At 71.5% G+C, this 55,888-nt stretch carries 56 protein-coding genes and 1 pseudogene (2 of these 57 only partly in view); 37 read left to right on the forward strand and 20 right to left on the reverse strand.

Translation table 11 applies throughout. The annotated features are described in order from the left end of the window. A protein-coding gene (locus tag SSP24_RS10680) for a TDT family transporter (protein ID WP_141309448.1) crosses the window boundary here: on the reverse strand, window positions 1-357 show its beginning. 783 nt of this gene lie to the left of the window's left edge; the window shows 357 of its 1,140 coding nt (coding positions 1-357); the start codon lies at window positions 355-357; its stop codon lies beyond the left edge, outside the window. A 70-nt stretch (window positions 358-427) separates the two neighbouring features. Here SSP24_RS10680 and SSP24_RS10685 point away from each other — a divergent pair, with 70 nt between their 5' ends. Beyond that, a complete protein-coding gene (locus SSP24_RS10685) occupies window positions 428-1,381 on the forward strand; it encodes a LysR family transcriptional regulator (protein WP_141309268.1) in 954 nt (317 codons plus the stop codon). A 94-nt stretch (window positions 1,382-1,475) separates the two neighbouring features. On the opposite strand, the gene SSP24_RS10690 is transcribed toward SSP24_RS10685, so the two are convergent. Then, window positions 1,476-2,159, reverse strand: a complete 684-nt coding sequence (locus tag SSP24_RS10690; RefSeq protein WP_141309269.1) for a gamma-glutamyl-gamma-aminobutyrate hydrolase family protein — start codon at window positions 2,157-2,159, stop codon at window positions 1,476-1,478. Between the two features lie 49 nt (window positions 2,160-2,208). Continuing rightward, the gene (locus SSP24_RS10695) at window positions 2,209-2,943 is read right to left on the reverse strand and encodes a FadR/GntR family transcriptional regulator (RefSeq protein WP_141309270.1); all 735 of its coding nucleotides are present in this window, start codon (window positions 2,941-2,943) and stop codon (window positions 2,209-2,211) included. A gap of 99 nt (window positions 2,944-3,042) precedes the next feature. On the opposite strand from SSP24_RS10695, the gene SSP24_RS10700 reads away from it, so the two are divergent. The 4 genes from SSP24_RS10700 to SSP24_RS10715 are packed head-to-tail and all read left to right on the forward strand — an operon-like array spanning window position 3,043 to window position 7,536. Continuing rightward, a complete protein-coding gene (locus tag SSP24_RS10700) occupies window positions 3,043-4,401 on the forward strand; it encodes a glutamine synthetase family protein (protein ID WP_141309271.1) in 1,359 nt (452 codons plus the stop codon). 8 nt (window positions 4,402-4,409) lie between these two features. Continuing rightward, window positions 4,410-5,783, forward strand: coding sequence for an aldehyde dehydrogenase family protein (locus SSP24_RS10705; RefSeq protein WP_174864636.1), 1,374 nt, complete (start codon window positions 4,410-4,412; stop codon window positions 5,781-5,783). Further along, window positions 5,780-6,595, forward strand: coding sequence for a 3-oxoacyl-ACP reductase (locus SSP24_RS10710; RefSeq protein WP_229864944.1), 816 nt, complete (start codon window positions 5,780-5,782; stop codon window positions 6,593-6,595). Before SSP24_RS10705 ends, SSP24_RS10710 begins: the two co-directional genes overlap by 4 nt. A 41-nt stretch (window positions 6,596-6,636) precedes the next feature. Further along, window positions 6,637-7,536: a DUF2510 domain-containing protein gene (locus tag SSP24_RS10715; RefSeq protein ID WP_141309273.1), complete on the forward strand. Its 900-nt coding sequence runs from the start codon at window positions 6,637-6,639 to the stop codon at window positions 7,534-7,536. A 4-nt stretch (window positions 7,537-7,540) separates the two neighbouring features. Here SSP24_RS10715 and SSP24_RS10720 read toward each other — a convergent pair whose 3' ends face one another. After that, the gene (locus tag SSP24_RS10720; RefSeq protein WP_141309274.1) at window positions 7,541-8,743 is read right to left on the reverse strand and encodes an amino acid deaminase/aldolase; all 1,203 of its coding nucleotides are present in this window, start codon (window positions 8,741-8,743) and stop codon (window positions 7,541-7,543) included. A 181-nt stretch (window positions 8,744-8,924) separates the two neighbouring features. On the opposite strand from SSP24_RS10720, the gene SSP24_RS10725 reads away from it, so the two are divergent. Beyond that, entirely contained in the window at window positions 8,925-10,169 is a 1,245-nt protein-coding gene (locus SSP24_RS10725; RefSeq protein ID WP_229864945.1) for a hypothetical protein, read from the forward strand. Further along, entirely contained in the window at window positions 10,166-11,338 is a 1,173-nt protein-coding gene (gene mycP / locus SSP24_RS10730) for a type VII secretion-associated serine protease mycosin (RefSeq protein ID WP_141309275.1), read from the forward strand. The genes SSP24_RS10725 and mycP overlap by 4 nt, the downstream gene beginning before the upstream one ends. Here mycP and SSP24_RS10735 read toward each other — a convergent pair. Together SSP24_RS10735 and SSP24_RS10740 are read right to left on the reverse strand one after the other, a co-directional pair. Further along, on the reverse strand, window positions 11,335-12,870 hold the full coding sequence (locus SSP24_RS10735; protein WP_174864641.1) for an MFS transporter: 1,536 nt from the start codon (window positions 12,868-12,870) through the stop codon (window positions 11,335-11,337). The two genes, mycP and SSP24_RS10735, sit on opposite strands and share 4 nt — an antisense overlap. Before the next feature lie 156 nt (window positions 12,871-13,026). Continuing rightward, window positions 13,027-13,989: a serine hydrolase gene (locus tag SSP24_RS10740; RefSeq protein WP_141309276.1), complete on the reverse strand. Its 963-nt coding sequence runs from the start codon at window positions 13,987-13,989 to the stop codon at window positions 13,027-13,029. 149 nt (window positions 13,990-14,138) lie between these two features. On the opposite strand from SSP24_RS10740, the gene SSP24_RS10745 reads away from it, so the two are divergent. Further along, a complete protein-coding gene (locus SSP24_RS10745; RefSeq protein WP_141309277.1) occupies window positions 14,139-14,873 on the forward strand; it encodes an SseB family protein in 735 nt (244 codons plus the stop codon). A 13-nt stretch (window positions 14,874-14,886) separates the two neighbouring features. Here SSP24_RS10745 and SSP24_RS10750 read toward each other — a convergent pair whose 3' ends face one another. Continuing rightward, window positions 14,887-15,246 (reverse strand): DUF1844 domain-containing protein, encoded by a 360-nt coding sequence (locus SSP24_RS10750; RefSeq protein WP_141309278.1) that lies wholly within the window; start codon window positions 15,244-15,246, stop codon window positions 14,887-14,889. A 374-nt stretch (window positions 15,247-15,620) separates the two neighbouring features. On the opposite strand from SSP24_RS10750, the gene infC reads away from it, so the two are divergent. From infC to SSP24_RS10800, 10 genes are all read left to right on the forward strand, one after another. Beyond that, a complete protein-coding gene (gene infC, locus SSP24_RS10755) occupies window positions 15,621-16,259 on the forward strand; it encodes a translation initiation factor IF-3 (protein WP_141309452.1) in 639 nt (212 codons plus the stop codon). Between the two features lie 109 nt (window positions 16,260-16,368). Then, complete coding sequence (gene rpmI / locus SSP24_RS10760; RefSeq protein ID WP_003977225.1) at window positions 16,369-16,563, forward strand: 50S ribosomal protein L35; 195 nt, start codon at window positions 16,369-16,371, stop codon at window positions 16,561-16,563. Window positions 16,564-16,658: 95 nt separating this feature from the next. Then, window positions 16,659-17,042, forward strand: a complete 384-nt coding sequence (gene rplT / locus SSP24_RS10765) for a 50S ribosomal protein L20 (protein ID WP_141309279.1) — start codon at window positions 16,659-16,661, stop codon at window positions 17,040-17,042. Between the two features lie 162 nt (window positions 17,043-17,204). Then, window positions 17,205-18,053, forward strand: a complete 849-nt coding sequence (locus SSP24_RS10770) for a TrmH family RNA methyltransferase (RefSeq protein ID WP_141309280.1) — start codon at window positions 17,205-17,207, stop codon at window positions 18,051-18,053. A gap of 53 nt (window positions 18,054-18,106) precedes the next feature. Further along, window positions 18,107-19,243 (forward strand): sensor histidine kinase, encoded by a 1,137-nt coding sequence (locus tag SSP24_RS10775; RefSeq protein ID WP_141309281.1) that lies wholly within the window; start codon window positions 18,107-18,109, stop codon window positions 19,241-19,243. Window positions 19,244-19,372: 129 nt separating this feature from the next. Beyond that, on the forward strand, window positions 19,373-20,494 hold the full coding sequence (gene pheS / locus SSP24_RS10780) for a phenylalanine--tRNA ligase subunit alpha (protein WP_141309282.1): 1,122 nt from the start codon (window positions 19,373-19,375) through the stop codon (window positions 20,492-20,494). Further along, window positions 20,494-23,007, forward strand: coding sequence for a phenylalanine--tRNA ligase subunit beta (gene pheT / locus SSP24_RS10785; protein ID WP_141309283.1), 2,514 nt, complete (start codon window positions 20,494-20,496; stop codon window positions 23,005-23,007). The genes pheS and pheT overlap by 1 nt, the downstream gene beginning before the upstream one ends. Before the next feature lie 211 nt (window positions 23,008-23,218). After that, window positions 23,219-24,142: a PP2C family protein-serine/threonine phosphatase gene (locus SSP24_RS10790; RefSeq protein ID WP_141309284.1), complete on the forward strand. Its 924-nt coding sequence runs from the start codon at window positions 23,219-23,221 to the stop codon at window positions 24,140-24,142. Window positions 24,143-24,355: 213 nt separating this feature from the next. Next, window positions 24,356-25,696 (forward strand): NsdA family TPR-like regulatory protein, encoded by a 1,341-nt coding sequence (locus SSP24_RS10795; RefSeq protein WP_141309285.1) that lies wholly within the window; start codon window positions 24,356-24,358, stop codon window positions 25,694-25,696. Between the two features lie 75 nt (window positions 25,697-25,771). Then, window positions 25,772-26,317 carry an NUDIX hydrolase gene (locus SSP24_RS10800; RefSeq protein WP_141309286.1) on the forward strand — a complete coding sequence of 182 codons (546 nt, stop codon included), beginning with the start codon at window positions 25,772-25,774 and terminating at the stop codon, window positions 26,315-26,317. 1 nt (window position 26,318) lies between these two features. Here the strand turns inward: SSP24_RS10800 and SSP24_RS10805 are convergent, their stop codons facing one another. Together SSP24_RS10805 and SSP24_RS10810 are read right to left on the reverse strand one after the other, a co-directional pair. Next, window positions 26,319-26,576, reverse strand: a complete 258-nt coding sequence (locus tag SSP24_RS10805; RefSeq protein ID WP_141309287.1) for a hypothetical protein — start codon at window positions 26,574-26,576, stop codon at window positions 26,319-26,321. Between the two features lie 193 nt (window positions 26,577-26,769). Then, entirely contained in the window at window positions 26,770-27,645 is an 876-nt protein-coding gene (locus SSP24_RS10810) for a 3-hydroxybutyryl-CoA dehydrogenase (RefSeq protein WP_141309288.1), read from the reverse strand. A gap of 170 nt (window positions 27,646-27,815) precedes the next feature. Between SSP24_RS10810 and SSP24_RS10815 the strand changes: the two genes are divergently transcribed. Beyond that, window positions 27,816-29,039 carry a glycoside hydrolase family 10-like protein gene (locus tag SSP24_RS10815; RefSeq protein ID WP_174864637.1) on the forward strand — a complete coding sequence of 408 codons (1,224 nt, stop codon included), beginning with the start codon at window positions 27,816-27,818 and terminating at the stop codon, window positions 29,037-29,039. Window position 29,040: 1 nt separating this feature from the next. Here the strand turns inward: SSP24_RS10815 and SSP24_RS10820 are convergent, their stop codons facing one another. Together SSP24_RS10820 and SSP24_RS10825 are read right to left on the reverse strand one after the other, a co-directional pair. Next, window positions 29,041-29,241, reverse strand: a complete 201-nt coding sequence (locus tag SSP24_RS10820) for a DUF1918 domain-containing protein (protein ID WP_141309290.1) — start codon at window positions 29,239-29,241, stop codon at window positions 29,041-29,043. A gap of 90 nt (window positions 29,242-29,331) precedes the next feature. Then, a complete protein-coding gene (locus SSP24_RS10825) occupies window positions 29,332-30,246 on the reverse strand; it encodes a DMT family transporter (RefSeq protein WP_141309291.1) in 915 nt (304 codons plus the stop codon). Between SSP24_RS10825 and SSP24_RS10830 the strand changes: the two genes are divergently transcribed. The 3 genes from SSP24_RS10830 (at window position 30,245) to SSP24_RS10840 (ending at window position 32,856) form a co-directional block, all read left to right on the forward strand. Then, window positions 30,245-31,681 (forward strand): aminotransferase-like domain-containing protein, encoded by a 1,437-nt coding sequence (locus SSP24_RS10830; protein ID WP_141309292.1) that lies wholly within the window; start codon window positions 30,245-30,247, stop codon window positions 31,679-31,681. The genes SSP24_RS10825 and SSP24_RS10830 overlap by 2 nt on opposite strands. Window positions 31,682-31,721: 40 nt before the next feature. Beyond that, on the forward strand, window positions 31,722-32,159 hold the full coding sequence (locus SSP24_RS10835; protein WP_141309293.1) for a GNAT family N-acetyltransferase: 438 nt from the start codon (window positions 31,722-31,724) through the stop codon (window positions 32,157-32,159). A 103-nt stretch (window positions 32,160-32,262) separates the two neighbouring features. After that, window positions 32,263-32,856 (forward strand): histidine phosphatase family protein, encoded by a 594-nt coding sequence (locus SSP24_RS10840; protein WP_141309294.1) that lies wholly within the window; start codon window positions 32,263-32,265, stop codon window positions 32,854-32,856. On the opposite strand, the gene SSP24_RS10845 is transcribed toward SSP24_RS10840, so the two are convergent. Beyond that, a complete protein-coding gene (locus tag SSP24_RS10845) occupies window positions 32,838-33,281 on the reverse strand; it encodes a DUF6314 family protein (RefSeq protein ID WP_141309295.1) in 444 nt (147 codons plus the stop codon). The genes SSP24_RS10840 and SSP24_RS10845 overlap by 19 nt on opposite strands. Window positions 33,282-33,428: 147 nt before the next feature. Between SSP24_RS10845 and SSP24_RS10850 the strand changes: the two genes are divergently transcribed. Beyond that, on the forward strand, window positions 33,429-35,903 hold the full coding sequence (locus SSP24_RS10850; RefSeq protein WP_141309296.1) for an alpha-L-arabinofuranosidase family protein: 2,475 nt from the start codon (window positions 33,429-33,431) through the stop codon (window positions 35,901-35,903). A 63-nt stretch (window positions 35,904-35,966) separates the two neighbouring features. Here the strand turns inward: SSP24_RS10850 and SSP24_RS10855 are convergent, their stop codons facing one another. Further along, window positions 35,967-36,518: a hypothetical protein gene (locus SSP24_RS10855; RefSeq protein WP_229864946.1), complete on the reverse strand. Its 552-nt coding sequence runs from the start codon at window positions 36,516-36,518 to the stop codon at window positions 35,967-35,969. Between the two features lie 98 nt (window positions 36,519-36,616). Here SSP24_RS10855 and argC point away from each other — a divergent pair, with 98 nt between their 5' ends. The 5 genes from argC to SSP24_RS10880 are packed head-to-tail and all read left to right on the forward strand — an operon-like array spanning window position 36,617 to window position 41,447. After that, window positions 36,617-37,645 (forward strand): N-acetyl-gamma-glutamyl-phosphate reductase, encoded by a 1,029-nt coding sequence (argC, locus tag SSP24_RS10860; protein ID WP_141309297.1) that lies wholly within the window; start codon window positions 36,617-36,619, stop codon window positions 37,643-37,645. After that, entirely contained in the window at window positions 37,642-38,793 is a 1,152-nt protein-coding gene (argJ, locus tag SSP24_RS10865) for a bifunctional glutamate N-acetyltransferase/amino-acid acetyltransferase ArgJ (protein ID WP_141309298.1), read from the forward strand. The genes argC and argJ overlap by 4 nt, the downstream gene beginning before the upstream one ends. Continuing rightward, window positions 38,790-39,698, forward strand: coding sequence for an acetylglutamate kinase (argB, locus tag SSP24_RS10870; protein WP_141309299.1), 909 nt, complete (start codon window positions 38,790-38,792; stop codon window positions 39,696-39,698). The genes argJ and argB overlap by 4 nt, the downstream gene beginning before the upstream one ends. Continuing rightward, on the forward strand, window positions 39,695-40,894 hold the full coding sequence (locus tag SSP24_RS10875; RefSeq protein ID WP_141309300.1) for an acetylornithine transaminase: 1,200 nt from the start codon (window positions 39,695-39,697) through the stop codon (window positions 40,892-40,894). The genes argB and SSP24_RS10875 overlap by 4 nt, the downstream gene beginning before the upstream one ends. A gap of 7 nt (window positions 40,895-40,901) precedes the next feature. Further along, on the forward strand, window positions 40,902-41,447 hold the full coding sequence (locus SSP24_RS10880) for an arginine repressor (RefSeq protein WP_141309301.1): 546 nt from the start codon (window positions 40,902-40,904) through the stop codon (window positions 41,445-41,447). Here the strand turns inward: SSP24_RS10880 and SSP24_RS10885 are convergent. Further along, entirely contained in the window at window positions 41,377-41,862 is a 486-nt protein-coding gene (locus SSP24_RS10885) for a helix-turn-helix domain-containing protein (protein WP_141309302.1), read from the reverse strand. The genes SSP24_RS10880 and SSP24_RS10885 overlap by 71 nt on opposite strands. A gap of 81 nt (window positions 41,863-41,943) precedes the next feature. Between SSP24_RS10885 and SSP24_RS10890 the strand changes: the two genes are divergently transcribed. After that, window positions 41,944-42,780, forward strand: coding sequence for a class I SAM-dependent methyltransferase (locus SSP24_RS10890; protein WP_141309303.1), 837 nt, complete (start codon window positions 41,944-41,946; stop codon window positions 42,778-42,780). 53 nt (window positions 42,781-42,833) lie between these two features. Here the strand turns inward: SSP24_RS10890 and SSP24_RS10895 are convergent, their stop codons facing one another. The 6 genes and pseudogenes from SSP24_RS10895 to SSP24_RS10920 all read right to left on the reverse strand — a co-directional run. Beyond that, on the reverse strand, window positions 42,834-43,571 hold the full coding sequence (locus SSP24_RS10895) for an FAD:protein FMN transferase (RefSeq protein WP_141309454.1): 738 nt from the start codon (window positions 43,569-43,571) through the stop codon (window positions 42,834-42,836). Between the two features lie 55 nt (window positions 43,572-43,626). Next, complete coding sequence (locus tag SSP24_RS10900) at window positions 43,627-44,394, reverse strand: FMN-binding protein (RefSeq protein ID WP_141309304.1); 768 nt, start codon at window positions 44,392-44,394, stop codon at window positions 43,627-43,629. Between the two features lie 27 nt (window positions 44,395-44,421). Next, window positions 44,422-45,804, reverse strand: coding sequence for a ferredoxin reductase family protein (locus SSP24_RS10905; protein WP_167529559.1), 1,383 nt, complete (start codon window positions 45,802-45,804; stop codon window positions 44,422-44,424). Window positions 45,805-45,883: 79 nt separating this feature from the next. Beyond that, the gene (locus tag SSP24_RS10910; RefSeq protein ID WP_141309305.1) at window positions 45,884-46,585 is read right to left on the reverse strand and encodes a L,D-transpeptidase family protein; all 702 of its coding nucleotides are present in this window, start codon (window positions 46,583-46,585) and stop codon (window positions 45,884-45,886) included. A 67-nt stretch (window positions 46,586-46,652) separates the two neighbouring features. After that, entirely contained in the window at window positions 46,653-47,234 is a 582-nt protein-coding gene (locus tag SSP24_RS10915) for a pyridoxamine 5'-phosphate oxidase family protein (protein ID WP_141309306.1), read from the reverse strand. 122 nt (window positions 47,235-47,356) lie between these two features. Further along, window positions 47,357-47,788, reverse strand: a pseudogene (locus tag SSP24_RS10920) (hypothetical protein); the annotation flags it as partial. A gap of 177 nt (window positions 47,789-47,965) precedes the next feature. Between SSP24_RS10920 and SSP24_RS10925 the strand changes: the two are divergent. The 8 genes from SSP24_RS10925 to SSP24_RS10960 all read left to right on the forward strand — a co-directional run. Further along, window positions 47,966-49,159, forward strand: coding sequence for an argininosuccinate synthase (locus SSP24_RS10925; protein WP_141309308.1), 1,194 nt, complete (start codon window positions 47,966-47,968; stop codon window positions 49,157-49,159). 99 nt (window positions 49,160-49,258) lie between these two features. Beyond that, complete coding sequence (argH, locus tag SSP24_RS10930) at window positions 49,259-50,692, forward strand: argininosuccinate lyase (protein WP_141309309.1); 1,434 nt, start codon at window positions 49,259-49,261, stop codon at window positions 50,690-50,692. A 159-nt stretch (window positions 50,693-50,851) separates the two neighbouring features. Continuing rightward, window positions 50,852-51,823 (forward strand): aldo/keto reductase, encoded by a 972-nt coding sequence (locus SSP24_RS10935; protein ID WP_141309310.1) that lies wholly within the window; start codon window positions 50,852-50,854, stop codon window positions 51,821-51,823. Window positions 51,824-51,906: 83 nt separating this feature from the next. Then, complete coding sequence (locus tag SSP24_RS10940) at window positions 51,907-52,458, forward strand: TetR/AcrR family transcriptional regulator (protein ID WP_221751094.1); 552 nt, start codon at window positions 51,907-51,909, stop codon at window positions 52,456-52,458. After that, a complete protein-coding gene (locus tag SSP24_RS10945) occupies window positions 52,455-53,984 on the forward strand; it encodes an MFS transporter (protein ID WP_141309312.1) in 1,530 nt (509 codons plus the stop codon). The genes SSP24_RS10940 and SSP24_RS10945 overlap by 4 nt, the downstream gene beginning before the upstream one ends. Before the next feature lie 92 nt (window positions 53,985-54,076). Further along, the gene (locus SSP24_RS10950) at window positions 54,077-54,295 is read left to right on the forward strand and encodes a hypothetical protein (protein WP_141309313.1); all 219 of its coding nucleotides are present in this window, start codon (window positions 54,077-54,079) and stop codon (window positions 54,293-54,295) included. Next, window positions 54,292-55,278, forward strand: a complete 987-nt coding sequence (locus tag SSP24_RS10955) for an AAA family ATPase (protein WP_229864948.1) — start codon at window positions 54,292-54,294, stop codon at window positions 55,276-55,278. Before SSP24_RS10950 ends, SSP24_RS10955 begins: the two co-directional genes overlap by 4 nt. Next, window positions 55,275-55,888, forward strand: partial view of a DUF58 domain-containing protein gene (locus SSP24_RS10960; protein WP_141309314.1) — the 5' portion only. It continues 295 nt past the right edge of the window; 614 of the gene's 909 nt are visible here — the first part of the coding sequence; its start codon is at window positions 55,275-55,277; its stop codon lies beyond the right edge, outside the window. Before SSP24_RS10955 ends, SSP24_RS10960 begins: the two co-directional genes overlap by 4 nt.

The raw sequence follows: 55,888 nt of genomic DNA on the forward strand, positions 1-55,888 counted from the left end.
GGTGCCGATCCAGTCCCGCCCGACGGTGATCGTGCCGCCGCCGACGGCCAGCAGGGCCATGGCCAGGCAGCCGTAGAAGGGAGCCGTCGCCGGGTCCAGGAGGTGGGCGCGCGCCTGGTCGCGGTGGTGGATCCAGTGCAGGGCGCGGGCGGCGAGCAGCGCCGCCAGGAGGGCCAGGGAGAGGGCCCAGACGGCCGTGCAGGCGGCGCGCAGTCCCGGGAGGTGCACAGGAAGCGCGGCACCGGCCGAGGCGACGATGGCGGTGCCCATGACGGCGGCGTACCAGTTCGGTCCGAGGTGACGGACGGCGGGGACACGCGGGGTGGGGCGTGACATGGGGTGGGCGGCGGTGACCATGCGCTCACGGTCCCGCCGGTTGGGGGTTGCCACCAGGGACCACGTCTCTATGGGGGCATAAGGTGGAGTTATGAGCAGGTCGGAGGGACAGGAGAACGGGCGGACGTCCCCGGGCGCGGGTTCGCTGGCGCACCGGGTGCCGGATCTCGGGGCGCTGGAGCTGCTGCTGGCGGTGGCGCGGCTGGGCAGCCTCGGCGCGGCGGCCCGGGAGGTCGGCATCACCCAGCCGGCGGCGAGCAGCCGGATCCGTTCCATGGAACGGCAGTTGGGGGTGGCGCTGGTGGACCGCTCGCTGCGCGGCTCCCGGCTCACCGACGCCGGTGTGCTGGTGACGGACTGGGCGCGGCGGGTCGTGGAGGCGGCGGAGGCCTTCGACGCCGGGGCGCAGGCGCTGCGGGACCGGCGGGACTCGCGGCTGCGGGTCGCGGCGAGCATGACCATCGCCGAGTATCTGCTGCCGGGCTGGCTGCTGGCGCTGCGCGCGGGGCGCCCCGACACGGCGGTGTCGCTGCTCGCGGGCAACTCGGCGGCCGTCGCCGAGCGGCTGCTGTCCGACGAGGCCGACCTGGGCTTCGTGGAGGGGCTGACGGTCCCGACGGGACTGGACTCGGTGGTCGTTGCCCACGACCACCTCGTCGTCGTGACGGCACCCGGTCACCCCTGGGCCCGCCGACGCCGCCCGCTGCCGGCGGCCGAACTGGCGGCGACCCCGCTGGTGCTGCGCGAGAAGGGCTCGGGCACCCGCCAGGTCCTGGACGCGGCCCTCGGCGGCCTGGCCCGCCCCCTGATCGAGCTGTCCTCGACAACGGCCGTGAAGGCATCGGCGGTCGGGGGAGCGGGACCGGCGGTACTCAGCGAACTGGCGGTCGGCGAGGAACTGGCCACCCGCCGCCTGGTGAGCGTCCCCGTGGACGGCGTACGCCTACGACGCGACCTACGCGCGGTATGGCGCACGGGCCACCGCCCGGCGGGCCCGGCACGGGAGTTGCTAGGGCTGACCCGCAAATCACCCAAGGGAAGATGAACGCCCTTAAGGGGCGCGGGGAACTGCGCGACCAGCCACATAAAAGCCGCACCCGCCGTCCGGCACAAGCGATCGAGCTATGAGGCGCACCCAACTACCCGGCCGCCTCCACCAACGCCCGCATCACCCGCACATCCTCCCCCATCTCCGGATGCCACTGCACCCCCAACACCCAATGCTCCCCGGGCAGTTCAACAGCCTCCACGGTCCCATCCACCGCATACGCCGAAGCCACCAGCCCCGCACCGAGGCGATCCACGGACTGATGGTGATACGTCGGAACAGAGGTCTCCTCCGGCACAACACCGGCGTACAACGTCCCCGGCACCGGCTTGACGGCATGACGCCCGAAGACCCCGACCACCTCCGCATGCCCGTCGAGATGCTGTACGAGCGTCCCGCCCAGGGCGACGTTCAGCAACTGCATCCCCCGGCAGATACCCAGCAACGGCACCCCCGCCCCCAACGCGGCCTCGATCAGCGCAAGCTCCCAGGCGTCCCGCTCCCGCGCCGCCGGCCCCGTACGGGCGTCGCGCGCGGCGCCGTAGCGAGCCGGATCGACGTCGGGCCCGCCCGCGATCACCAGCCCGTCCAGCCGGGCCACGGCCGCCGCCGCCCGCTCGGGCGCATCCGGCGGCAGCATGGCCGCCAAGCCGCCGGCCCGCTGCACCAGCCGCGGATACCCGGCCGGCAGCAGAGCCGCGTCCAGCTCCCACACGCCCCAGCGCGCCCCGGCCTCCAGATACGTACTGACGCCGATCAATGGCCTGTCCGTCATGGGCCCTCCCATACCGCCAATGGATCGCAGGCGAACCTTTACCAGGTTCTCACGTCAGGAATCCCCGCAACAACGCCGCCGTCCCCGCGCAGTGCTCCCGCATGATCTCCCGCGCCCCGTCCGCGTCCCCGTCGAGCACCGCCTCCACCAGCGCCGTGTGCTGGCGCTGGGAGTGCTCCAGGTTGCGTACCAGCAGCGGGATGCAGTCCAGCAGGTCGTTCACCGTGGCCCGTACCGCCGCGTACTGCGCGGTCAGCGTCGGCGAGCCGCACAGCTCGGCGAGCGTGAGATGGAGCAGCGTGTCCAGGCGCCGGTAGTCGGCGAGGGGCGCGTCATGGGTGCGGGCCAGCGCGGCGCGCAGCCGCTCCGCCTGCTCGTCGGTGAGCCCGTGCGCCGCGCACAGCCCGGCCGCGCCCACCTCCAGCACCTCACGGAAGCGCAGCACGTCCTCGATGTCGACCCCGGCGACCCGGCGGCGCAGCTCGTCCTGGCCGCCGCCGTCGGTGCGGGGCAGCACGAACGTTCCGCCGTACCGCCCGCGCCGCGCCTGAACCAGCCCCTGGTCCTGGAGCACCTTCAGCACCTCGCGCAGCGTCACCCGGCTGATCCCGAGCCGCTCCGCCAGCTCCCGTTCGGCGGGCAGCCGTTCACCGCCGGGCACCAGGCCGAGCCGCAGCACCTGGAGGATCTGCTCCAGCGCCTCCTCGAAGCCGTTGCCGGCGCGGACCGGCCGCAGTACCGGCGTCAGCGGGTCGCCCGCCTCGCCCACCGGATCCACCGACATATGGCCGTGCCCCCCTTCCCAAGCAATGGTTCTCAGCAATACCTTATGACTCTCGGCCCGGCCGATACAGCGCGCAGAAGCCCGAAGGAGGCCCTTCCCGTGGCAGACCGCACACCCCCGCTCAGCGTCGAGGAGCTGCACGCCCTCGTCGCGGGCGGTGAGATCGACACCGTCGTCCTGGCCTTCCCGGACATGCAGGGGCGGTTGCAGGGCAAGCGGTTCGCCGCGCGCTTCTTCCTCGACGAGGTGCTGGAGCACGGCACGGAGGGCTGCAACTACCTCCTCGCCGTCGACACCGAGATGAACACCGTCGACGGCTACGAGATGTCCTCCTGGGACCGTGGTTACGGCGACTTCGCCATGCACCCCGACCTGAGCACCCTGCGCCGCGTCCCGTGGAACGAGGGCACGGCCATGGTCGTCGCCGACCTCGCCTGGGCCGACGGCTCACCGGTCGTGGCCGCGCCCCGGCAGATCCTGCGCCGCCAGCTTCAGCGCCTCGCCGAGCTCGGCCTCACCGCGCAGGTCGGCACGGAGCTGGAGTTCATCGTCTTCAAGGACACCTACGAGCAGGCCTGGGACGCCGGCTACCGGGGCCTCACCCCGGCCAACCAGTACAACATCGACTACTCGGTCCTCGGCACCGGCCGCATCGAGCCCCTGCTGCGCCGCATCCGCAACGAGATGGCCGGCGCCGGCATGACCGTCGAGTCCGCCAAGGGCGAGTGCAACCCCGGCCAGCACGAGATCGCCTTCCGCTACGCCGAGGCCCTGGTCACCTGCGACCAGCACGCGATCTACAAGACCGGCGCCAAGGAAATCGCCGCCCAGGAGGGCATGTCGGTCACCTTCATGGCCAAGTACAACGAGCGCGAGGGCAACTCCTGCCACATCCATCTGTCGCTGGCCGACGACACGGGGCGCAGCGTGATGCCCGGCGACGACGGCATGTCCGAGGTCATGCGGCACTTCCTCGCCGGGCAGCTCGCGGCACTGCGGGACTTCTCGCTGCTGTACGCGCCGCACATCAACTCGTACAAGCGCTTCCAGCCGGGGTCCTTCGCGCCGACCGCCGTCGCCTGGGGCCACGACAACCGCACCTGCGCGCTGCGGGTCGTCGGCCACGGCCGCTCCCTGCGGTTCGAGAACCGGGTGCCCGGCGGTGACGTCAACCCGCACCTCGCGGTGGCGGGGATGGTGGCGGCGGGCCTGTACGGGATCGAGCAGAAGCTTCAGCTGCCCGAGCCGTGCCCCGGCAACGCCTACACCGCCGACTTCACGCACGTGCCCACCACGCTGCGCGAGGCCGCCGAACTCTGGGAGAACAGCCCGATCGCCGAGGCCGCCTTCGGTGACGAGGTCGTCGCCCACTACCGCAACATGGCGCGCGTCGAGCTGGAGGCCTTCGACGCCGCGGTGACCGACTGGGAGCTGCGCCGCTCCTTCGAACGTATGTGAGGCCCTTCTTGTCGTACGAACTCCAGGTACTGAATCCGGCCACGGAGGAGGTCGTCGCGACCGTCCCCGGTGCGACGGTCGAGGATGTGGACGCGGCGGTCGTACGGGCCACTCGCGCGCAGGCCGGCTGGGCCGCCCTCGCCCCCGCCGACCGCGCCCGGCTGCTGCGCCGCTTCGCGGTCACCGTCGACGAACACCTCGAAGAGCTCGCGCAGTTGGAGGTCCGCGAGGCCGGGCACACGGTCGGCAACGCCCGCTGGGAGGCGGGCAACGTCCGCGACCTGCTCGACTACGCGGCCGGGGGAGTGGAGCGGCTGACCGGCCGCCAGATCCCGGTCCCCGGCGGCCTCGACGTCACGATCCTCGAACCGCTCGGCGTGGTCGGCGTCATCGCGCCCTGGAACTTCCCGATGCCGATCGCGGCGTGGGGCATGGCCCCGGCGCTCGCGGCGGGCAACGCGGTGATCCTCAAGCCCGCCGAGACGACCCCGCTGACGGCACTCCGCCTCGCCGAACTCGCCCTGGAGGCAGGGCTTCCCGAAGGCCTGTTCCAGGTGCTCCCCGGCCACGGTCCCGTCGCGGGCAACGCGCTCGTCGAGCACCCGGGCGTCGCGAAGATCGTCTTCACCGGGTCAACGGCCGTGGGCAAACGGGTGTTGGCGAAAGGCTCGGAGCTCCTCAAGCGCGTCACCCTCGAACTCGGCGGCAAGAGCCCCAACATCGTCTTCGCCGACGCCGACCTCGAAGCCGCCGCGGCCGCCGCACCCATGTCCTTCCTCGACAACTCGGGCCAGGACTGCTGCGCCCGCACCCGCATCCTCGTCCAGCGGACGGCGTACGACCGCTTCCTGGAGCTGCTGAGCCCGGCGATCGAGGCGGTGCGCGTCGGCGACCCGTCGGACGAGACCACCGACATGGGCCCGCTGATCTCCAAGTCCCAGCTGGACAGGGTCCGTTCGTACGTCGACCAGGACGCCCCCGGCATCCGCGGCAAGGCCCCCGAGGGCCCCGGCTTCTGGTTCCCGCCCACCGTCCTCACCGGTGTCAGCCCGGTGGCGCGCGTGGCCGTCGAGGAGGTCTTCGGCCCCGTCGCCGTCGTCCTGCCCTTCGACGACGAGGCCGACGCGATCCGCCTCGCCAACGCCACCGACTACGGCCTCTCCGGCTCCATCTGGACCCGGGACGTCGGCCGCGCGCTGCGCGTCTCGCAGGCCGTCCGGGCGGGCAACCTGTCCGTCAACTCCCACTCCAGCGTGCGCTACTGGACCCCGTTCGGCGGCTTCAAGCAGTCCGGCATCGGCCGTGAGCTGGGCCCGGACGCGCTCGCCGCGTTCACCGAGACCAAGAACGTCTTCATCAGCACGGAAGGCCCCGCACAGTGACCGAAGCAAGCGCCCAGGAATCCGTGGCAGCCGCCCAGGAATCCGTCTGCCGCCGCCTGGTCGGCCGTACCGCCGTCGTCACCGGAGCCGGCAGCGGCATCGGCCTCGCCTCCGCCCGCCGGCTCGCCTCCGAGGGTGCGCACGTCGTCTGCGGTGACGTCGACGAGGCGCGCGGCAAGGCGGCCGCCGAGGAGGTCGGCGGGATCTTCGTGAACGTCGACGTCACCGACCCGGAGCAGGTCGAGGCGCTGTTCCGGACGGCGTACGAGACGTACGGCAGCGTGGACATCGCCTTCAACAACGCCGGGATCTCCCCGCCCGACGACGACTCCATCCTGGAGACCGGCCTGGAGGCCTGGAAGCGCGTCCAGGAGGTCAACCTCACCTCCGTCTACCTGTGCTGCAAGGCCGCGATCCCCTACATGCGCCGCCAGGGCAAGGGCTCGATCATCAACACGGCGTCCTTCGTGGCCCGGATGGGCGCGGCCACCTCACAGATCTCGTACACCGCGTCCAAGGGCGGCGTCCTCGCCATGTCCCGTGAACTCGGCGTGCAGTTCGCCCGCGAGGGCATCCGCGTCAACGCCCTATGCCCCGGCCCGGTCAACACCCCGCTCCTGCAGGAGCTGTTCGCCAAGGACCCCGAGCGCGCCGCACGCCGTCTCGTCCACATCCCGCTCGGCCGGTTCGCCGAGGCGGAGGAGATCGCCGCCGCCGTCGCGTTCCTGGCCAGTGACGACTCCTCCTTCGTCAACGCCACCGACTTCCTGGTGGACGGGGGCATCTCAGGGGCGTACGTCACGCCGCTGTAGAACCCTGTAGGACGCTGGAGAACTCGGCCTACAGTGCGGGGGTGAGTACGACACCCCCGCCCGGCTGGTACCGCGATCCCTCGGCCCCGCACGTCGAGCGCTGGTGGGACGGCACGGCCTGGACCGAGCACCGGCGCCCGCCCGAGCCCCCCGGCCCGCCGCCCCCGCCCGGCGGCGCTGCCGCATCGTCCCCGCGGGCGAGGCTCGTGGCCCTCACCGCCGCCGGGGCGCTCCTGGTGGCCGCGCTCGTCACGGGCGCGGTCGTCCTCACCACCGGCGACGGCAACGGCGGCGGCGCGCAGGCGAACACCGCCTCGCCGAGCCCCACGCCCACAGCGGCGCCCACCACCTCCCCGGAACCCTCGCCCGACGACCCGACCGTCGTCGTCGACGAACTCAACGGCATCACCCTGCCGTTGCTCGACGGCTGGGTCCGGCCGGTGAACGTCATCGTGGACAACGTCATGATGACCACCGACGGGACGTACAACTGCCCGGGGGGCGGAATCTGCCGGCACGGCCTCGTCATCTCCCGCACGGCCGCCGACACCGACGAGACGTCCCCCGAGGCGCTGGCCAAGGCGGACATCGCGGACGCGGCCGACGAGGCCTACGACCGTGACTTCGTCGGCCGGCGCCCCTACGGCGGCATCGAGTCGCACCAGGTCGTCGAGTCCGGGCCGGTCGCGGTGGCGGGCCGCGCCGGGTACTTCGTGCGCTGGCGGGTCAACACCGCCGAGGGGCCCGGCGGTTATGTGCAGTCCCTCGCCTTCCACTCCAGCGTGGGTACGGAGGCACCGGTCATCGTGCGCTATGTGTTCGACGCCGGTCCGGACGGGCCGCCGCTCGCCGACATGGACCGGATCACCGACGGCATCCGGCCGGTCGGCGACGCCGACACCGGCGGCGGGGTGGGCGCCAGTATCGGCCCGACCGGCTGACGCCTCAGAGGAACGTACGGCCCTCGCCGCGATACGTCGGCACGGTCGCCGTCACCCGGTCGCCCTCGACCAGATGCAGCGCGTCGAACCGCTCGCACAGCTCACCCGCCTTGGCGTGCCGGAACCAGACCTTGTCGCCGATCAGCAGGTCGTCGGCCGGCGAGCCCAGCAGCGGCGTCTGCACCTCACCGGCGCCCTCCTGGGGGTCGTACCGCAGCCCTTCCGGCAGATACGGCTCGGGCAGCCGGTCCGTCCCGGCCGCGCCGGACGCCGGATAGCCGCCGCCGAGCACGGTCACCACCCCCACGCCGGGCCTGCGTACCACCGGCAGGGCGAAGAGTGCCGCCGGACGGCCCCTGAACGACGTGTAGTTGTCGAACAGCCGCGGCACATACAGCCCCGACCCGGCGCCGATCTCCGTGACCGCGTCCTCGGCGGCGGTGTGCTGCACACTGCCCGTACCGCCGCCGTTGACGAACCGAAGCCCCGGCGCCACGGCCCGCACCGCACGCACCACGGCCGCGCGCCGCTCCGCCAGCTCCCGCCGGGCGGCCGCCTGCATCAGCCGCACCGCCCGCGAGCGCATCGGACGCCCCGCGATCGCGTCCCCGACACCGGCGATGTGCCCCTCGTACGCCATGATCCCCACGACCTCGAACCCCGGCCGCCGGACCACCGCCCGGGCCATGTCGGCGACGTCGGCGGGGGAGTGCAGCGGCGAACGGCGGGCCCCGACGCGCATCCGCCCGCCGAGCAGCTTCAGGGACGTGTCCAACTCCAGGCAGACCCGTACCACTTCACGGCCGCCGTCCCGCGCCTCGTCGATGAAGACCAGCTGGGCGGGGTCGTCGACCATCACCGTGACGGCGGCGGCGAGCTTGGGATCCGAGGTGAGTTCGGCGAAACCGGCGCGGTCGGCCGACGGATAGGCGAGGAGGACGTCCTCAAAACCGGAGCGGGCCAGCCACAGGGACTCGGCGAGCGTGAACGACATGATCCCCGCGAAGCCGTCCCTGGCCAGGACGCGTTCGAGCAGGGCACGGCAGCGTACGGACTTGCTGGCGACGCGGATCGGCTTCCCGGCCGCGCGGCGGACCATGTCGTCCGCGTTGGCGTCGAAGGCGTCCAGGTCCACAATCGCCAGTGGGGCGTCGAGATGGGCGGTGGCCCGGTCGTAACGGGCCCGGTCGGCGGCGCGCGCAGTCATGAACGAAGCCTGCCAGACAGGATTACCGCAGGGTAGGGGGATGTTCCGGGCAGATGCCCCGGGCTCGTGGGACCGGTTCCCGCATCGGCGGGAGCAACCCGTAGAGTGACGCGCACGCACGGAGGTAACGAGGCGCCCGCGTACGAGGAGACGGGCACGGGCGCGAGGAAACGGGGGGTGCATGAGCACGGAGGCACAGCACACCCCGATCCCACCCCGCCCGGCGCAGCCGCCGAGCGCCGCGACGGAGCACAGCGACAGCGAGGGGCCGTCGCCGGTCACCCCGCCCCCACCTCCGCCCCCCGCCTCGGCCCGCTTCCCGGACGCCCCGCCGTACCCGGCCCGGCGCCCGACGCCGCCCGGACGTCCCGCAACCACCCCGCAGACGCCCGCCCAGAGCGCCGTACACCCGCGTCCGAGTCACCGCCCCGCCGCGTCACCCGCCGAGACCCCGGCGGAGACCACCCGGCGCCTCCGCCCCATCCCGGCGGAGCCCCGGCGTACCCCCGCCACCTCCTCGCTGGAGCCCACCACCCCCGTGACGCCGAACCCCGCCCACTCCTGGACCGCCCCGCACACGTCCGGCGGGACGTTCGGCCCGGCGCGGCCCATGGTCACCTTCGGTGAGCCCGAGGCGTACGACGACCACGCGCGGACCGGCATGTCCGGCGCGCTGATCCGGCGGCGCACCCTCGCGGCGGCCGTCTGTCTCGTCCTCGGAGCCGGGCTCATCGGGGGCGCGGTGACCGGGAGTTGGCTCGCCGGAGGATCCGGGGAGGGCGGCGAGCGCGGGGCCTTCGCGGCCGCCGGGAGCCTGTGGCACAGCGTGCCGGTCGACCAGCTGTTCCCGCCCACCGTGCAGGGCCGTGGCGCCGGACCCGGCAGCGCCGACCGGACCTGGACGCGGATCGCCGTCGCCCCGGACAGCGGCTGCGCCGACGCCTTCGACCCACTGCTGCGCAAGGCGCTCGCCCCGGTCGGCTGCGAGCGCCTGCTGCGCGCCACCTACACCGACGCCACCGAGAGCTATGTCACCACCGTCGGCCTGCTCTTCACCAAGGCCGACGCCACCGCGATGCGCTCGCTGGACGCCCGTTTCGAGAAGGAGGGCCTGGGCCGGCGTACCGACCTGATGCCCCGGCCGTACGCCGCGAAGGACACCGTCGCCGCGGACTTCGGGGACGAGCAGCGCGCCTCCTGGACGGTCTCCGTGCTCACCGACGCCCCGGTCGTCGTGTACGCCGTCTCCGGCTGGGCCGACGCCCGGACCGTCGACGAGCCGCAGCCCGCCGCGGAGGCGATGCGCTCCGGTGCCACCACCGCCGTCGCCCAGGCGGGTCTCGGGCACGAGGCGAAGGGCCTCGCCGACCGTGTGGAGCGCGGCCTGCGCAAGTCCGTCACCTCGTCCTCGGAACAGCCCTCATGAAGCCCATGACCCGCAGGGCGGGACTGCTCAGCGTCCTGCTCGCAGCCTCCGTCGCCCTGGTCCCGCCCACCGCCGCGCACGCCGACGGCATCCGCGCCAAACAGTGGGCGCTTTCGGCCATGCACACCGAGGAGGCCTGGCAGACCACCAAGGGCGCGGGCATCACCGTCGCCGTCCTGGACACCGGCGTCGACGACGAGCATCCCGACCTGGCCGGCAACGTCCTGCCCACCAAGGACATGGTCGGCTTCGGCGCCGGCCGCGGAGACCGGGCATGGGCCCGGCACGGCACCGCCATGGCCGGCATCATCGCCGGGCACGGCCATGGCGTCGGAAACTCCGAGGGCGTCATGGGTATCGCGCCGGAGGCGAAGATCCTCCCCGTCCGCGTCATCCTGGAGGACGGCGACCCGGCCCGCGCCAAGGCCCGCAAGACCCGCGGCAACGCCCTCGCCGACGGCATCCGCTGGGCCGCCGACCACGGCGCCGACGTCATCAACCTCTCCCTCGGCGACGACTCCGCGTCCGCGCACCCCGAACCCGCGGAGGACGAGGCCGTCCAGTACGCCCTGAAGAAGGGCTCGGTCGTGGTCGCCTCGGCCGGCAACGGCGGCGAGAAGGGCGACCACATCTCCTACCCGGCCGCCTACCCGGGCGTCATCGCCGTGACCGCCGTCGACAAGTTCGGCACCCGCGCCGCCTTCTCCACCCGCCGCTGGTACGCCACGGTCAGCGCCCCCGGCGTCGACGTCGTGATCGCCGACCCCGACCGCAAGTACTACGAGGGCTGGGGCACCAGCGCGGCGGCCGCCTTCGTCTCCGGCGCCGTCGCCCTCGTCAAGGCCGCCCACCCCGGCCTGACCCCGGCCCAGATCAAACGGCTCCTGGAGGACACCGCCCGCAACGCCCCGGCCGACGGCCGTGACGACTCCCGCGGCTTCGGCTTCGTCGACCCTGCCGCCGCCATCGAGACAGCCGGACGTCTCAAGCCGGAGGGCCTGCGCTCGGCGTCGTACGGCGAGAAGTACTTCGGCCCCGGCCCGGACACGCCCCGCGAGGACGACGACACCGCGAGCTGGGCGGGCCCCCTCGCCGGCAGCGTGGGCGGCGTCCTCCTGGTCGCGGCGGTGGTGCTGTGGCGGGCCCGCCGGGAGTACGACGGCTTCTAGCCCGGCATCCCGGCGGCCGGTTCCTCTTCGGCGCGCGCGGGCGTCACCGCACGGCCGCCCGGGTGGCGCAGGGCGCACAGGAACGCGATGCCCAGGGCGATGGCCATGCCGTAGAACACCCACTGGTTGGCTTCGGCGAAGTCCATGCGCACCGCGTCCATCACGTCCCGCATCGTCTCGGCGGTGGGTCCGGTCCCAGTGGGCGCACGGGAGTCGCTGTTGCCCGTGACGGCCTCGGTGATGTCGCGGGCCATGTCCCGCGCCTCGTTCGAGGCCACGCCACGGGACTCCAGGGTGCTCACCACATGGTCGGTCATCTCATGCGTCAGCACGGTGCCGAAGACGGCCAGGCCCACGCTGGCCGCGTAGTTGCGCACCGTCTGGGTGATGCCCGTGACCTCGCCGTAGGAGGGGCCGATGGCCCGGTTGACGGCGTCCGTGGAGGCCGGGGCGAGGATGAAGCCGATCCCGGCGCCGGCGAGGGCCGCGTACGGCCACTGGTCGTGCATGCTCAGGTTGGTGAGCTCGCCCGCCCACAGGGCGAACCCGACGGCGCCCAGCACCCCGCCCAGTTTCAGAGCCGGACGCGCGCCCTGCTTGTCGAGGATCCGCCCGCCCCACTGCGAGGCGATCGCGAAACCCGCGAAGAAGTACAGCAGGAACAGCGCCGCCTGATTGGGCGAGGCGCTCAGCGACACCTGGGCGTACACGGAGGCGAAGAAGAACAGCGGTACGAAGGCGAGCATCGCGAAGAACAGCACCACCGCGTCCACCGTGAACGCCCGGTCCCGGAAGACCCGCAGATCGATCAGCGGATGGCGCACCCCGCGCTCGTACCCGACGAACACGGCGAGCACCACGAGCCCGCCCGCAACGCAGCCCCAGGTCGCGGCGCTGTCCCAGCCCCAGGACCAGGCCTGCTGAAAGCCGAGGACGCTCAGGCCCATGCCAACGGCAATCAGCACGGCGCCGCGGATGTCCAGGGTGCCGGGTCGCCGCCGGTCGGCGATGTGGGCCAACGCGGTCAGCACCAGCGCCACCACGGCCACGGGCACGTTGACCCAGAACACGGCACGCCAGGTCCAGGCCGTGAGCCAGCCGCCCAGGAGCGGCCCGAGGGCGGTCAGCGCGCCCGAGAGCCCGAAGAACAGGGCGAGGGCCCGTCCGCGCCGCTCGGGCGGGAACACCGCCACCACGACGGCCAGTGCCGCGGGGAAGAGCAGCGCCGCCCCGAACCCCTGGGTGGCCCGGAAGACGATCAGCCAGGTCTGCGACACGTCACCCCTGGGGACACAGCCGCACAGCACCGACGAGACGACGAACACCAGCGTGCCGATCACGACCACCCTGCGCGGGCCGTACAGGTCCGCGAGCCGGCCGCCGAGGGCGAAGAACGCGGCCAGGGCGAGCAGATAGGCGTTCACCACCCACTGCATGCCGGAGGAGGACAGGTCCAGTTCGCGGACGATGTCGGGGGCGGCGATGGCGACGATCGTCTGGTCGATGAACGTCATCGCGACGGCGAACATCATCGCCGCGAGCGCCAGGGTCTGCCGTGGTGCCTGCTGCCGCGAGGGCGCGATCCGGCCACGCCCCAGGTGCCTGCCACTCACCCGTCCAGTCTGCGTCCGCACGGACGACGCCGCATCACAGGCGACTCCAGCCACTCGGACCGCCTGACGGCACAACTAGCCGACGGTCGCGGAAGCGGTGGCCGACGCCGACGTCTGACCCGTGAACACCGACACGGCCGCCCGCGCCGCCGCCTCGACCAGCGAGACGCCCTTCTCCTTCGTGGTGTGGCCGTCCGACAGCACGGCCACCAGGAAGTCGCGGCCGTCGACGGTCACCCGGCCGATGCTGTTGATGTCCCACAGCCCGGTCGCGGTCCGCGGCAGCCAGCCGTTCTTCAGGGCCCACACGGCTCCGTCCCCGGCCGCCGACACCCCCCACTGCTGACCGACCGCGATCTGCCCCATCAGTCCCTGGAGATACGACCGCGAGGCCGCGCTCAGCTCCGAGTCCGCCCCGAACACCTGCCGCAGCAGGGCGAGCTGGTCGGCCGCCGTGGTCTGGGTCAGCCCCCACAGCATCCCGTCGCCGCCCTCGGTCCCGGTCAGCCCGAACCGCTCGTTCGCCGCGTCCAGCCCCTCCGCCCGGCCGATCGTCCGCCACAGGGCCGACGCGGAGTCGTTGTCGCTGTGCTCGATCATCGCGGTGGCGTACGACTTCTCCGTCGCCGTCAGTTCCCGGCCCGCGTCCTGCGCCTGGAGCAGCAGCGCCGCCAGGATGTCCACCTTCACGATGCTCGCCGTGTCGAAGACACCGTCGCCGTACGAGGCGCTCTCCCCGGACTCCAGGTCGAGCACCGCCACCGACACCTCGGCGCCGTCCCCGACCGGCACGTCCGCCATGGCCTCGGCCAGCAGCGCCTCACGATCCACCGTCGGCTGTGCCACAGGCTCCACCGCTGTCTCCCCGCTCCCCGGCACCGACGCCGAGGCCGACGGCGTCACGGCCGACGATACGGCCCGCACCGCGGGGTGCGCCCGCGCCTTCACATACGCCGTCCCCGCCGCCGTACCGCCCAGGGCGACGGCGGACGCGACGGCGGCGCAGACAAGGGCGCGGCGGGCGCGGGGAGACTCCATGCCGCGATGCTGGGGGCGGTGTCTGTGCGGGCTGTTAGACGGACGTTAGATGTGTGTCAGGGATGGCTGAGAAACCGATGAGCGGTGTCACGGCCGCGTTACCGGCCCCGCACAAGCCCAGCAGGATCCCCCCTATAGGGTCGGTGACCGTGGCGAACAAGAACATTCCCGACCCCGGCTTCTCCGACGACGACGGCTCCGCCGACCCCCGGCTGAGCGCGGCGCTCGCGGCCTGGGCCGACGACCGCACCGCCGTGGGACCCGTGCTGGCCGCGCTGAAGGGCGCCCGGCTGCTCGTCCCCGTGGTCGCCGTGCTCGGCGAGGTCGAGGAGGACGAGAACGGGCTGCGCCGCGAGAAGACCAGCGACATGGCCGTACCGACCCTCAAGGCCGGAGGCCGTACCGCCCTGCCCGCCTTCACGTCCACCGACGCGCTGGCCCGCTGGGACCCGCAGGCCCGCCCCGTGGCCGTACCGCTGCACCAGGCCCTGCAGGCCGCCGCGCACGAGAAGGCGGACACGGTCGTGCTGGACCTGGCCGGGCCCGTGCCGTTCGAGCTGACCGGGCCCGCGCTGCTGGCACTGGCGGAGGGGCGCACGAGCACCGACCCGCTCGCCGACCCGGCAGTCGTCTCGGCGGTACGGGCCGCCGTCGCCGCAGAGCCCGCGGTGCTCCGCGCCCACCTCGGGCCCGGAGAGGCGGACGGCACCCTGGCCCTCGTCCTCGACCCGGCCGCCGCCCCCGCCGAGGCCGCCCGCGCGGTCGCCCGGCACATGGCCGCCGACGAAACACTGAGGGCCCGCCTGGTGCGCGGCCTCGACCTGGCACTACTGCCGGCCGGGACCACACCACCGGGCGAGCCCTTGTACGTACGAGGCAATTAGTCAGGACTGGTAATCAGCCGTAGACCGGGCCCGTGTACTTCTCGCCCGGGCCCTGGCCCGGCTCGTCGGGGACGAGGGACGCCTCGCGGAACGCCAGCTGGAGCGACTTCAGGCCGTCCCGCAGCGGGGCCGCGTGGAACGAGCTGATCTCGGTCGTGCTCGCGTCCAGCAGACCCGCGAGGGCGTGGATCAGCTTGCGGGCCTCGTCCAGGTCCTTGTGCTTCTCGCCCTCCTCGGTCAGACCGAGCTTCACCGCGGCCGCGCTCATCAGGTTGACGGCGACCGTCACGATCACCTCGACCGCGGGGACCTCGGCGATGTCGCGGGTCATGGCGTTGAAGTCGGGCGTCTGTTCACTCATGCCGTTCACCATAGGGGCAGGGCGGTGGCCGGCCCCAGTTGGCCTCGGTTAGCCGTTCCGGGGCCGAGCTGCTAACCTTGTGTAACGACCGGTCGGACACGTATGCCTCACGGCTCGCGAGTCCGACCCACAAGTGGAGGCTTTCGAACTCCCACCTGGCCGCCCTCCGGGGCGGCGGGTCACCGGTCAGGCGGCCCCGTCCCCAGCGGCGGCACCCGCCCGAAAGTGCGCCCCGCGGTCACCGCGGCGGACGTTCCGGTAGTTCGAGGAGCCCCGCCTGTGATCGTCCGGGGCATTTTTTCTGCTTCGGCGCGGTTAGGTCTAACGAATACAGACGTTACGCGGCTGTCCGCCAGACCGTCGCGTGGTGCTACCGAGGAGGATCCATCAGCGCCGAGCCCCGCATCAACGACCGGATTCGCGTTCCCGAGGTGCGACTTGTCGGTCCCAGTGGCGAGCAGGTCGGCATCGTGCCGCTCGCGAAGGCACTGGAGCTTGCTCAGGAGTACGACCTCGACCTGGTCGAGGTCGCGGCGAACGCCCGTCCGCCCGTGTGCAAGCTCATGGACTACGGGAAGTTCAAGTACGAGTCGGCCATGAAGGCCCGTGAGGCGCGCAAGAACCAGGCGCACACGGTCATCAAGGAGATGAAGCTCCGGCCGAAGATCGACCCGCACGACTATGACACCAAGAAGGGTCACGTCGTCCGGTTCCTCAAGCAGGGCGACAAGGTCAAGATCACGATCATGTTCCGCGGCCGTGAGCAGTCCCGCCCCGAGCTGGGCTACCGACTGCTGCAGCGGCTCGCGGAGGACGTCCAGGACCTCGGTTTCGTGGAGTCGAACCCGAAGCAGGACGGCCGCAACATGATCATGGTCCTCGGTCCGCACAAGAAGAAGACCGAGGCGATGGCCGAGGCTCGCCAGGCGCAGGAGGCCCGCAAGGCGTCCGCGAAGGCCAACCCCGGTCGCTCGCAGAACCCCGCCGATGCAGAGGCGCCCGCCGAGGAGCCCGCCGAGGCGTGATCCCCGGGACGACAGTCCCAGGATGTAACCGAAACAAGAGCGACGCTCCACCGTGCCCGGTTTTCGTGACCGGGCACCGGAGCGCCACCGACGAGGAGAGAACGGCGCTATGCCGAAGAACAAGTCGCACAGCGGTGCCAGCAAGCGCTTCAAGATCACCGGCTCCGGCAAGGTGCTCCGTGAGCGCGCCGGCAAGCGCCACCTGCTCGAGCACAAGTCGTCCCGCGTGACGCGTCGCCTCACCGGCAACGCCGAGATGGCCCCGGGCGACGCCGCGAAGATCAAGAAGCTTCTCGGCAAGTGACGCGCGGCGCCCTGAGCGCCGTACGTCTGGACCGGGACCCAATCGATACCGGGCCGTGTGAGGACAACCACGGCCCCGCTACAAGGAGTTAACAAGTGGCACGCGTCAAGCGGGCAGTCAACGCCCACAAGAAGCGCCGGGCGATCCTCGAGCAGGCCTCCGGCTACCGCGGTCAGCGTTCGCGTCTGTACCGCAAGGCCAAGGAGCAGGTCACCCACTCGCTGGTCTACAACTACAACGACCGCAAGAAGCGCAAGGGTGACTTCCGCCAGCTGTGGATCCAGCGCATCAACGCCGCTGCCCGCGCCAACGGCATCACGTACAACCGCTTCATCCAGGGTCTGAAGGCCGCGAACATCGAGGTCGACCGCAAGATCCTGGCCGAGCTCGCCGTGAACGACGCCACCGCGTTCGCCGCGCTCGTCGAGGCCGCGCAGAAGGCGCTGCCGGAGGACGTCAACGCGCCGAAGGCTGCGTGACGCTCGCGCCGGCTTGAGCCGATGCCGACGTGACTGGACGGACCCGTGGGTTGTGCCTGCGGGTCCGTTGCCGTGTGGGTGACGGTTGGTTCGGCACCGCCGGACTGCGCCGTCGTGGTTGATCGCCGTTGCGGCGGACATTTGTTGACGAAGGTGAATTGCATGCCCCCCGCCAGCCCCGAGCTGATCTCCCCCCGTTCCCCCCGCGTCGCCGCCGCGCGGCGGCTGGCGAAGCGGAACTTTCGGGGGAAGGAGCGGCTGTTTCTCGCGGAGGGGCCGCAGGCCGTGCGGGAGGCCGGGGCGCAGCCGGGGACGCTCGTGGAGCTGTTCGCGACCGTTGAGGCGGCCGAGCGGTACGCCGACATCATCGGCGAGGCCCGGGACACCGGCGCCCGGGTGCACCTCGCCGCCGAGCAGGTCATCGCCGACATCTCCACGACCGTGACCCCGCAGGGGCTGGTCGGGATCTGCCGGTTCCTGGACACGCCGTTCGAGGAGATCCTCGCCGCCCGGCCGCAGCTCGTCGCCGTGCTCGCGCACGTTCGCGACCCGGGGAACGCCGGGACCGTGCTGCGCTGCGCGGACGCCGCCGGTGCCGAGGCCGTCGTCCTCACCGACGCCTCCGTCGACCTGTACAACCCCAAGGCCGTGCGCGCCTCCGTCGGGTCGCTGTTCCACCTGCCGGTCGCCGTCGGGGTGCCCGTCGAGCGGGCCGTGGCGGGGCTGAAGCAGGCCGGGGCGCGGATCCTCGCCGCCGACGGCGCCGGGGAGCACGACCTCGACGACGAGCTCGACAAGGGCACCATGGGCGGCCCGACCGCCTGGGTCTTCGGCAACGAGGCCTGGGGCCTGCCCGAGGAGACCCGCGCGCTCGCGGACGCCGTCGTACGCGTCCCGATCCACGGGAAGGCCGAGAGCCTGAACCTCGCGACCGCCGCGGCCGTATGCCTCTACGCGTCGGCCCGTGCACAGCGCGCCCCCGGAGGCTGCCGCTCCGTCACCGACAACTAGTAGGGTGACCAGCTCGGGGGCCTCCTGCGCCGTCTGAGAGGTGGGGTACGCGGATGAGCGTCGGCACGAGCAGCGCTCCGGGGGGACGGGACGTGCGGCGCCCGCCCGCGTCCCGGTACGGCGATCTCGCCGAGCTCGGCATCGACCCCGACGAACTGCCCGACGGCCTCGTCATCGCAGACGAGCACGGCCAGGTGATCTGCTTCAACGCCGCCGCCGAACGCATCACCGCCGTCGCCGCCGGCGACGTACTCGGGCAGCGGCTCGACAAGGCGCTGCCGTTAGAGGACCTGGAAGGCAGGCGCTGGTGGCAGCTGACCGACCCCTACGGCGGCCTCGCCACCCGGGTACGGCAGCCCGAGCGGAACCTGCTGCTGCCGGGCGGGCGTGAGGTGCTCGTCTCGGCCCGGTACGTCCGTACCGAACCCACCGGGCCCGTCCGCCGCGTCGTCGTCTCCCTCCGCGACACCGAGGCCCGGCGCCGCACCGAGCGCAGTCACGCCGAGCTGATCGCCACCGTCGCCCACGAGCTGCGCTCGCCGCTCACCTCCGTCAAGGGATTCACGGCCACGCTGCTGGCCAAGTGGGCGCGGTTCACGGACGACCAGAAACGGCTGATGCTGGAGACCGTCGACGCCGACGCCGACCGCGTCACCCGGCTCATCGCCGAGCTGCTGGACATCTCGCGGATCGACAGCGGGCGGCTGGAGGTGCGCCGCCAGCCCGTCGACATCGGTGCCGCCGTCGGCCGGCACATCCAGGCGTACGTCGCGGCGGGCCAGCCCGCCGACCGGTTCCTGCTCCGCGTCGAGCAGCCGCTGCCCGCGCTGTGGGCCGACCCCGACAAGATCGACCAGGTGCTCAGCAACCTCATCGAAAATGCCGTGCGGCACGGCGAGGGAACCGTCACGATTGACGTCACGCCCACCGCGTCCCCGCGCGAAGGAGAGGACATCGGTACGTCGGTCACCGTGAGCGACGAGGGCACCGGCATCCCGGAGGAGTCCATGAACCGCGTCTTCACCCGCTTCTGGCGGGGCAGCAAGCGCGGCGGCACCGGCCTCGGGCTGTACATCGTCAAGGGCATCGTCGAGGCCCACGGCGGCACCATCACGGTCGGCCGCGCCCACGGCGGCGGCGCGGAGTTTCGATTTACGTTGCCTGTGAGCACTCCGGCGTATCTCGCCTAGCGGCCACGGGCGCATTCGTACACCCTCACCCCGTTAGACTCGGCCTTTGGCACCTTTGTGTCCCACGCACGACGACCCACGAGCCGGTCACGGGGACCTTCAGCCAGCCAATCGGAAGCACGGGAAGAGATGTCGGCACCGAATAAGTCGTACGACCCTGTCGAGGTCGAGGCGTTGAAACCGGAAGAGATCGAGCGCATGCGGGACGAGGCGCTCGCCGCCTTCGCCGCCGCGGACTCCCTCGACGCGCTCCAGGAGGCCAAGGTCGCCCACACCGGCGGCACCTCCCCGCTGGCGCTGGCCAACCGCGAGATCGGCGCCCTGCCCCCGCACGCCAAGGCCGAGGCCGGCAAGCGCGTGGGCCAGGCCCGGGGCGCCGTCAACAAGGCCCTGGCCGCCCGCCAGGCCGAGCTGGAGGCCGAGCGGGACGCCCGGGTGCTGGTCGAGGAGGCGGTGGACGTCACGCTGCCCTACGACCGCGTACCGGCCGGCGCCCGCCACCCGCTGGCCACGCTGTCCGAGCGCATCGAGGACATCTTCGTGGCCATGGGCTACGAGGTCGCCGAGGGCCCCGAGGTCGAGGCCGAGTGGTTCAACTTCGACGCCCTCAACATCGGCCCGGACCACCCGGCCCGCGGCGAGGCCGACACCTTCTTCGTGCAGGGCCAGGGCGGCGGCAGCGAGTCCGGTGTCGTCCTGCGCACCCACACCTCGCCCGTGCAGATCCGCTCCCTGCTCGACCGTGAGCTGCCGGTGTACGTGATCTGCCCCGGCCGCGTGTACCGCACCGACGAGCTGGACGCCACGCACACCCCGGTCTTCCACCAGGTCGAGCTGCTCGCCGTCGACGAGGGCCTGACGATGGCCGACCTCAAGGGCACGCTCGACCACATGGTCCAGTCGCTGTTCGGCGAGGGCATGAAGACCCGGCTCAGGCCGAACTTCTTCCCGTTCACCGAGCCGTCCGCCGAGATGGACATGGTGTGCTACGTCTGCCGCGGCGAGTCCGTCGGCAACCCCGACCGGCCCTGCCGCACCTGCTCCAGCGAGGGCTGGATCGAGCTGGGCGGCTGCGGCATGGTCAACCCGCGGGTGCTCACCGCCTGCGGCGTCGACCCGGAGAAGTACAGCGGCTTCGCCTTCGGGTTCGGCATCGAGCGGATGCTGATGTTCCGCCACAACGTCGAGGACATGCGAGACATGGTCGAGGGTGACGTCCGGTTCACCCGGCCGTTCGGGATGGAGATCTGATGCGGGTCCCGCTTTCTTGGCTGCGGGAGTACGTCGACCTGCCGGAGACGGAGACCGGTCGTGACGTGCAGGCCAAGCTCATTTCGGCCGGTCTTGAGGTCGAGACCGTCGAGCAGCTCGGTGACGGCCTCAAGGGCCCTCTGGTCGTCGGCCAGGTGCTGACCATCGAGGAGCTGACGGAGTTCAAGAAGCCGATCCGCTTCTGCACCGTCGACGTCGGCACCGCCAACGGCACCGGCGAGCCCCAGGAGCTCATCTGCGGCGCCCGCAACTTCCAGGTCGGCGACAAGGTCGTGGTCGTCCTCCCGGGCGCCGTGCTGCCCGGTGGCTTCGAGATCGCCGCGCGCAAGACCTACGGCCGCGTCTCGCACGGCATGATCTGCTCCAGCAGTGAGCTGGGCATGGGCGACGACGGCACGCACGGCATCATCGTGCTGCCGCCGGAGACCGAGGTCGGCAAGGACGCGATCGAGCTGCTCGAGCTGGTCGACGAGGTGCTGGACATCGCCGTCACCGCCAACCGCGGCGACTGCCTGTCCATCCGCGGCGTCGCCCGCGAGGCCGCCATCGCCTACGGCCTGCCGCTGCGCGACCCGGCCCTGCTCGACGTACCGGCGCCGAACGCCTACGGCTACCCGGTGAAGGTCTCCGAGCCGATGGGCTGCGACCGCTTCACCGCCCGCACGGTGTCCGGCCTGCACACCGAGGCCCGCTCCCCGATCTGGCTGAAGCGCCGGCTGCAGAAGGTCGGCATGCGGCCGATCTCGCTCGCCGTCGACGTCACCAACTACGTGATGATGGAGCTCGGCCAGCCGCTGCACGCCTACGACCGAGGGCTGGTCCAGGGCACGATCGGCGTGCGCCGGGCCGAGGAGGGCGAGAAGATCGTCACCCTCGACGGCGTCGAGCGGAAGCTGCACGCCGAGGACCTGGTCATCACCGACGACCGCGGCCCCATCGGCCTCGCGGGCGTCATGGGCGGCGCCAACACCGAGATCGCCGACCACGAGGACACCGAGGGCGCGACCACGGACGTCGTGATCGAGGCCGCGCACTTCGACGCGGTGTCCATCGCGCGCACGGCCCGCCGCCACAAGCTGTCCTCCGAGGCCTCCCGCCGCTTCGAGCGTGGCGTCGACCCGCAGGCCGCGTCCGCCGCCGCGCAGCGCACGGTCGACCTGCTGGTGCTGCTCGCGGGCGGCACCGCCGACGCCGGTGTCACCGAGGTCGTGACCCCGTCCGCGCCGCACACCATCACCGTCCCGGCCGACCACCCGGACAAGGTCGCGGGCGTCGAGTACGGCCGCGAGACCGTCGTACGGCGGCTGCAGCAGATCGGCTGTGACGTGTACGGGCAGGACGAGCTGATCGTCACCGTCCCGTCCTGGCGGCCCGACCTCCTGGAGCAGAACGACCTCGCCGAAGAGGTCATCCGCCTGGAGGGCTACGAGACCCTGCCGTCCACGCTGCCCAAGCCCCCGTCGGGCCGGGGCCTGACCCACCGGCAGCGGCTGCACCGCCGGGTCGGCCGGGCACTGGCCGGTGCGGGGTACGTCGAGGCGCCCAACTACCCCTTCATCAGCGAGCAGATCTTCGACCAGCTCGGCCTCGACGCCGCCGACCCCGCCCGCCGCGTGGTCAAGCTGGTCAACCCGCTCAACGACGAGGAGCCCGCACTTCGTACGACGCTGCTGCCGGGCCTGCTCGGTGCCTTGCGGCGCAATGACGGGCGCGGTTCGCATGATCTCGCGTTGTTCGAGACCGGGCTGGTGTTCCTGCCGCGGGAGGAGCGGGTCGTCGGCACGCATCTGCCGGTGGACCGCCGCCCGACCGACGAGGAGATCGCCGCGCTGAACGCCGCGCTGCCCGGGCAGCCGCGCCATGTCGCCGTCGTCCTCGCGGGCGCCCGCGAGCAGGCCGGCTGGTGGGGCAAGGGTCGCCCGGGGGACTGGGCCGACGCGGTGGAGGCGGCGCGACTCGTGGCCCGTGAGGCCGGAGCCGAGCTGATCGTGCGGTCCGGGCAGTACGGGCCCTGGCACCCCGGCCGGTGCGCAGCGCTGGCGATCACCGTGGACGGCACCGAGCGGGTCATCGGGCACGCCGGTGAGCTTCACCCGCGGGTGCTGAAGACGCTGGGTCTGCCCGCGCGTACCTGCGCGATGGAGCTGAACCTGGATGCGCTGGAGCAGGTCGGCGACGGTACGCCGCACGCGCCGAGCATCTCCACCTTCCCGGTGGCCACGCAGGATGTCGCCCTCGTGGTGGACAAGCCGGTGCCGGCCGCGGAGGTCGAGGCCGCGCTGCGGGAGGGGGCGGGTGAACTCCTTGAAGGGATCCGGTTGTTCGACGTGTATGTCAATGACGAGCAGCTCGGTGACGGGAAGAAGTCGCTGGCGTATGCGTTGCGCTTCCGCGCGGGGGATCGGACGCTGACCGTTGATGAGGCTTCGGCGGCTCGGGACGCTGCGGTTGCCCTTGCGGGCGAGCGTACGGGGGCGGTTCTGAGGGGTTGATCGCCGCGGGGGACTGTGTTGTCTGCCGGCTGCGGGTTGTCCGTGGCTGGTCGCGCAGTTCCCCGCGCCCCTTTGAGGGCGTTGCAGTCCCCTCACTCGTTCGAGTGGGAAGTTCCGGTGATCTCGTCCTACCGGGCCATGCGGCGACAGAATCGGACCGGCCTTTCGGGGTCGGTCTGCGCTGTCACGGCCTACATGGGGGGCCACCGGCATGATCCGTATCAGGGCCCTCGGGCTGCCCGCCGTGTTCCTCGCCGTCGGCACCGGGCTCGTCCTCCATGTCCGCCGGACGCTGCTGCGCGAGCTGAGGCAGGCCCGCCGGGTCGCGGGTGCCGCACAGAGCGCGCTGTTGCGGCCGCTGCCCCCGCGCATCGACGGGCTGAACGTCGCCGCGGCCCAGCTGTCCGCCGACCGTGGTTCCTCCGTCGGCGGTGATCTGTACGAGGTCATCGCCACCGAGCACGGTGTGCGGGTCGTGATGGGCGACGTACGGGGGCACGGGCTCGACGCGATCGGGACGGTGGCCGCCGTGCTGGGCAGCTTCCGCGAGGCCGTGCACGACGAGCCGGAGCTCGGCCGGGTGCTGCGCAGACTCGATCGCGCCCTCGCCCGGCATCTGCGCGAGCGTGCGCGGGTGGATCAGGCCGAGGAGTTCGTCACCGTCCTGTTGCTGGAGATCGGCGGGGACGGCGAGGTACGGGCGCTCAACTGCGGACACCCCTGGCCGTACTGGCTGCGCGAGACCGGCGTCGAGCCCCTTGCCCGGGCCGAGCCGCTGCCACCGCTCGGCCCGTTCCCGCTCCCGACCGACCTGCCCGCCGTACGCCAGGGCGAACTGCGCCCGGGCGAGGCCCTGTTCTTCTACACGGACGGCGCGGAGGACGCCCGCGACGCGCAGGGCCGCTTCTTCCCGCTGCCGGACGTGCTGAGGGAGACGCTGCGAGACGGCCCCCTGTCCCCGCAGGCTGTCCTGGCCACCGTATTCACCCGCCTGTTACGACATACCAGCGGCAGCCCACCCGATGACGTAGCCCTCCTGGCACTACGCAACGAACGCCACCTGAGACGTCCCTCAGGGGCGCGGGGAACTGCGCGACCAGCCACACCCAACCCGCAGCCGACAACGCACCGCTAGCCCCACGGTCCCCCCGCCCAGCCCCGGCCGGGCCGCCGCACTGTACGAGGGGGAGCCGGCGGCCCGGTCGGCCTCTTTCGAGGCATTTCAGTCAACCGGTTGGAAACTCTCCGCAACAGCGCGCGCACAGTGCGGATTCGCGCATTCCGTTCACACCCCGTGTGAAGCCGGATTCACTACGCTGTCGAGACCGAGCCATCCGGGGGGCCTCCCATGCAGCCCAACACTCTGCTCGACGCGATCCTGGACGAGGCGGGGATCTCGCACGCCGGTCTCGCGGCCCATGTGAACCAGGCCGGACGCGCACGCGGGCTCGCGCTGCGCTACGAACACACCGCCGTGGCACGGTGGTTGAAGGGCCAGCGGCCGCGCGGGCAGGTGCCCGACCTGATCTGCGAGGTGCTCGCCGCCCGCCTGCACCGGCCCGTCACCCTCGACGACATCGGCCTCGGCGTCCCCGGCCAGCCCGCCACCGCGCACGCCGGCTCGCTGTCCGGGTTCGTCGAACGCGCCACCGCCCTGTGGCGCTCCGACGAACAGCAGCGCCCGCATGTGCTCGGCGCGCCCGCGGTGACCGGGACGCCCGCCGTGATGCCGGTGTGGGAGTGGGAGAACCCGCCCGAGGACGTGGACGTCTCCCGCGGCGGCCGGCACCGGGTCACCCCGGCCGACATCGAGACGCTGCGCGCCGCCCGCGCCCACTACGAGCAGATGTACCGCAAGGCCGGCGGCGTCGCGACCCGCGCCCGGATCGTCGGCTTCCTCAACGCCGAGGCCGCGCCGCTGCTGCGCGGCAGCTACACCGATGCCACGGGGCGACAACTGCACCGGGCCACGGGCGGGTTGGTCGCGATCGCGGGCATCTGCGCGTACGACTCCGACGCGCACGGCCTCGCCCAGCGCTACTTCCACCAGGCGCTCAGGCTCGCCAAGGCCAGCGGCGACCGGGGACTTGGCGCGTATGTGATCGCGCTGCTGGTCAACCAGTCGCTGTTCATGCGGGAGTACCGCCAGGCCGTCGCCTTCGCCGAGGCCGCGCTGCGCGCCGCCGGCAAGCACATCACCCCGGCCCTCGCCTCCGACCTGTACGCGATGCAGGCGAAGGCGTACGCCCACCTCGGCGACGGCACTAGTGCCCTGTCCTGCATCCGGCGGGCCGAGCAGGCCGCCGAACGCATCCGGCGCGGCTACGAACCCGACGAGACCGGCTATGTCCAGCCGGGCCTGGTCAACGTCCAGGTGGCGGAGGCGCTGCTGAGCCTCGGCGAGCTGGCCGCCGCCGGGGAGCACGCCGCGGCCGCCGTGGACACCCCGGCGCACGACCGGGGCCGGGTGCACCGGCTCGCCATGCTCAGCACCATCGAACTGCGCCAGGGCAACGCGGAGAAGGCGGTGGCCACCGCGGTCCAGATGGCCGAGCAGGCCCGCGGCATGGAGTCCCAGCGGCTGCGCGACCGACTCCGGGCGGTACGCCAGCATCTGGCGCGCAGCGGCGGCGCGGGCACGGCCGAGGCCGCCGAACTCATCGACGGAGCACTGCGCGTACCGCTGTAAACCGGCGCTCGAACGCCGACACCTCATAGTCCCTGCTGCGATATTGCCACTTACTCGACGGAAGGTGGCAGAACCGTGCAGTGGACGAAACAGAGCGAACAAACTGTGTATGAGAACCGCTGGTTCAGCGTCAACCTCGCGGATGTGGAGCTGCCGGACGGCCGGCACCTCGACCACTTCCTGATACGGCTGCGGCCGGTCGCCGTGGCCACGGTGGTGAACGAGGCCAACGAGGTCCTGCTCCTGTGGCGCCACCGCTTCATCACCGACAGCTGGGGGTGGGAACTCGCGGCCGGGGTCGTCGAGGACGGCGAGGACATCGCCGTCGCGGCCGCCCGGGAGCTTCAGGAGGAGACCGGCTGGCGGCCGGGACCGCTGCGGCACCTGATGAGCGTGGAGCCGTCCAACGGCCTCACCGACGCCCGGCACCACATCTACTGGGCCGACGAGGGCGAGTACGTCGGACATCCGGTGGACGACTTCGAGTCGGACCGCAGGGAGTGGGTCCCGCTCAAGGTCGTCCCCGACCTGGTCGCCCGCGGCGAGGTCCCGGCCGCCAACATGGCCGCCGCGCTGCTGCTACTGCACCACCTCAGGCTCGGCCAGGACACGTTGCCCTGACCTACCGTCCCAGCGCCTGCCAGAGGGAGACGACCAGGGCGCCCACAGCCGTGACGGCCGCGACCGAGGGCAGTGGCCAGCGGGCGTGTTCGAGGGTGGTGAGCCGGGTGTTCAGCTCGTCCAGTTCCTTGGTCGTTTCCTCGGTGCGGTGACTGAGCAGCGCCAGGTCGCCCTCGACCCGTGCGTACGCCACGTCGAGTCGGCGTCGTAACTCTGCGAGTTCACCTTGCACGACCAAATGCTCGGGATCGGCGGTCACGAACCGCTCCTTTCCGTAGTCGAATCACATCCCTTGCATGCGCATCATGAGTCAACTCGCCTGGTGGACACGTGGGGAGCGTGTGCGTGGGGCATATGCGTGCCTGGCGCGCACACGGTGTGTGAATGCCGCGGGCCCGGCACCGGAAGTCCGGTGCCGGGCCCGCGCCTGGCCGAAAACCTACCGTCCGTAATCAGCCGTAGGTGTAGAAGCCCGAGCCGCTCTTGCGGCCCAGCCGCCCCGCGTCGACCATCCGCTGGAGCAGCGGGGGAGCGGCGTACAGCGGCTCCTTGTACTCCTCGTACATGCTCTGCGCCACCGAGGCCACCGTGTCCAGCCCGATCAGGTCGGACAGCTTCAGCGGGCCCATCGGGTGGGCGCAGCCGAGCTCCATGCCGTTGTCGATGTCCTCGCGGCTGGCGATGCCCGACTCGAACATCCGGATCGCGGAGAGCAGATAGGGGATCAGCAGCGCGTTGACCACGAAGCCGGAGCGGTCCTGGGCACGGATGCTGTGCTTGCCCAGCGTCTTCTCGGCGAACAGCTGGGCCCGGCCGAGCGTACCCTCGGAGGTGGTCAGCGCCGGGATCAGCTCGACCAGCTGCTGCACCGGGGCCGGGTTGAAGAAGTGGATGCCGATGACCTGGTCGGGGCGCGAGGTGGCGACCGCCAGCTTCACCAGCGGGATGGAGGAGGTGTTCGAGGCCAGGATGGCGTCCGGACGGGTCACCACCTGGTCGAGCACCTGGAAGATCTCGGTCTTGACCTGCTCGTTCTCGACGACGGCCTCGATCACCAGGTCGCGGTCGGCGAACTCGCCGAGGTCGGTGGTGAAGCTCAGGCGCGCCTGCGTCTCCGCCAGCTCCGCCTCGCTGATCTTGCCGCGCTCGGCCGCCTTGGACAGGGAGTTGAACAGCCGGGTACGGCCGATCTCCAGGGCCTCACCGGTGGTCTCGGCGACCTTCACGTCCAGTCCGGCGCGGGCGCACACCTCGGCGATGCCCGCACCCATCTGGCCGCAGCCCACCACTCCGACGCGCGCGATATCTCCCGCTGGGATGCCCGTCACATCGTCCCCTTCGCTGTTCTCCGGCTCCGGCAGGTCCGCCGGGTTCGGTGCCTGCTCCGTTCGTGCACGTTACCCGTAAGTATCGATGATCGATCGCCCGGGGCGGGGCATGCTGTGCCGCGGAGACGATCCGTGACCGTGCGGATCCGCAGCGTACTGGGGGTTTGTCCATGGGACGGCTGTCACGTCGGGCGTTCGCGCTGGCCGCACTGTCGACGCTGGCGATGGCGGGCGACGCGGGCGCGGCCTCCGCGCGGCGGCCGCGCGCCACCACCGAGATGCGGGGGATGTGGCTGGCCACCGTGACCAACCGGGACTGGCCGTCGCGCACGGGTCTGACCGCCGCACAGCAGCGCGCCGAACTGTTCGCCCACCTCGACGCGGCGGCCCGGCGCCGTCTGAACACGGTGATCCTCCAGGTGCGGCCGACGGCCGACGCGCTGTGGCCGTCGCCGTACGAGCCGTGGTCGCAGTACCTCACCGGCACCCAGGGCCGCGATCCCGGCTGGGACCCGCTCGGCACGGCCATCGCCGAGGCGCACGCCCGGGGGCTTCAGCTGCACGCCTGGTTCAACCCGCTGCGCGTCGCCGTGCACCCCGACCCGAGCCGCCTCATCGCCTCCCACCCGGCCCGGCGGCACCCCGACTGGGTGGTGCCGTACGGCGGGAAGCTCTACTACAACCCGGGGCTGCCGGAGGTCCGCACCTTCGTGCTTGACGCGATGCTGGACGCGGTGGCGAAGTACCCGATCGACGCCGTCCACTTCGACGACTACTTCTACCCGTACCCGATCGCAGGCCATGCCTTCGACGACGACGAGGCCTACGACACCCACGGCGGCGCCTTCTCCAACCGCGCCGACTGGCGGCGCGACAACATCAACCGGCTGGTGCGCGACATGGCGGCCCGCATCAAGCAGATCCGCCCCGGCACCCGCTTCGGGATCAGCCCCTTCGGGGTGTGGCGCAACGCCTCCACCGACCCGCGCGGCTCGGACACGCGGGCGCTGCAGTCGTACGACGAGATCTACGCGGACACCCGCAGATGGGTGCGGGAGAACTGGATCGACTACATCTGCCCGCAGCTGTACTGGCACATCGGCAACTCCGCCGCCGACTACGCCAAACTCGTGCCCTGGTGGGCCGACGTGGCGCGGGGCAGCGCAACACAGCTGTACGTGGGGGAGGCGCTGTACCGGGCCGGTGACCCGGCGCAGGCCGCGGCCTGGCAGGACCCGGCCGAGCTGTCCCGGCATCTGACGTACGCACGGGACCACCCGGAGGTACGCGGGCACGTCTACTTCGCCGCCAGAGAGGTGGCGGCGGACGACTTCGGGGCCATGGCGCGGGTGGTCGCCGACCACTACCAGCAGTCGGCGACACCCCCGCGCTGAATCACTGCCCGGTGGTGGTTTCCCTGTGCCGGATCTCGGTGTCGGGGCCCGGTGAGCACAGCCCCTCGTGCCCGTCCTGGAAGCGGACGCGGTACGGGGGTTCGCCCTTCTGGCCCAGCACTTCGACGATCTCGCCGACCTTGTCGTGCTGTCCGACCACCCTGCCGTGCTGGACAAGCTGGTCGCCCACGCTTGCGCGCATCTGGGGCCTCCTCACGATGTGCGGGAGCAGCGGTCCGTGGCTTTGAGTCTACGGCGGACAGCGCCGGTCGGTACCGGCGCGGAACGTCGCTCAGCCTCGCGCCCGTTGCGTGACGGCGATGCAGACGAGCACTGCCGCGGCCGTCAACGGGGCGGCCACTGTCAGGTGCTCGCCCAGCAGCAGCACCGACCACACCAGTGTGAGCAGCGGCTGGGCCAACTGCAACTGGCTGGCCTTGGGGATGCCGATGGCCGCCATGCCCCGGTACCAGACGACGAGACCCAGGAACTGCGAGCCCGCCGCGACCCACAGCACACCGGTCACGCTGTGAAAGGTGAGCTGCACGGGCTCGTACGACAGCGCCAGCGCGGTGGCGGGCACGGTGAGCGGCAGACACAGCACCAGCGCCCAGCCGATCACCTGCCAGCCCGGCATGACCCGCGCCAGCCGTCCGCCCTCGGTGTAGCCGGCGGCGCACACCAGCAGTGCCGCGAAGAGATACAGGTCGGCGGTGGACAGGGCGCCGCCGCTCTGCTGGATCGTGAACGCCAGCACCGCGGCCGCGCCCACGAGCGCCGCCGCCCAGAAGGTGCGGGAGGGGCGGCTGCCGACGCGCAGGGCGGACAGCAGCGCGGTCGTCAACGGCAGCAGGCCGACCACGACGGCGGCGTGGGCGGTGGTCGACGTCTGCAGGGCGAGCGTGGTGAGCAGCGGGAAACCGAACACGACACCGCCGGCCACGACCGCGAGGCCCGTCCAGTGCTCCCGGGCGGGCAGCGGGACGCGCAGCGCCAGCAGACACACGCCCGCGATCAGAGCCGCGAGCACGATGCGCACGGCGACCAGCGACCAGGGCCCGAAGCCCTCCAGGCCCCAGGCGGTGGCCGGGAAGGTGAGCGAGAAGACGGTGACGCCCAGGGCGGCCTGGAGGGTGCCGAGGGTGGCCTTCGGCGCACCGCTGACTGCTATCCCGGTCGGTGCGATAGCGCTACTCTGTGTTCTCATGCAAGAGCGTAGCAGTGTCGGTGAACTGGCAAACCAACTGCGAAGGGAACTCGACCACTACTCTCCCGGTGGAAAGCTCCCGTCCAGCCGGGCACTCGTGGAACGGTTCCGGGTGAGCCCGGTGACCGTCTCCCGTGCCCTCTCCCAACTCGCCGCCGAGGGGCTGGTGGTGACCCGGCCGGGCGCCGGCGCGTTCCGGGCGCGGCCGCGTACCGGGGGCGCTCCCGTGGGCGACACCTCGTGGCAGGAGGTGACGCTCAGCGCGGACAGCGCCGCCGAACTCGTACCGCGCACCGTGGACGCCTCCGGGGTCACCGTCTCGCTCGCCGTGCCGCCGCCGGGGGTGATCGAGTTCAACGGCGGCTATCTGCATCCGTCGCTCCAGCCGGAGAAGGCCATGGCGGCCGCGCTGTCCCGGGCGGGGCGGCGTCCGGGCGCATGGGGGCGGCCGCCGCTGGAGGGACTGCCGGAGCTGCGCGAGTGGTTCGCGCGCAGCATCGGCGACACGGTAACGGCCGCCGAGGTGCTGATCACCTCGGGCGGCCAGTCGGCACTGACGACGGCCCTGCGCGCCCTGGCCCCGCCCGGCGCGCCGGTGCTGGTGGAGTCGCCGACGTACCCGGGGATGCTGGCGATCGCCCGCGCGGCGGGCCTGCGCCCCGTGCCGGTGCCGGTGGACGCGGACGGGGTCAAGCCCGCGCTGCTCGCCGACGCGTTCCGGGCGACCGGGGCGCGGGTCTTCGTCTGCCAGCCGCTGTTCCAGAACCCCACCGGCGCGGTCCTCGCCCCGCAGCGGCGCGGTGAGGTGCTGCGTATCGCGCGGGAGGCCGGGGCGTTCGTGGTCGAGGACGACTTCGTACGGCGGCTGGTGCACGCGGACGCCGGGCCGCTGCCGCGTCCGCTGGCCGCCGACGACCCCGATGGCGTGGTGGTGCACGTCTGCTCGCTCACCAAGGTGACCTCGCCGAGCTTCCGGGTGAGCGCCCTGGCCGCGCGCGGGCCGGTGCTGGAGCGGCTGCGGGCCATCCAGGTGGTCGACACCTTCTTCGTGCCCAGGCCCCTTCAGGAGGCGGCCCTGGAGCTGGTCGGTTCGCCCGCCTGGCCCCGCCATCTGCGCACGGTCTCGACGGAGCTGAAGGCGCGCAGAGACGCGATGACGGCGGCGCTCGGCCTGCACCTGCCCGAACTCACCCTTCCGCACATCCCCTCGGGCGGCTACCACCTCTGGCTCCGGCTCCCCGACGGCACTGACGAGCCCGCCTTCACCGCGGCCGCCCTCCGCGCGGGCGTGGCCCTCGCGCCCGGCCGCCCCTACTTCAGCGCCGAGCCCCCGGCGGGCCACGTCCGTCTGAGCTTCGCGGCGGTGGCGGGGGAGGGGGAGATCACGGAGGGGGTACGGCGGCTGCGTACCGCCTGTGCGGAGGTCCTCGGATAATCCGTCGACGGCCGCGCGCCCGACCTGCGAGCATCCCGCCATGACCGACCTGCCGTCCCTCGCCGAGGGCTACGAGACCTCCACCGACCCCGACCGCGTCGACGTCGAGCGGGTGCATCGGTGGTTGTCGAGCGACGCGTACTGGGCGATCGGGCGATCGCGGGAGAAGCAGGACCGGGCCGTCGCCGGGTCGCTCAACTTCGGGGTGTACGAGACGGTTTCGGGGGAGCAGGTCGCTTGTGCGCGGGTCGTCACCGACCTGGCGACCTTCGCGTGGCTCTGCGATGTGTACGTCGATCCGTCGGTGCGGGGCAAGGGCATCGGCACGGCGCTCGTCGAGGCCGTGCGGGAGCACCTGCGGCCGCACGGGCTGCGTCGCATCCTGCTCGCCACGCACGATGCGCACGGCGTGTACGAGAAGCTCGGGTTCGCCCCGCTGGAGCGGCCGCAGGAATGGATGGCGCTGCATTTCGAGTGAGTTGTCCGGCTGATCCTGACCTTCCGGTAAGTTTTTGCGGCGCCTCCATAACTCAGCCGTAACACCTCTTGACCTGCTCACTCTCCAGGCACACCATCCCCGCATGGCACTTCGGGTCACGTTCGTCGCCGCCGCGCGCAGCTCCGCGCTGCTCGCGGAACGTTTCGAGGACGACCGGCCGCTGGACCAGGCGGGCTGGGACGAGGTGCAGCGCGTCGCCCGCGACCTGGTGCCGCTCGCGGCGGCCGAGCTGCGCTACTGCTCGCCCACCCCCCGCAGCCGCGCCACCGGCGACGCGCTCGGCTACGCCCCGCTGGCGCAACTCGCCCTGCGTGACTGCGACATGGGCCGCTGGCGCGGGCTCACGCTCGGGGAGGCGATGGCCCGGGAGCCGGAGGCGGTGGACGCCTGGCTCGCCGACCCCCGCTCCACACCGCACGGCGGTGAGTCACTGCTCGCCTTCATCTCCCGCGTCGGCGGCTGGCTCGACACCCGTCCCGTCGAGGACGGCTGCCGGATCGTCGCCGTGGCCGAGCCCTCGGTGATCCGCGCGGCCCTGGTGTACGCCCTGAAGGCACCGCCCTCGACGTTCTGGAGCCTCGACGTCTGCTCCCTGTCCACAACCACCGTCGCGGGCCGCGCGGGCCGCTGGAACCTGCGCTTCGAAAGCGGCCCCGCTCAGGCCTCGCGCGTGTAGTCCGTCGTCAGTACGAGGTCCTTCGCCGGGCCGCGCACCCGCCACACCGTCCGCCAGTGGTCCGCGTCCAGGACGGTGAACTCGCCCCGGTAGAGGTCGGCCGAGCAGGGGTGGTCGGTGACGTGCCGGCCGGTGGTCAGGTCGAGGTCGTGGAAGGGGCGGCCGTCGGCGAAGCGGACCTCCGCCGTGCCGCGCGACGGTCCGGGCAGGTAGCGCAGCGTCCGCTCGGCCGGTCGGGACACGCCCTGCCAGACGAAAGTGCCGGACTCCTCGTGCAGCAGACCGCCGCCCTCAAGTGACCCGAAGACCGTCGTCCCCTCGAACCGCCCCTCGTCCCCGCTCGCGAGATCGCGCACCGACCGCTCCACCCGCCAGCGCCCGGCCAGATACCCCAGCACATCCGGCACTGGCCAGAACTCGCCCATCCCGATCCGCTCTCCGTCCCGTCCGTTGCTGCGCGACCCATTGACGCGTCCCTGTCCCCTCCCTATCTTGCCGTTCGAAGTGCTGACCATTGTCCGATATATCGAACGTCTCATTCAGATATCTCCCCACCGAGCCGCGGAGTATCCATGTCACGCACCCGCTGGAGACTCGGCCTGACGGTCACCGCCTGTCTGGTGGCCGCCGCCGTCGTCCCCGCCCCCGCGCACGCCGAAGCCGTCACCGACTACGAGATCACCCTCGACCCGACGGCGACGGGCGCGACGATCGACGACACGATGTACGGCGTCTTCTTCGAGGACATCAACCGGGCCGCCGACGGCGGCCTGTACGCCGAGCTCGTGCAGAACCGCTCCTTCGAGTACTCCACCGCCGACAACGGCTCCTACACCCCGCTGACCTCCTGGGCGGTTAACGGCACGGCGCAGGTCGTCGACGACGACGGACGGCTCAACGAGCGCAACCGCAACTACCTCTCCCTGGACGCCGACTCGGCCGTGACCAACGCCGGGTACAACACCGGCATCCGGGTCGAGAAGGGCAAGAGGTACGACTTCTCGGTGTGGGCCCGCGCCGCGTCCGGCACGACACTCACCGTGTCCCTCAAGGACGCCGCAGGCGAACTGGCCCGTGTCCGCCAGGTGGCCGCTAAGGGCGCCTGGAAGAAGTACACCGCCACCTTCACCGCGACCCGCACCAGCAACCGCGGCCGCCTCACCGTCGCCGCCACCGAGGCCGCCGCGCTCGACATGGTGTCGCTGTTCCCGCGCGACACCTACAAGAACCAGCCGAACGGCCTGCGCAAGGATCTCGCCGAGAAGATCGAGGCCCTCAACCCCGCCTTCGTGCGCTTCCCCGGCGGCTGCCTGGTCAACACCGGCTCCATGGAGGACTACAGCGAGGCGTCCGGCTGGCAGCGCAAGCGGTCGTACCAGTGGAAGGACACCATCGGCCCGGTCGAGCAGCGGGCGACGAACGCCAACTTCTGGGGCTACAACCAGAGTTACGGCCTCGGCTACTACGAGTACTTCCGCTTCGCCGAGGACGTCGGCGCCATGCCGCTGCCCGTCGTCCCCGCCCTGGTCACCGGCTGCGGCCAGAACCGGGCCACGGACGACGAGGCGCTGCTCCAGCGGCACATCCAGGACACCCTCGACCTCATCGAGTTCGCCAACGGCCCGGCGAACTCGAAATGGGGCAAGGTGCGCGCCGAGATGGGCCACCCGAAGCCCTTCCACCTCACCCACATCGGCGTCGGCAACGAGGAGAACCTCCCCAACGAGTTCTTCGCCCGCTTCCAGAAGTTCCGCGCGGCGATCGAGGCCAAGTACCCGGACATCACGGTCATCTCCAACTCCGGCCCCGACGACACGGGCACGACCTTCGACACCGCCTGGAAGCTCAACCGCGAGGGCAACGTCGACATGGTCGACGAGCACTACTACAACAGCCCGCAGTGGTTCCTGCAGAACAACGACCGCTACGACAGCTACGACCGCAAGGGCCCCAAGGTCTTCCTCGGTGAGTACGCCTCCCAGGGCAACGCCTGGCAGAACGCCCTCGCCGAGGCCGCGTACATGACCGGTCTGGAGCGCAACGCGGACGTCGTCAAGCTCGCCTCGTACGCTCCGCTGCTCGCCAACGAGGACTACGTGCAGTGGCGCCCGGACATGATCTGGTTCAACAACCACGCCTCCTGGGGCTCGGCCAGCTACGAGGTCCAGAAGCTGTTCATGAACAACGTCGGCGACCGGGTCGTACCGTCGAGGGCGACCACCACGCCGGACACCAGCGGCCCCATCTCCGGCGCCGTCGGCCTGTCGACGTGGGCGACCAGCGCGGCGTACGACGATGTGAAGGTCACCGCCGCCGACGGCACCACGCTGCTCAGCGACGACTTCTCCGGTGACGCATCACAGTGGAAGCACGTCGGGGGCGGCAGCTGGAGCGTCCAGGACGGGGCCTACGTCCAGACCGACGCCGCCGCCGAGAACACCATGGTCACCGCCGGCGACCCGGCCTGGCAGGACTACGACCTGCATGTGAAGGCCACCAAGAAGTCCGGCAACGAGGGCTTCCTGGTCGCCTTCGGCGTCAAGGACACCGGCAACTACTACTGGTGGAACCTCGGCGGCTGGAACAACACCCAGTCCGCCGTCGAGAAGGCCGCGGACGGCGGCAAGTCGACCATCGTCTCCAAGGCCGGGTCGATCGAGACGGGCCGCGCCTACGACATCGACATCAAGGTGCGCGGCCGGCAGGTGAGCCTCTACCTCGACGGCCAGCTGTGGAGCAGCTTCACCGACAACAAACCGGCCGAGCCCTTCCGTCAGGTCGTCACCAAGGACGACCGCACCGGTGACCTGATCGTCAAGGTCGTCAACGCCCAGTCCTCGGCCGCCCGCACGGCCATCGACCTGGGCGGCGCGAAGGTCGCGTCCAGGGCCCGGGTGACCACGCTGGCCGCCGCGCCGGACGACGTGAACACCGAGACGGACACGCCGGTCAGCCCGGCCAGGTCCACTTTCTCGGGAGTCGCGGACACCTTCACGTACACCTTCCCCGCCAACTCCGTCACCTTCCTGCGGATCAAGCAGAGGTGACCTGCCGGGCGGCTCAGGCGACGCCGACATACGCCTGAGCCGCCCACATCCGCTGGACAGGCCCTAGAAGTAGGAGTCCATCAGGTCGCGGTCCACGGTGATGGTGGCGCGGTCCAGCGCGGGCAGCCCCAGATGGTCACAGATCAGCCGGGTCAGCTGCTCCTCGTAGTCCTCGTTCTCGTAGTCCAGCCCGGCCGCCGTGATGAGGGGTGCCATCTTGTTGGGCCAGTACTCACCGATGTAAGCGGGGTCCTCGTAGTCGATGCAGGACGAGATCCGGCCGTCCTTGTAGTGGTACGCCTTGGGGCCGTGGCCCTTGGCGACGCACGGGTTGGGAATGAACACCATCAGCTCGGCGCCCTCGGGGCACAGCTTGCGGTAGTCGATGTCGTCGAATTCGCCGCGAGCCGGGTTGAACATGGGGTGCACGATCACACCCCAGTCACCGGGTGCCGCGTCGTTGCCGTAGGCGAACGGCGGCCGGTGCTGTGCGATCAGTCCTTCGGTCATGGCGGCCAGGCCGGTTCCCTTGTAGTACGCCAGCACGGTCTCGTCGCCCCCGTACGGATCTTCTCCCAGCCAAGCCATGGCGCCGCTGCCGATCCAATCTGTCATGCTCAGCACCGTAACCGGCGCCACTGGCACACCCAGTCGGCCGGGATTGCATAAACGTGCAGGGAAACGTATAGTCATGCCATCCAAGAGGAGGGTCCATGACGGTACGTGCGGCAGTGGCCGGGGCGAGCGGATACGCGGGCGGAGAGCTGTTGCGTCTGCTCCTGGCGCACCCCGAGATCGAGATCGGCGCCCTGACCGGCAACTCCAACGCCGGCCAGCGGCTCGGCGCGCTCCAGCCGCATCTGCTGCCGCTGGCCGACCGGGTGCTGAGCGAGACGTCGGCCGAGGTGCTCGCCGGGCACGACGTGGTGTTCCTCGCGCTGCCGCACGGGCAGTCCGCCGCCGTCGCCGAGCAGTTCGGGCCGGATGTCCTCGTGGTCGACATGGGCGCCGACTTCCGGCTGAAGGACGCCGCCGACTGGGAGAAGTTCTACGGCTCCCCGCACGCCGGGACCTGGCCCTACGGCCTCCCCGAACTGCCGGGCTGCCGCGCCGCGCTGGAGGGGTCCAAGCGCATCGCGGTGCCCGGTTGCTACCCCACGGCCGTCTCCCTCGCGCTGTTCCCGGCGTACGGCGCGGGGCTGGCCGAGCCCGAGGCCGTGATCGTCGCAGCGTCCGGCACGTCGGGCGCGGGCAAGGCGCCCAAGCCGCATCTGCTCGGCTCCGAGGTCATGGGCTCCATGTCGCCGTACGGCGTCGGCGGAGTGCACCGGCACACGCCCGAGATGATCCAGAACCTCAGCGCGGCGGCCGGCGAGCGGGTCTCCGTCTCCTTCACCCCGACCCTCGCGCCCATGCCGCGCGGCATCCTCGCCACGTGCAGCGCCAAGGCGAAGCCCGGCGTCACCGCCGAGTCCGTCCGCGCGGCCTACGACAAGGCCTTCGCCGACGAGCCCTTCGTCCATCTGCTCCCCGAGGGCCAGTGGCCCGCCACGGCCTCCGTCTACGGTTCCAACGCCGTTCAGGTCCAGGTCACGTACGACGAGGCCGCCGGGCGGATCATCGCGATCAGCGCCATCGACAACCTGACCAAGGGCACCGCGGGCGGTGCCGTCCAGAGCATGAACCTCGCCCTGGGTCTCGACGAGACCACCGGGCTGACGACGATCGGAGTTGCGCCGTGAGTGTGACGGCAGCAAAGGGATTCACGGCGGCGGGCATCGCCGCCGGAATCAAGGAGAACGGCAACCCCGACCTGGCCCTCGTGGTCAACAACGGCCCCCGCCGCGCCGCCGCGGGCGTCTTCACCTCCAATCGCGTCAAGGCCGCCCCCGTGCTCTGGTCGGAGCAGGTGCTGAAGAGCGGCCAGGTGTCCGCGGTCGTCCTCAACTCCGGCGGCGCCAACGCCTGCACCGGACCGAAGGGCTTCCAGGACACGCACGCCACCGCCGAGAAGGTCGCCGAGGTGCTCGGCCGGGGCGCCATCGAGGTCGCCGTCTGCTCGACGGGACTGATCGGCGTACTTCTCCCGATGGACAAGCTGCTCCCCGGCGTCGAGACCGCAGCCGCCCAGCTCTCCGAGCACGGCGGCGAGAAGGCCGCCATCGCCATCAAGACCACCGACACCGTCCACAAGACGTCCGTCGTGACCAAGGACGGCTGGACCGTCGGCGGCATGGCGAAGGGCGCGGGCATGCTCGCCCCCGGCCTCGCCACCATGCTCGTCGTCCTCACCACGGACGCCGAGCTGGACAGTGCGACGCTGGACAAGGCTCTGCGCGCCGCCACCAAGGTCACCTTCGACCGCGTCGACTCCGACGGCTGCATGTCCACCAACGACACCGTGCTGCTCCTCGCTTCCGGCGCGTCCGGGGTCACCCCGGAGTACGAGGAGTTCGCCGACGCCGTACGGCAGGTCTGCGACGACCTCGGGCAGCAGCTGATCCGCGACGCCGAGGGCGCCAGCAAGGACATCAAGGTCGAGGTGATCAACGCCGCGACCGAGGACGACGCCGTCGAGGTGGGCCGCTCCATCGCCCGCAACAACCTCCTCAAGTGCGCCATCCACGGCGAGGACCCCAACTGGGGCCGCGTCCTCTCCGCGATCGGTACGACATCCGCCGCCTTCGAGCCCGACCAGCTCAACGTCGCCATCAACGGCGTCTGGGTCTGCAAGAACGGCGGCGTCGGCGAGGACCGCGAGAAGGTCGACATGCGCTACCGCGAGGTGCACATCGTCGCCGACCTCGCCGCCGGCTCCCAGACCGCCACGATCTGGACCAACGACCTCACCGCCGACTACGTCCACGAGAACAGCGCCTACTCCTCATGACCACGACACGCAAACACACCGCCCTGCCCAAGGCGCAGATCCTCATCGAGGCGCTGCCCTGGCTGACCCGGCACCACGGCAAGACGGTCGTCATCAAGTTCGGCGGCAACGCCATGGTGAACGAGGAGCTGAAGGCCGCCTTCGCCCAGGACGTCGTCTTCCTGCGGCACGCCGGCCTCAAGCCGGTCGTCGTGCACGGCGGCGGCCCCCAGATCAGCCGGGCGCTCGAAAATCACGGCATCGTCAGCGAGTTCAAGGCGGGCCTGCGCGTCACCACCGAGGACGCCATGGACGTCGTACGGATGGTGCTGGCCGGGCAGGTGCAGCGCGAGCTGGTCGGGCTGCTCAACCAGCACGGGCCGCTCGCCGTCGGCCTCACCGGCGAGGACGCCCACACCATGACCGCCACCAAGCACCAGCCCGAGATCGACGGCGAGCTCGTCGACATCGGGCGGGTCGGCGAGATCACCGCGATCGACACGGGCGCGATCGAGGCCCTGCTCGCGGACGGCCGGATCCCGGTCGTGTCGTCGATCGCCCGTTCCCAGGACGACGGACATGTCTACAACGTCAATGCTGATACGGCGGCTGCGGCACTCGCTGCTGCTCTGGGCGCCGAGACCCTCATGGTCCTCACGGACGTCGAGGGACTCTACGAGGACTGGCCCAACAGCGACGAGGTGATCAGCCGCCTCACCGCCTCCCAGCTGGAGAAGCTGCTGCCGGAGCTGTCGTCCGGCATGGTGCCGAAGATGGAGGGCTGTCTGCACGCCGTGCGAAACGGGGTGGGCAACGCCCGCGTCATCGACGGCCGGGTCCAGCACTCGATCCTGCTGGAGATCTTCACGGACGAAGGCATCGGCACGATGGTCGTGCCGGACGCGCACGAGGGGGATGCCGTATGAGTGCCAACCAGGAACTGACCGCCCGGTGGCAGGGCGCGCTCATGAACAACTACGGCACCCCGCGACTGCCGCTCGTGCGCGGCGCGGGCGCCAAGGTGTGGGACGCCGACGGCAAGGAGTACGTCGACTTCGTCGGCGGCATCGCGGTGAACGCGCTCGGGCACGCGCACCCCGGGGTCGTCGAGGCGGTCAGCCGGCAGATCGCGTCGCTGGGGCACGTCTCCAACCTGTTCGTCGCCGAGCCGCCCGTCGCGCTCGCCGAGCGGCTGCTGCAGCTGTTCGGCCGGGACGGCAAGGTCTACTTCTGCAACTCCGGCGCCGAAGCCAACGAGGGCGCCTTCAAGATCGGCCGGCTGACCGGGCGGACCCACATGGTCGCCACCGAGGGCGGCTTCCACGGCCGCACCATGGGCGCCCTCGCCCTCACCGGCCAGCCCGCCAAGCAGGGCCCGTTCCTGCCGCTGCCCGGTGACGTCACGCACGTCCCCTACGGCGACGCGCAGGCGCTGGCCGCCGCGGTCACCGAGGAGACGGCCCTCGTCATCATCGAGCCGATCCAGGGTGAGAACGGGGTCATCGTCCCGCCCGCCGGTTACCTGAAGGCGGCCCGGGCGATCACCGCCGCCACCGGTTCGCTGCTGGTCCTCGACGAGGTGCAGACCGGCATCGGGCGGACCGGACATTGGTTCGAGTACCAGGCGCACGAGGGCGTCCTGCCGGACGTCGTCACGCTCGCCAAGGGCCTCGGCGGCGGGCTGCCGCTGGGCGCGACGGTGGCGTTCGGGCGGGCGGCCGAGCTGCTCCAGCCAGGTCAGCACGGTACGACGTTCGGCGGCAACCCCGTCGCCTGCGCCGCCGGACTCGCCGTACTCGACGCGATCGCGAACGAGGGACTGCTGGAGAACGTCAAGCGGCAGAGCGAGAAGTTGCGGGACGGAATCGAGTCTCTGAACCATGGATTGATCGGCCATGTCCGGGGTGCGGGCCTCCTCCTGGGTATCGTGCTCACCAAGCCGCTGGCGCCGCAGGTGCAGCAGGCGGCTCAGGACGCCGGATTCCTGGTGAACGCGCCCGCCGCCGATGTCGTACGGCTCATGCCGCCGCTGAACCTCGGCGACGACGAGGTGGAGGCGCTGCTCCGGGCGCTGCCCGGTGTCCTCGACGCAAGTCACGGGGACGGACGAGCCGGAGAATGAGACGACGATGAGCCACCCGCAGGACCACGGGCAGGCGGGGGTCAACGGGCCTGCCGTGCCGCAGACCCGCACCGCACGCCACCGCCGGATCGTGGACATCCTCAACCGGCAACCGGTGCGCTCCCAGAGCCAGTTGGCGAAGCTGCTCGCCGACGACGGGCTGACCGTCACGCAGGCGACGCTCTCCCGGGACCTGGACGAGCTGAACGCGGTGAAGATCCGCAACAACGACGGCGACCTCATCTACGCGGTGCCCAGCGAGGGCGGCTTCCGCACGCCGCGTGCGCCGCTTGGGGAGTCGGCGAAGGAGGAGCGGATGCGGCGCCTGTCCCAGGAGCTGCTGATCTCCGCGGAGGCGTCCGCCAACCTCGTGGTCCTGCGCACCCCGCCGGGTGCCGCCCAGTTCCTCGCCTCGGCGATCGACCAGGCGGAGCTGCACGACATCCTCGGCACGATCGCCGGGGACGACACGCTGCTGCTGATCAGCCGTCAGCCGGACGGGGGGCAGGCGCTCGCCGACCACCTGCTGCGGCTGGCGCAGAACGGCCACTGAGCCCGCCCTCCGGCGCGCTCATCGCACCCGACTCCGCCGCCCGCAGCAGGCGGCGGAAGGTCGGGCACTCCATGTGGCTCGGCGCGGGGCAGTCCGCCGCGTGCCGCAGTCCGTCGCGCATGGCGGTCAGATGGCGGATCGTCTCGTCCAGCTCGTCCGCCTTCGCCCTGAGCGTCTCCCGGTCGATCCGGGGCCGACCGTCCGGCGCGAACATCAGCGCGATCTCGTCGAGCGAGAAACCGGCGGCGCGGCCCATCGCGATCAGCGCCAGCCGCTGCAGCACGCCGGGATCGAAGACACGCCGGCCGGCCCGTCGGCCGGTCGAGGCGATCAGGCCCTTCTCCTCGTAGAAGCGCAGCGTGGAGGCGGGTACGCCGGAGCGCCGCGCCACTTCCGCTATGTCCGGATGGTCCATGCCCTTGACCTCAAGTCGACTTGAACTGGCACCGTACGGCTACGGCCACGACTGTTCAAGGGCGAGCGAAGGGAGACGGTCATGACTGGGGAACGCGGGGACGCGGAAGCACTGAAGGCGCTGTGGAGCGGGGTCGCGGGGCGCAACTGGGTCGCGGCTCAGGACGTGCTCGACGAGCTGTTCAAGCCGTTCGAGCCGCTGCTCGCCGAGCCGGTCGGACCCGGTGCGCGCGTCCTCGATGTCGGCTGCGGCACGGGCGCCACCACCGTCGCCGCGGCACGGCGAGCCGGTCCGGAGGGTCGCTGTGTCGGCGTCGACATCGCCGAGCCGATGATCGAGGCCGCCCGGTCGCGCGCCGAGCGGGCGGGCGTGCCGGCCCGCTTCGTCCAGGCCGACGCCGGGACCCACGCCTTCGAACCGGCGGACTTCGACCTGGTCATCTCGCGGTTCGGGGTGATGTTCTTCGACGACTTCGCCGGCGCGTTCGCGAACCTGCGGCGCGCTGCACGGCCCGCCGGGGAACTGAGGCTCATCGTCTGGCGTGGCCCCGAGGAGAACCCCTTCATGACGACGGCCGAACGGGCCGCGGGGCCGCTGCTGCCCAACCTGCCACCCCGCGACCCGGACGCGCCGGGCCAGTTCGCCTTCGCGCGGGCGGAGCGGGTGCGGGGGGTGCTGGAGGAGAGCGGCTGGACGGGGATCGCCGTGGAGCCGCTCGACGTGCCGTGCACGATGCCGGAGAAGGAACTGGAGCGCTACTTCACGCTGCTCGGCCCCGTGGGCCGCGTCCTGCACGAGGTGGACGAGCCGACGCGGGCGCGGGTCGTCGAGGCGCTGCACGCCGCCTTCGCGCCGTACGTGCAGGGGGCGGAGGTCAGGTTCACGGCGGCGTGCTGGCTGGTGCGGGCCTCGGCGTAACAGGCGTAACAGGGGAAACCGTGGGGGAGGGACCTCGGCCCAAGAGCCGTGACTCACCCCAGCCACCCCGCCAGCCCACCCGTCGCCCACACCTCGTCCCCCGCCGTGATCAGCAGCGCCTCCACGCCCGGCAGGGACTCGAGCCAGGCCAGCCCGTTCCTCGCGCCCATCGCGAACGCGGCCGTCGCCCAGCAGTCCGCCCAGGTCAGGCGGGGGGCGACGACCGTCACCGCGAGCAGGTCCGTCACCGCCGACTTTCCGGTGCGCGGGTCGACGATGTGGGCGCCGCGCTCGGCCGTGCCGGACGTGGCCACGGCCAGTTCGTCGGTACCGGCCGCGGAGATGACCGCCGCCAGCCCACCGGGCCGCAGCGGATCCGACACGCCGACCCGCCAGGGCCGCCCCGCGCCGGGCACACCGAGCAGCTGCACATCCCCGCCGCCGTTGACGCTGACCCCGCTCACCCCGGCCGCCGCCAGCAGCCGCGCCGCCCGCTCGACGGCCCAGCCCTTGACGATCCCGGTCGGGTCGAGCCGCCCCTCGTACGTCGTGCTGAACCACCCCTCGCTGACCCGCTCCGCCTCGGCGGCCAGCTCCAGCACCTCGGCGACCTCGGGATCGCACTCCCCGACGGTCACCTCCCCACGGCCCAGCCGCGATATCTGGCTGTCCTCGCGGTAGGTGCTGAACACCGCGTCGACCCGGTGCAGCCCGGCGACGGCCTCGTCGAGAGCCGCTCGCACGGCAGTGGGATCCCCGCCGCGGACGTCGAAGGAGAAGACGGTCCCCATCGCCTCCTCCGCCCGGCGTTCCGCGGCGGGAGCCTGCGCGGATTCCGCCACCGGCTCAGCCACCGGCCTGGTCCAGGGCCGACTGCAGCGACTGCCGGTACCCCGTGCTGGTGTACGTGGCCCCGGACACGGCGTCGATGTCGGCGCTGCCCGCCGCGACGGCCGCCTGGTTGAGCTTGGGCACGGCGTCGGCGGTGACCTGGCTGCTCTGGCCGCCGCTGGGCGCCTGTACCGCCTCGGCCTGGGTGATCTTCCCGCCGCTGACGGTGATCCGGACCTGGACGGGCCCGTACTGGGTCTGGGCCACGGCTCCGGTCACCGTACGCGCGGCCTGGGCGCTGCCCGAGCCGCCCTGGTCGGCGGAGCCGCCACCGCTCGACTGGACCTGATCCAGGGCCGACTGGAGGGACTCCTTGTAGCCGGTGCTGGTGTACGTCGCCCCGGACACCGCGTCGATCTCCGCGCTCTGTGCGGCGACGGCGGCCTGGTTGAGCTTGGGCACGGCGTCGGCGGTGACCTGGCTGCTCTGGCCGCCGCTGGGCGCCTGCACCGCCTCCGCCTGGGTGATCTTCCCGTTGCTCACGGTCAGCCGGACCTGCACGGGACCGTACTGCGTCTGGACCGCGGTGCCGGTGATCGTGGCGGTGCCCGCGGCCTGCGCTCCGCCCTGGGGCGCCGCAGCCCCCACGGGGGGCGCCGCGCCGCCCGCCGCGGCGGCGGAGCCGGGGTCGGTGGCCGGCTTCAGCGACAGCAGCAGCACGATGCCGGACACGGTGACGGCGGTGGCGAGCACGGCACGCCGGATGGGGTGACTCTTCTTCATGTTGCCGGTCTCCTGATGACCCGTCGCTCACATCTCGAACGACTCGTGATGGATACGGCGGGCGGGGACCCCCGCGCCGCGCAGTGCCTCGTACACGGACTGTGCGAACCCGGGCGGCCCGCACAGGAAGACGTCGTGGCGGTCGATGTCCGGGATCTTCCGCTGCAACGACTCCGCGGAGATGTCGGGGCGTGCCCCGTCCGGACTGTTGACCGCGTACATCAGCCGGGCGCCCCGCTCGTCGGCGATCTTCGCCAGCTCGTCCCACAGGGCCAGGTCCTGGGTGCTGTTGGCCCGGTACAGCAGGGTGATGTCACCGGCCGCGCCCGGCAGTGTCTCGAACAGCGCCCGCATCGGCGTGATACCGACGCCGCCCGCGACCAGCAGCACCTTGCCGCGGCTGCGGCGCTGGGCGGTCAGCGCGCCGTACGGCCCCTCGGCCCACACCCGAGTGCCGGGCTCCAGCTCGCGCAGGCGGGCGCTGTGGTCGCCGATCGCCTTCACGGTGATCCGCAGCATGTCGGGGCGGGGTGCCGCCGACAGCGAGTACGGGTGGGAGCTGAACCGCATGCCCGGCGCCAGGAACCGCCACCGGAAGAACTGCCCCGCCTCCGCGCCCATCCGGTGCAGTTTCCGCCCGCCGACCAGCACCGACACGATCCCGGGCGTCTCCTCGATGACCGCCTCGACCCGCATCCGGTGCCTCAGGTTCAGCCTGATCGGGGTGATGATCCGGAACCACACCACCAGCGCGGTGACCGCCCCGTACAGCCCGTACCAGAACGTCTTCGCGGCGGGCTCGACGGCGAAGTCGTTGCCGGTGCTGATCTGGTGCCAGAACGTCAGATACACGGCCGCGTACGTCATCAGATGGACGTGGTACCAGGTGTCGTACGGCATCCTGCGGCGGACCGGACCGATCGAGACGAGGCCGATGAGCACCAGCAGGCCGGTGCCGATGGCGGCCTTGCCCATGTCCGGGAGCTGGTTGACGGAGTCGATCGTCTGCTGGACGACGTCACCGAGGGTCTTGCCGGCCTGCAACGCGTAGCCCCACATGATGAGGAAGACGTGCGCGACGACCAGGCAGAGGGTGTAGCGGCCGGTCATCGCGTGCCAGCGCGCGACCCGGTCGGAGCCGACCCGCCGCTCCAGCGCGGGCACCCGGGCCATCTGGAGCACCACCAGCGCCATCAGATACCCGGCGAGCAGCCCGGTGATCCGGCCCGCGTTGAGGACCCGGCCGGTGGTGTCGGCGACGGACGGAGTGTTCTGCCACCACAGCCACAGCACCGCGGCCGCACCGGCCCACACGGCGATCAGCAGCGGGACGGCGGGGGAGCGGCGCGGGCGGATTCGGCGCATGGTCTGGCGCCGGGCGGCGCGGCCGCCTGCGAGCGTGGTGGTCACGGTTCCTCCGGGGACGGGGGCAACGGATCGTCGTAGTCCCTTGGCCCAGAGATACGTGCGGTGGCGGCCGTGTGTTCAGTCAGTACCGGGTGATCGCGATGGGCCCGCTCTCCGTCCCCACGGCGATGTGCGGCCTGCCCCGGGCCTTCGCCCAGAGCAGGATCCGCCGCATGGCGTCCTCGGGCACCGACACACAACCGGCCGTCGGCCCGTTACCTCTGACGTGCAGAAAGATGGCGGCCCCGCGCCCGCGCACCCGCTTGTGGTAGTTGAAGCCGATGACCAGCGCATGGGCGTACAGCGGCCCGTACGACATCAGGTGTTCGGCCTCCTGCGCCCGGCAGTCGGCGGGGCGGGGCTCGGTCCAGCGGTTGTAGGAACGGGAGTCGACGTCCTGGCACCACCAGGAGTCCTCGCGGACCGGCCGGTATTTGTACGTCGTCCCGGGCGGCGCCGCCTTGATACCGAAGGCGTACGGCAGCGTGAACAGCCCCGTCGGTGTGGTGTTCGTCCCCTGCTTGCGCGCCGCCCCCTCGACGAGCCCGTTCGCCCCGAACCGGGCCGGTGCCGAACCGGCGCTGACCCAGCGTCCGTCCCGCCGGTCCCACCACGTCACCGTCCCCGTCGTCGAGCCCGCCTCGGGCGCCACGGCGGTGATCAGCTGACTGCCGGGGCCGGTGTCGGCCATACGGTCGGGCAGCGCGGTCCCCTCGGCGGGGGCGGCGCCGAGGAGGGAGGCGCAGACGAGGACGGACACGGCGGCGGCGACTACGGGGCGCATGCCCCGACGCTAACGGCGGCTTTCCGCACCGGCAGTTCGGATGGTCCGTTCGGGCTTCCGGGCTCCGTCACATCTCCGGGAGCGGCAGCGGCACCCCGGGCAGCCCGTCCATGCTCGTGGCGATGTACTCCTTGCCCGCGAAGTACGCGCTCAGCGATGCGGTGTCCTCGCGCCCGAAGCGGCGCCCATGCAGCTCGCGATCACCGTCGTACGTCATCAGCGGCACCGCGAAGCCGCAGCTGTCCCGGACGAGTTCGGCCGTCACGACGATGATCGCGCGCAGCCCGTGCGTGCTCGGGTCGATGTCCGGGAAGCGGGCGAGCAGCTCCCCGAATCGCGGGTCGTCGCGGAACACCGGCTCGCCGCGCCCGTGCACCCGGACGATGTTCGGCGGGCCCTGGAACGCGCACCACATCAGGGTGATCCGACCGTTCTCCCGCAGATGCGCGACCGTCTCGGCGTTGGAACCGGCGAAGTCGAGGTAGGCGAGGGTGAGTTCGTCGAGCACCACGAACGAGCCCTTGAGGCCCTTGGGGGAGAGGTTGACCGTGCCGTCGCCGGACAGCGGGGCGGTCGCGGTGAAGAAGAGGGGCTGCTCCTCGATGAAGGAACGGAGCCTGCCGTCGATGCGCTCATAGGTCTTTCCCATGGCAAGCGATTATCCGCGAAGTTAGTTCGCCTGCCTAAGGGGTTTCCGTACGGTTCTTTCCCTGTGGCCGCCCCGGTCGGCGCTCCAACGGGGCGGCCACAGTGCCTGTCACGTCACCGGGTGAGCGTGCAGGCGGCCAGAGAGTCGAGCCCCTGGGGCTTGGCGGCGGTGCGGCCGATCGCCGTGGCGATGCGGTTGATGGTGGCGACCCGCTTGTCCTCCAGGGGGCCGAGGATGGCGTTCTGGACGAAGTTGGGTCCGCCCTGGCCGACGGTGTCCTGGAGGCGCTTGTTGGCCTCGGCGAGCTGGGTGTCGAGCAGGGCGAGGTTGCGGTCGACCTCGGCCTGCGCAGAGGCGGGGATCGCCGGGAGGCTGGGCGCCACCGCCGGGCAGCTGATGGTGCCGGGCGAGGCCTTGGTCGTGGCCTGTGCCTTCTGGGACGTCTCCCCTGCGAGGGCGGAACCGGCGATCACCGCGCCGGACAGCGCCACCGCGGCCGCGCCGCCGACGAACGCGACGCGGCGCTTGTTGTACTTCGGAAGAGCCCTGGACATGCGGATGCCTCACTCGGGTCGGGGGTGTCTCGTGTCTCGTTCACCAACGCGGCGCCTGCGTTCAGCGAGAGGTACGGGAAAGCGGTTTCCCGCGTTCAAACCTTCCCGAGATTGACGAACCATGCAGACTCCTGCATACTCATGCATGTCAGCGAATGCAGTGTGAGGAGAAACCCCGTGACCGAGCGCGTCGTACTCGCCTACTCAGGCGGTCTGGACACCTCCGTCGCCATCGGCTGGATCGCCGAGGAGACGGGCGCCGAGGTCATCGCCGTTGCGGTCGACGTCGGCCAGGGCGGCGAGGACCTGGACGTCATCCGCAAGCGCGCGCTCGCCTGCGGTGCCGTCGAGGCCGAGGTCGCGGACGCCAAGGACGAGTTCGCCGAGGAGTACTGCCTCCCGGCGATCAAGGCCAACGCCCTCTACATGGACCGCTACCCGCTGGTCTCCGCCCTCTCCCGGCCGACGATCGTCAAGCACCTCGTCGCCGCCGCCAAGAAGCACGGCGCCGACACGGTCGCCCACGGCTGCACCGGCAAGGGCAACGACCAGGTCCGCTTCGAGGCCGGCATCGTCGCCCTCGCCCCCGACCTCAAGTGCATCGCCCCGGTCCGCGACTACGCGATGACGAGGGACAAGGCGATCGCGTTCTGCGAGGAGAAGAACCTCCCGATCGCGACCACCAAGAAGTCCCCGTACTCCATCGACCAGAACGTCTTCGGCCGCGCCGTCGAGACGGGCTTCCTGGAGGACATCTGGAACGCCCCGATCGAGGACATCTACGAGTACACCCAGAACCCGGCCACCCCGCGTGAGGCCGACGAGGTGATCATCACCTTCAAGGAGGGCGTCCCGGTCGCCATCGACGGCAAGCCCGTCACCGTGCTCCAGGCCATCCAGCAGCTCAACGAGCGCGCCGGCGCCCAGGGCATCGGCCGGATCGACATGGTCGAGGACCGCCTGGTCGGCATCAAGTCCCGCGAGGTGTACGAGGCGCCGGGCGCGATCGCCCTGATCACCGCCCACCAGGAGCTGGAGAACGTCACCGTCGAGCGTGAACTCGCCCGCTACAAGCGGCAGGTCGAGCAGCGCTGGGGCGAGCTGGTCTACGACGGCCTGTGGTTCTCCCCGCTCAAGCGCGCCCTGGACGGCTTCATCAACGAGGCCAACCAGCACGTCTCCGGCGACATCCGGATGACCCTGCACGGCGGCCGCGCCGTCGTCACCGGCCGCCGCTCGGAGTCCTCGCTGTACGACTTCAACCTCGCGACCTACGACACCGGCGACACGTTCGACCAGTCCGCGGCGAAGGGCTTCATCGACATCTACAGCATGTCGTCGAAGATCGCCGCCAAGCGCGACCTGGCGTAACCGAGCGACGACCCCTCGCACGCACTAGCCTGACAGCCGCCTCCTCGACCATCGGCCGGGGAGGCGGTCGCACATCGACAGCCTTGAGGAGCAACGCAAGTGAGCAGCAACAGCGGTGACGTACGGCTCTGGGGCGCCCGTTTCGCCGACGGTCCCGCCGAGGCCCTGGCGAAGCTGTCCGCGTCCGTCCACTTCGACTGGCGGCTCGCGCCCTACGACATCGCCGGTTCGCGGGCGCACGCGCGCGTGCTGCACAAGGCGGGCCTGCTCACGGACGACGAGCTGAGCCGGATGCTCGACGGGCTCGACCGGCTGGCAGCGGACGTGGCGTCGGGCGCCTTCACCGGCACCATCGCCGACGAGGACGTCCACACCGCCCTTGAGCGCGGCCTGCTGGAGCGTCTCGGCCCCGACCTCGGTGGCAAGCTGCGCGCGGGCCGCTCCCGCAACGACCAGGTCGCGACCCTCTTCCGCATGTACCTGCGCGACCACGCCCGCACCATCGGCGGCCTGATCGCCGACCTCCAGGACGCCCTGATCGGCCTCGCCGAGGCCCACCCCGACGTCGCGATGCCGGGCCGCACTCACCTCCAGCACGCCCAGCCGGTGCTCTTCGCCCACCACGTACTCGCGCATGTGCAGTCCCTGTCCCGGGACGCCGAACGCCTGCGCCAGTGGGACGAGCGGACGGCCGTGTCGCCGTACGGCTCGGGCGCCCTCGCGGGCAGCAGCCTCGGCCTGGACCCGGAGGCGGTCGCGAAGGACCTCGGCTTCGAGCACGGCAGCGCCGCCAACTCGATCGACGGCACGGCCTCCCGCGACTTCGTCGCCGAGTTCGCCTTCATCACCGCGATGATCGGGGTGAACCTCTCCCGGATCGCGGAGGAGGTCATCATCTGGAACACGAAGGAGTTCTCCTTCGTGACCCTGCACGACGCCTTCTCCACCGGCTCGTCGATCATGCCGCAGAAGAAGAACCCGGACATCGCGGAGCTGGCCCGCGGCAAGTCCGGCCGCCTGATCGGCAACCTGACCGGCCTGATGGCCACCCTCAAGGCCCTCCCGCTCGCGTACAACCGCGACCTCCAGGAGGACAAGGAGCCGGTCTTCGACTCCATCGACCAGCTGGAGATCCTGCTCCCCGCTTTCACCGGCATGATGGCCACCCTCACCGTGCACCGCGAGCGCATGGAGGAACTGGCCCCGGCCGGGTTCTCGCTCGCCACGGACATCGCGGAGTGGCTGGTCAAGCAGGGCGTCCCGTTCCGCGTCGCGCACGAGGTCGCCGGCGAGTGCGTGAAGGCCGCCGAGGCCGAGGGCAAGGAACTGAACGACCTGACCGACGACCAGTTCGCAAAGATCTCCGCCCACCTGACGCCGGAGGTGCGATCGGTACTCAACGTGCCGGGCGCCCTCGCGTCCCGCAACGGCCGCGGGGGTACGGCGCCCAGTGCGGTCGCGATCCAACTGGCTGAGGTGAAGGCGGACGTGGCGGCCCAGCACAAGTGGGCCACAGCCAAGGAGAAGCGATAGGGGAACGCCCTTCAGGTGCGCGGGGAACTGCGCGACAAGCCACGACGCACCCGCACCCGCCGAACCACCGCACGAACCGAGTTCTGAGGCGAGAGCCGAAGGTCATCACGGGTTACGTTGGTCGCAAGCCGTACCGGAGCCGACCCGACGGAGCCCGCGATGCCCTTCGCCCGCCTGGCCTCAGCAACAACCGCCACCTGCCACATCGGCCTCGGCCTCGCCGCAATCGGCCGCCCCGGCTACATCAACCTCGGCCGCGACGAGGACCTCGGCACCGACCGCAGCGTAGACACCCTTCGCACCCGTACCCACGAACTCCTCGACGCCGCCTACGCCCAGGGCGTGCGCTACTTCGACGTAGCCCGCTCCTACGGCCGCTCCGAGGAATTCCTCGCCGACTGGCTGAACGCCCACCCCGAGATCGACGACATCGTCGTCGGCAGCAAGTGGGGTTACACCTACACCGCCGACTGGTCCACCACCGCCGAGCAGCACGAGGTCAAGGACCACAGCCTCGCCACCTTCGAACGGCAGCGCGCCGAAAGTATCGAACTGCTCGGCGACCGGCTCGACCTCTACCAGATCCACTCGGTGACCCCCGACAGCCCCGCCCTCACCGACAAGGACCTGCACGCCAGGCTCGCCGAGGCCGCCGCCCAGGGCCTGACCATCGGCTTCTCCACCAGCGGCCCCGCGCAGGCCGACGCGATCCGGGTGGCGCTGGAGATCACGGTCGACGGCGAGCGTCTCTTCCGTACCGTCCAGTCCACCTACAACGCCCTGGAGACCTCGGCCGCCCCCGCCCTCGCCGAGGCCCACGACGCCGGGCTCACGGTGATCGTCAAGGAGGGCATGGCCAACGGGCGGCTCGCCGAGCCGTATGCGCCGGACGCGCTGAAGGCCGTAGCGGCGGAAACGTCACTCGGCTGCGACGCTGTAGCCCTCGCCCTGATCCTGCGCGAGCCCTGGGCCGGCGTGGTCCTCTCCGGCGCCGCGACCACCGTCCAGCTCGCCTCCAACCTGCACGCCGCCGTCGTGGACCTCGACGACGACCAGCTGACGCGGCTCGCCGCGCTCGTCGAGGAGCCGCAGGTGTACTGGGAGCGGCGCGGGCAGCTGCCCTGGCACTGACACACACCACCCGGAAGACCGGATTGTGAGTCACGCATGCCTAGTGTGAGACAAGAATGTCTCACATGGGCTATGGTTGTCTCATGGCCGTCGATCGAGAGCACGTACTGCGCAGTGCCGCAGCCCTGCTGACCCGTAAATCCACCGCGACCATGGACGAGGTCGCCAAGGCCGCCGGGATCAGCCGAGCCACGCTGCACCGCCAGTTCGCCGGGCGCGACGCGCTGGTCCGGGCGCTGGAGGCGCTCGGCATCGCGGAGTGCGAGGCCGCGCTGGACGCGGCCCGGCTGGACGAGGGGAGCGCCAGTGACGCCGTACGGCGGCTGGTGCGGGAGATCGAGCCCGCGGCCGGACTCCTCTCCTTCCTCTACACCGAGAACCAGCTGTTCGAGGGCGAGGAGCAGAACGCGGGATGGGCCCGGCTCGACGCCCGGGTCTCGGCACTGTTCCGGCGCGGCCAGGACAGCGGCGAGTTCCGCATCGACCTGACCCCCGCCTGGCTCACCGAGGCCCTCTACGGCCTGATCGCCGCCGGGGCCTGGTCGGTGCACGACGGCAAGGTGGCCGCGAACGACTTCCAGAACATGATCGTCGAGCTGCTGCTCGGCGGTGCGACACGGAGAGAGGAATCATGACCAGCACCCTGCAGTCGGCGAACGCGAACGAGGCGGTGAAGCGCCCCGGCCGCTGGCTGGCGCTGTCCGTACTCGTGCTCGCCGTGCTGCTGGTGGCCGTCGACGCCACCGTGCTCGGCCTGGCGACCCCGTACATATCGGAGGATCTGCGCCCGTCCGGCACCCAGCTGCTGTGGATCGGTGACGTCTACTCCTTCGTGATCGCCGGTCTGCTCGTCTCCATGGGCAGTCTCGGCGACCGCATCGGCCGCAAGCGGATCCTGCTGATCGGCGCCACGGCGTTCGGCGCGGTCTCCGTGCTCAACGCCTACGCGACCACGCCGGAGCTGCTGATCGTGGCCCGCGCGCTGCTCGGCGTCGCGGGCGCGACGCTGATGCCGGCCACGCTCGCCCTGATCCGCAACCTCTTCCACGACCCGCGCGAGCGCAGCCTCGCCATCGGCATCTGGGGCGCCACCGCGTCCGCCGGTACGGCGGTCGGTCCGATCGCCGGTGGTTTCCTGCTGGAGCACTTCTGGTGGGGCTCGGTCTTTCTGATCAACCTGCCCGTGATGGTGGTCCTCGTCCTCGTCGGCATCAAGCTGCTGCCCGAGTCGAAGAACGCGAGCCCCGGCCCCTGGGACCTGCGCAGCGTCCTGCTGTCGCTGGTCGGCATGATCGGGGTGGTGTACGCGGTCAAGGAGGCCGCCACGCACGGGTTCGGCTGGGAGGCGCTCGCCGCGGGCCTGCTGGGTGCCGGCGCGCTCTACGGTTTCGTACGGCGTCAGCTCACCCTCACCGAGCCGCTGCTGGACATGCGGCTGTTCCGCAACCGCGGTTTCAGTGGGGCGGTGCTCGCCGACCTGCTGACCATCCTCGGCATGTCCGGCCTGGTCTTCTTCCTCTCGCAGTTCCTGCAACTGGTGCAGGGCCGACGGCCGTTCGAGGCGGGCCTGGCCGAACTGCCCGCCGCGCTCGGTGCGGTGGCGGCCGGTCTGGTCGCCGGGCGGGCGGCCCGCCGGTACTCGGTGCGGGCCGTGGTGGCGGGCGGACTCGCCGCCGTCGGCCTGGCGCTGGGCGCGCTGACCCTGATCGGCCAGAACACCGGGTATCCGCTGCTTGGGGCCGCGCTGCTGGTCGTCGGTGTCGGTGCGGGGTTCTCGTTCACGGTGACCGCCGACGTGATCCTCGCGTCCGTGCCCAAGGAGCAGGCGGGCGCCGCGTCGGCGGTGTCCGAGACGGCGTACGAACTCGGCGCCGCCCTCGGTATCGCCCTGCTCGGCTCGATCGTGACCGGTGTCTACAAGGGCTTCGCCGCACCGGAGGGCACCCCGCAGGCCGCGCACGAGTCGCTGGGCGGCGCGGTCGAGGTGGCCGCGGGTCTGCCCGCCGACACGTCCGGTGAGCTGCTGGACGCGGCCCGCCAGTCCTTCGTCGACGGCCTGACGCTCGCGTCGGGCGTGGGTGCTGTGGTGCTGCTGGCGGCGGCCGTGGCGGGGTGGTTCCTGCTGCGCGGGCAGCGGCTGGAAGGCGCGGTCGAGCACTGACGGCCGTAAGGCTTTAAGTCCGTTTTCGGCTTCGCCTGATGGTCTGGCTCCGTACCCGATGTCGTATCCCACGGCTGAAGGAGCCACCGACCATGACACGTCGTACGAAGAAAGTCCTCGTCACCGCCTCCGTCCTGGCCGCCGCCGGCCTCGCAGGGGGCGGTGTCGCGCTCGCGGCCGACGGTGACGAGGCGCCGCGTGAGCAGATCAGGTTCGTCGTCGAGGAGGGCGGCGCAGCGGACCGGGAGGACTGCCCCTGGAAGGACAGCAGCACCGTAGCCCCCTCGTCCGACCCCGCCTCGGCGCTGTGACCGCCCAGATCCCGGAGGGCAAGCTCCTCGAAGAGGCCCTCTTCGAGGTCAAGCGGGTGATCGTCGGCCAGGACCGCATGGTGGAGCGGATGTTCACCGCGGTCCTTGCCCGCGGCCACTGCCTGCTCGAAGGCGTCCCCGGCGTCGCCAAGACGCTCGCGGCGAAGACCCTCGCGCACGTCGCGGGCGGGCACTTCGCCCGCCTGCAGTTCACCCCCGACCTCGTGCCCTCCGACATCACCGGCACTCGCATCTACCGCCCCTCCCAGGAGGCGTTCGACATCGAGCCGGGCCCGGTGCTGGCCAACGTCGTGCTCGCCGACGAGATCAACCGCGCCCCCGCCAAGGTGCAGTCCGCGCTCCTGGAGGTGATGGGCGAGCACCAGGTCTCCATCGGCGGCACCACCCTCCCCGTCCCCCAGCCGTTCCTCGTGCTCGCCACCCAGAACCCGATCGAGTCCGAGGGCGTCTACCAGCTCCCCGAGGCCCAGCGCGACCGCTTCCTGCTCAAGGTGGACGTGGCCGCGCCCAGCGAGTCGGAGGAGCTCGCCATCCTCTACCGGATGAGCGTCGACCCGCCCCGGCCGCGCCGCGTCCTCACCCCGGACGGCCTGGTCGCGCTCCAGCGCACGGCCGACGAGGTGTTCGTGCACCACGCGGTCGCCGAGTACGCCGTACGTCTCGTCGTCGCCACCCGCGAACTCGCCGGACCGGGCAGCCGCGTGGCGCACGGCGCGGGCCCGCGCGCCACGCTCGGCCTGGTCGCGGCGGCCCGGGCGCTGGCCCTGTTGCGCGGCCGCGGTTACGTCCTGCCCGAGGACATGCACGACCTGGCGCACGAGGTCATCGCGCACCGCCTGGTCCTCTCCTTCGACGCCCTCGCCGACGGCATCTCCGCGCGCGAGATCGTCGACGAGGTGCTCGCGGCGGTGGAACAGCCCAGGATCAGCCCGCGCCAGGCAGCCGAGGAGGCGGCCGCATGACCCCCACGCTGCGCGAACTCACCCCCGAACAGGCCCTCAGACACCTGGAGTTGCTCTTCACCCGCCGCCCCGACGGGCTCCTCCAGGGCGAACACGCGTCCCTCGTGCCGGGGCCCGGCAGCGAGATCTCCGAGACACGTCCGTACGTCATCGGCGACGACGTCCGCCGGATGGACTGGAACGCCACCGCCCGCACCACCGTCCCGCACGTCCGCCGCACCCTCGCCGACCGCGAACTCACCACCTGGATCGTCCTCGACGCCTCCGCCAGCATGGACTTCGGCACCGCCCGGATGGAGAAGCGGGACCTCGCGGTGGGCGCGGCGGCGGCCGTCGCGTTCCTCACCGAGCGGGCCGGTAACCGACTCGGCGCACAGATCACCGGCCCCTACGGCATCCAGCGCATCCCGCCCCGTACCGGCCGCCGCCACCTGCTGGCGATCCTGCAGGCCGCCCTCGACCGCCCCCGCGTCGCGCCCGGCGTCCCCGAACACACCCTCGCCGAGGCGCTGCACGCACTGCGCGCCCTGCCCTCCGGGGGCTTGGTCGCCGTCGTCTCCGACTTCCTGGAGACCGGCTGGGAGCAGCCGCTGCGCACCGTGTCCCACCG

The organism is Streptomyces spinoverrucosus (genome assembly GCF_006539505.1).
Lineage (GTDB): Bacteria > Actinomycetota > Actinomycetes > Streptomycetales > Streptomycetaceae > Streptomyces > Streptomyces spinoverrucosus.

Excerpts from the sequence above, each read along its gene's own strand:
- SSP24_RS10685 (WP_141309268.1), top strand. The coding sequence starts at position 428 with ATGAGCAGGTCGGAGGGACAGGAGAACGGGCGGACGTCCCCGGGCGCG.
- SSP24_RS10690 (WP_141309269.1), bottom strand. The coding sequence starts at position 2,159 with ATGACGGACAGGCCATTGATCGGCGTCAGTACGTATCTGGAGGCCGGG.
- SSP24_RS10695 (WP_141309270.1), bottom strand. The coding sequence starts at position 2,943 with ATGTCGGTGGATCCGGTGGGCGAGGCGGGCGACCCGCTGACGCCGGTA.
- SSP24_RS10720 (WP_141309274.1), bottom strand. The coding sequence starts at position 8,743 with ATGACTGCGCGCGCCGCCGACCGGGCCCGTTACGACCGGGCCACCGCC.
- SSP24_RS10725 (WP_229864945.1), top strand. The coding sequence starts at position 8,925 with ATGAGCACGGAGGCACAGCACACCCCGATCCCACCCCGCCCGGCGCAG.
- mycP (WP_141309275.1), top strand. The coding sequence starts at position 10,166 with ATGAAGCCCATGACCCGCAGGGCGGGACTGCTCAGCGTCCTGCTCGCA.
- SSP24_RS10735 (WP_174864641.1), bottom strand. The coding sequence starts at position 12,870 with ATGATGTTCGCCGTCGCGATGACGTTCATCGACCAGACGATCGTCGCC.
- SSP24_RS10740 (WP_141309276.1), bottom strand. The coding sequence starts at position 13,989 with ATGGAGTCTCCCCGCGCCCGCCGCGCCCTTGTCTGCGCCGCCGTCGCG.
- SSP24_RS10750 (WP_141309278.1), bottom strand. The coding sequence starts at position 15,246 with ATGGTGAACGGCATGAGTGAACAGACGCCCGACTTCAACGCCATGACC.
- rpmI (WP_003977225.1), top strand. The coding sequence starts at position 16,369 with ATGCCGAAGAACAAGTCGCACAGCGGTGCCAGCAAGCGCTTCAAGATC.
- SSP24_RS10770 (WP_141309280.1), top strand. The coding sequence starts at position 17,205 with ATGCCCCCCGCCAGCCCCGAGCTGATCTCCCCCCGTTCCCCCCGCGTC.
- SSP24_RS10775 (WP_141309281.1), top strand. The coding sequence starts at position 18,107 with ATGAGCGTCGGCACGAGCAGCGCTCCGGGGGGACGGGACGTGCGGCGC.
- pheS (WP_141309282.1), top strand. The coding sequence starts at position 19,373 with ATGTCGGCACCGAATAAGTCGTACGACCCTGTCGAGGTCGAGGCGTTG.
- pheT (WP_141309283.1), top strand. The coding sequence starts at position 20,494 with ATGCGGGTCCCGCTTTCTTGGCTGCGGGAGTACGTCGACCTGCCGGAG.
- SSP24_RS10790 (WP_141309284.1), top strand. The coding sequence starts at position 23,219 with ATGATCCGTATCAGGGCCCTCGGGCTGCCCGCCGTGTTCCTCGCCGTC.
- SSP24_RS10795 (WP_141309285.1), top strand. The coding sequence starts at position 24,356 with ATGCAGCCCAACACTCTGCTCGACGCGATCCTGGACGAGGCGGGGATC.
- SSP24_RS10815 (WP_174864637.1), top strand. The coding sequence starts at position 27,816 with ATGGGACGGCTGTCACGTCGGGCGTTCGCGCTGGCCGCACTGTCGACG.
- SSP24_RS10820 (WP_141309290.1), bottom strand. The coding sequence starts at position 29,241 with ATGCGCGCAAGCGTGGGCGACCAGCTTGTCCAGCACGGCAGGGTGGTC.
- SSP24_RS10830 (WP_141309292.1), top strand. The coding sequence starts at position 30,245 with ATGCAAGAGCGTAGCAGTGTCGGTGAACTGGCAAACCAACTGCGAAGG.
- SSP24_RS10825 (WP_141309291.1), bottom strand. The coding sequence starts at position 30,246 with ATGAGAACACAGAGTAGCGCTATCGCACCGACCGGGATAGCAGTCAGC.
- SSP24_RS10835 (WP_141309293.1), top strand. The coding sequence starts at position 31,722 with ATGACCGACCTGCCGTCCCTCGCCGAGGGCTACGAGACCTCCACCGAC.
- SSP24_RS10840 (WP_141309294.1), top strand. The coding sequence starts at position 32,263 with ATGGCACTTCGGGTCACGTTCGTCGCCGCCGCGCGCAGCTCCGCGCTG.
- SSP24_RS10845 (WP_141309295.1), bottom strand. The coding sequence starts at position 33,281 with ATGGGCGAGTTCTGGCCAGTGCCGGATGTGCTGGGGTATCTGGCCGGG.
- SSP24_RS10850 (WP_141309296.1), top strand. The coding sequence starts at position 33,429 with ATGTCACGCACCCGCTGGAGACTCGGCCTGACGGTCACCGCCTGTCTG.
- SSP24_RS10855 (WP_229864946.1), bottom strand. The coding sequence starts at position 36,518 with ATGACAGATTGGATCGGCAGCGGCGCCATGGCTTGGCTGGGAGAAGAT.
- argC (WP_141309297.1), top strand. The coding sequence starts at position 36,617 with ATGACGGTACGTGCGGCAGTGGCCGGGGCGAGCGGATACGCGGGCGGA.
- argB (WP_141309299.1), top strand. The coding sequence starts at position 38,790 with ATGACCACGACACGCAAACACACCGCCCTGCCCAAGGCGCAGATCCTC.
- SSP24_RS10875 (WP_141309300.1), top strand. The coding sequence starts at position 39,695 with ATGAGTGCCAACCAGGAACTGACCGCCCGGTGGCAGGGCGCGCTCATG.
- SSP24_RS10880 (WP_141309301.1), top strand. The coding sequence starts at position 40,902 with ATGAGCCACCCGCAGGACCACGGGCAGGCGGGGGTCAACGGGCCTGCC.
- SSP24_RS10885 (WP_141309302.1), bottom strand. The coding sequence starts at position 41,862 with ATGGACCATCCGGACATAGCGGAAGTGGCGCGGCGCTCCGGCGTACCC.
- SSP24_RS10890 (WP_141309303.1), top strand. The coding sequence starts at position 41,944 with ATGACTGGGGAACGCGGGGACGCGGAAGCACTGAAGGCGCTGTGGAGC.
- SSP24_RS10895 (WP_141309454.1), bottom strand. The coding sequence starts at position 43,571 with ATGGGGACCGTCTTCTCCTTCGACGTCCGCGGCGGGGATCCCACTGCC.
- SSP24_RS10900 (WP_141309304.1), bottom strand. The coding sequence starts at position 44,394 with ATGAAGAAGAGTCACCCCATCCGGCGTGCCGTGCTCGCCACCGCCGTC.
- SSP24_RS10910 (WP_141309305.1), bottom strand. The coding sequence starts at position 46,585 with ATGCGCCCCGTAGTCGCCGCCGCCGTGTCCGTCCTCGTCTGCGCCTCC.
- SSP24_RS10915 (WP_141309306.1), bottom strand. The coding sequence starts at position 47,234 with ATGGGAAAGACCTATGAGCGCATCGACGGCAGGCTCCGTTCCTTCATC.
- SSP24_RS10935 (WP_141309310.1), top strand. The coding sequence starts at position 50,852 with ATGCCCTTCGCCCGCCTGGCCTCAGCAACAACCGCCACCTGCCACATC.
- SSP24_RS10940 (WP_221751094.1), top strand. The coding sequence starts at position 51,907 with ATGGCCGTCGATCGAGAGCACGTACTGCGCAGTGCCGCAGCCCTGCTG.
- SSP24_RS10945 (WP_141309312.1), top strand. The coding sequence starts at position 52,455 with ATGACCAGCACCCTGCAGTCGGCGAACGCGAACGAGGCGGTGAAGCGC.
- SSP24_RS10950 (WP_141309313.1), top strand. The coding sequence starts at position 54,077 with ATGACACGTCGTACGAAGAAAGTCCTCGTCACCGCCTCCGTCCTGGCC.